49 protein-coding genes, 1 tRNA gene and 1 riboswitch (2 of these 51 running past the window's edge) are annotated in these 56,769 nt (G+C 71.7%); of the genes, 26 read left to right on the top strand and 24 right to left on the bottom strand.

The genetic code is table 11. From position 1 onward, the window contains the following. A protein-coding gene (locus tag ACIP89_RS27740; RefSeq protein ID WP_402117328.1) for a tyrosine-protein phosphatase crosses the window boundary here: on the bottom strand, nucleotides 1–283 show its beginning. Its footprint begins 530 nt before the window's first position; the window shows 283 of its 813 coding nt (coding positions 1–283); it begins with the start codon at nucleotides 281–283; its stop codon lies off the left edge, out of view. 411 nt (nucleotides 284–694) lie between these two features. Beyond that, a riboswitch (cyclic di-AMP (ydaO/yuaA leader) is annotated at nucleotides 695–885 on the top strand. A 3-nt stretch (nucleotides 886–888) separates the two neighbouring features. Between ACIP89_RS27740 and ACIP89_RS27735 the strand changes: the two genes are divergently transcribed. Then, complete coding sequence (locus ACIP89_RS27735) at nucleotides 889–1,839, top strand: peptidoglycan DD-metalloendopeptidase family protein (RefSeq protein WP_402117326.1); 951 nt, start codon at nucleotides 889–891, stop codon at nucleotides 1,837–1,839. 195 nt (nucleotides 1,840–2,034) lie between these two features. Beyond that, nucleotides 2,035–2,880, top strand: coding sequence for an SGNH/GDSL hydrolase family protein (locus tag ACIP89_RS27730; RefSeq protein WP_401925262.1), 846 nt, complete (start codon nucleotides 2,035–2,037; stop codon nucleotides 2,878–2,880). Between the two features lie 52 nt (nucleotides 2,881–2,932). Here ACIP89_RS27730 and ACIP89_RS27725 read toward each other — a convergent pair whose 3' ends face one another. From ACIP89_RS27725 to ACIP89_RS27700, 6 genes are all read right to left on the bottom strand, one after another. After that, nucleotides 2,933–3,814 carry an STM4011 family radical SAM protein gene (locus ACIP89_RS27725; protein WP_401925259.1) on the bottom strand — a complete coding sequence of 294 codons (882 nt, stop codon included), beginning with the start codon at nucleotides 3,812–3,814 and terminating at the stop codon, nucleotides 2,933–2,935. Between the two features lie 8 nt (nucleotides 3,815–3,822). Further along, the gene (locus ACIP89_RS27720) at nucleotides 3,823–5,184 is read right to left on the bottom strand and encodes an STM4012 family radical SAM protein (protein ID WP_401925256.1); all 1,362 of its coding nucleotides are present in this window, start codon (nucleotides 5,182–5,184) and stop codon (nucleotides 3,823–3,825) included. Continuing rightward, nucleotides 5,181–5,993, bottom strand: a complete 813-nt coding sequence (locus tag ACIP89_RS27715; RefSeq protein WP_402117426.1) for an STM4013/SEN3800 family hydrolase — start codon at nucleotides 5,991–5,993, stop codon at nucleotides 5,181–5,183. The genes ACIP89_RS27720 and ACIP89_RS27715 overlap by 4 nt, the downstream gene beginning before the upstream one ends. Before the next feature lie 61 nt (nucleotides 5,994–6,054). Continuing rightward, the gene (locus ACIP89_RS27710; protein ID WP_402117324.1) at nucleotides 6,055–7,200 is read right to left on the bottom strand and encodes an STM4014 family protein; all 1,146 of its coding nucleotides are present in this window, start codon (nucleotides 7,198–7,200) and stop codon (nucleotides 6,055–6,057) included. Next, a complete protein-coding gene (locus ACIP89_RS27705) occupies nucleotides 7,181–8,149 on the bottom strand; it encodes an STM4015 family protein (RefSeq protein ID WP_402117322.1) in 969 nt (322 codons plus the stop codon). Before ACIP89_RS27705 ends, ACIP89_RS27710 begins: the two co-directional genes overlap by 20 nt. 7 nt (nucleotides 8,150–8,156) lie before the next feature. Next, nucleotides 8,157–9,107, bottom strand: a complete 951-nt coding sequence (locus tag ACIP89_RS27700; RefSeq protein ID WP_401925247.1) for an STM4015 family protein — start codon at nucleotides 9,105–9,107, stop codon at nucleotides 8,157–8,159. 175 nt (nucleotides 9,108–9,282) lie between these two features. Here ACIP89_RS27700 and ACIP89_RS27695 point away from each other — a divergent pair, with 175 nt between their 5' ends. Together ACIP89_RS27695 and ACIP89_RS27690 are read left to right on the top strand one after the other, a co-directional pair. After that, nucleotides 9,283–9,609, top strand: a complete 327-nt coding sequence (locus ACIP89_RS27695; RefSeq protein WP_371775012.1) for a hypothetical protein — start codon at nucleotides 9,283–9,285, stop codon at nucleotides 9,607–9,609. A 101-nt stretch (nucleotides 9,610–9,710) separates the two neighbouring features. Further along, nucleotides 9,711–10,712: a DUF6745 domain-containing protein gene (locus ACIP89_RS27690; RefSeq protein WP_401925245.1), complete on the top strand. Its 1,002-nt coding sequence runs from the start codon at nucleotides 9,711–9,713 to the stop codon at nucleotides 10,710–10,712. 59 nt (nucleotides 10,713–10,771) lie between these two features. On the opposite strand, the gene ACIP89_RS27685 is transcribed toward ACIP89_RS27690, so the two are convergent. Then, nucleotides 10,772–11,362 (bottom strand): TetR/AcrR family transcriptional regulator, encoded by a 591-nt coding sequence (locus ACIP89_RS27685; RefSeq protein ID WP_401925607.1) that lies wholly within the window; start codon nucleotides 11,360–11,362, stop codon nucleotides 10,772–10,774. Nucleotides 11,363–11,484: 122 nt separating this feature from the next. Then, on the bottom strand, nucleotides 11,485–12,693 hold the full coding sequence (locus tag ACIP89_RS27680; RefSeq protein ID WP_402117320.1) for a Glu/Leu/Phe/Val dehydrogenase dimerization domain-containing protein: 1,209 nt from the start codon (nucleotides 12,691–12,693) through the stop codon (nucleotides 11,485–11,487). Nucleotides 12,694–12,948: 255 nt separating this feature from the next. Between ACIP89_RS27680 and ACIP89_RS27675 the strand changes: the two genes are divergently transcribed. Beyond that, nucleotides 12,949–13,389: a PPOX class F420-dependent oxidoreductase gene (locus ACIP89_RS27675; protein WP_401927725.1), complete on the top strand. Its 441-nt coding sequence runs from the start codon at nucleotides 12,949–12,951 to the stop codon at nucleotides 13,387–13,389. Nucleotides 13,390–13,488: 99 nt separating this feature from the next. Next, on the top strand, nucleotides 13,489–14,745 hold the full coding sequence (locus tag ACIP89_RS27670) for an MBL fold metallo-hydrolase (RefSeq protein WP_402117318.1): 1,257 nt from the start codon (nucleotides 13,489–13,491) through the stop codon (nucleotides 14,743–14,745). Between the two features lie 88 nt (nucleotides 14,746–14,833). Here ACIP89_RS27670 and ACIP89_RS27665 read toward each other — a convergent pair whose 3' ends face one another. Further along, nucleotides 14,834–15,412, bottom strand: a complete 579-nt coding sequence (locus tag ACIP89_RS27665) for a helix-turn-helix domain-containing protein (RefSeq protein WP_401927728.1) — start codon at nucleotides 15,410–15,412, stop codon at nucleotides 14,834–14,836. Nucleotides 15,413–15,459: 47 nt separating this feature from the next. On the opposite strand from ACIP89_RS27665, the gene ACIP89_RS27660 reads away from it, so the two are divergent. The 9 genes from ACIP89_RS27660 (at nucleotide 15,460) to ACIP89_RS27620 (ending at nucleotide 23,659) form a co-directional block, all read left to right on the top strand. Next, nucleotides 15,460–16,329, top strand: coding sequence for a class I SAM-dependent methyltransferase (locus tag ACIP89_RS27660; protein WP_402117316.1), 870 nt, complete (start codon nucleotides 15,460–15,462; stop codon nucleotides 16,327–16,329). 111 nt (nucleotides 16,330–16,440) lie between these two features. Next, nucleotides 16,441–17,433 carry an ArsR/SmtB family transcription factor gene (locus ACIP89_RS27655; protein ID WP_401927734.1) on the top strand — a complete coding sequence of 331 codons (993 nt, stop codon included), beginning with the start codon at nucleotides 16,441–16,443 and terminating at the stop codon, nucleotides 17,431–17,433. Between the two features lie 187 nt (nucleotides 17,434–17,620). Continuing rightward, the gene (locus tag ACIP89_RS27650) at nucleotides 17,621–18,334 is read left to right on the top strand and encodes a C39 family peptidase (RefSeq protein ID WP_402117315.1); all 714 of its coding nucleotides are present in this window, start codon (nucleotides 17,621–17,623) and stop codon (nucleotides 18,332–18,334) included. 28 nt (nucleotides 18,335–18,362) lie between these two features. Further along, the gene (locus ACIP89_RS27645) at nucleotides 18,363–19,352 is read left to right on the top strand and encodes an alpha/beta hydrolase (RefSeq protein ID WP_402117313.1); all 990 of its coding nucleotides are present in this window, start codon (nucleotides 18,363–18,365) and stop codon (nucleotides 19,350–19,352) included. A gap of 326 nt (nucleotides 19,353–19,678) precedes the next feature. Then, nucleotides 19,679–21,586, top strand: a complete 1,908-nt coding sequence (locus ACIP89_RS27640; protein ID WP_402117312.1) for an ATP-binding protein — start codon at nucleotides 19,679–19,681, stop codon at nucleotides 21,584–21,586. A 7-nt stretch (nucleotides 21,587–21,593) separates the two neighbouring features. Next, a complete protein-coding gene (locus ACIP89_RS27635; RefSeq protein ID WP_073734455.1) occupies nucleotides 21,594–22,028 on the top strand; it encodes a roadblock/LC7 domain-containing protein in 435 nt (144 codons plus the stop codon). 2 nt (nucleotides 22,029–22,030) lie between these two features. Continuing rightward, nucleotides 22,031–22,402 carry a DUF742 domain-containing protein gene (locus tag ACIP89_RS27630; RefSeq protein WP_185092623.1) on the top strand — a complete coding sequence of 124 codons (372 nt, stop codon included), beginning with the start codon at nucleotides 22,031–22,033 and terminating at the stop codon, nucleotides 22,400–22,402. After that, complete coding sequence (locus ACIP89_RS27625) at nucleotides 22,380–23,075, top strand: GTP-binding protein (RefSeq protein ID WP_401925221.1); 696 nt, start codon at nucleotides 22,380–22,382, stop codon at nucleotides 23,073–23,075. The genes ACIP89_RS27630 and ACIP89_RS27625 overlap by 23 nt, the downstream gene beginning before the upstream one ends. Further along, on the top strand, nucleotides 23,072–23,659 hold the full coding sequence (locus ACIP89_RS27620; RefSeq protein WP_401925220.1) for a GAF domain-containing protein: 588 nt from the start codon (nucleotides 23,072–23,074) through the stop codon (nucleotides 23,657–23,659). Before ACIP89_RS27625 ends, ACIP89_RS27620 begins: the two co-directional genes overlap by 4 nt. 102 nt (nucleotides 23,660–23,761) lie before the next feature. Here ACIP89_RS27620 and ACIP89_RS27615 read toward each other — a convergent pair whose 3' ends face one another. From ACIP89_RS27615 to ACIP89_RS27595, 5 genes are all read right to left on the bottom strand, one after another. Further along, the gene (locus ACIP89_RS27615) at nucleotides 23,762–25,693 is read right to left on the bottom strand and encodes a DUF2264 domain-containing protein (protein ID WP_402117311.1); all 1,932 of its coding nucleotides are present in this window, start codon (nucleotides 25,691–25,693) and stop codon (nucleotides 23,762–23,764) included. A 40-nt stretch (nucleotides 25,694–25,733) separates the two neighbouring features. Further along, nucleotides 25,734–28,157, bottom strand: coding sequence for a polysaccharide lyase 8 family protein (locus ACIP89_RS27610; protein ID WP_402117310.1), 2,424 nt, complete (start codon nucleotides 28,155–28,157; stop codon nucleotides 25,734–25,736). A 47-nt stretch (nucleotides 28,158–28,204) separates the two neighbouring features. Next, nucleotides 28,205–29,569 carry a M60 family metallopeptidase gene (locus ACIP89_RS27605; RefSeq protein WP_402117308.1) on the bottom strand — a complete coding sequence of 455 codons (1,365 nt, stop codon included), beginning with the start codon at nucleotides 29,567–29,569 and terminating at the stop codon, nucleotides 28,205–28,207. Nucleotides 29,570–29,726: 157 nt separating this feature from the next. Continuing rightward, nucleotides 29,727–30,821, bottom strand: a complete 1,095-nt coding sequence (locus ACIP89_RS27600; protein WP_402117424.1) for a LacI family DNA-binding transcriptional regulator — start codon at nucleotides 30,819–30,821, stop codon at nucleotides 29,727–29,729. 62 nt (nucleotides 30,822–30,883) lie between these two features. Further along, nucleotides 30,884–31,870, bottom strand: a complete 987-nt coding sequence (locus ACIP89_RS27595; RefSeq protein WP_402117306.1) for a hydroxyacid dehydrogenase — start codon at nucleotides 31,868–31,870, stop codon at nucleotides 30,884–30,886. Between the two features lie 339 nt (nucleotides 31,871–32,209). On the opposite strand from ACIP89_RS27595, the gene ACIP89_RS27590 reads away from it, so the two are divergent. From ACIP89_RS27590 to ACIP89_RS27570, 5 genes are all read left to right on the top strand, one after another. After that, nucleotides 32,210–33,223 (top strand): ABC transporter permease, encoded by a 1,014-nt coding sequence (locus tag ACIP89_RS27590; RefSeq protein WP_401925210.1) that lies wholly within the window; start codon nucleotides 32,210–32,212, stop codon nucleotides 33,221–33,223. Between the two features lie 82 nt (nucleotides 33,224–33,305). Next, on the top strand, nucleotides 33,306–34,166 hold the full coding sequence (locus ACIP89_RS27585) for a carbohydrate ABC transporter permease (protein ID WP_401925602.1): 861 nt from the start codon (nucleotides 33,306–33,308) through the stop codon (nucleotides 34,164–34,166). Nucleotides 34,167–34,217: 51 nt separating this feature from the next. Continuing rightward, nucleotides 34,218–35,891, top strand: a complete 1,674-nt coding sequence (locus ACIP89_RS27580) for an extracellular solute-binding protein (RefSeq protein WP_401925208.1) — start codon at nucleotides 34,218–34,220, stop codon at nucleotides 35,889–35,891. Continuing rightward, a complete protein-coding gene (locus ACIP89_RS27575; RefSeq protein ID WP_401925205.1) occupies nucleotides 35,891–37,366 on the top strand; it encodes a M1 family metallopeptidase in 1,476 nt (491 codons plus the stop codon). Before ACIP89_RS27580 ends, ACIP89_RS27575 begins: the two co-directional genes overlap by 1 nt. After that, complete coding sequence (locus ACIP89_RS27570) at nucleotides 37,363–39,561, top strand: right-handed parallel beta-helix repeat-containing protein (RefSeq protein ID WP_402117304.1); 2,199 nt, start codon at nucleotides 37,363–37,365, stop codon at nucleotides 39,559–39,561. The genes ACIP89_RS27575 and ACIP89_RS27570 overlap by 4 nt, the downstream gene beginning before the upstream one ends. Nucleotides 39,562–39,646: 85 nt before the next feature. Here the strand turns inward: ACIP89_RS27570 and ACIP89_RS27565 are convergent, their stop codons facing one another. After that, nucleotides 39,647–40,372, bottom strand: a complete 726-nt coding sequence (locus tag ACIP89_RS27565; RefSeq protein ID WP_401925199.1) for a TetR/AcrR family transcriptional regulator — start codon at nucleotides 40,370–40,372, stop codon at nucleotides 39,647–39,649. 165 nt (nucleotides 40,373–40,537) lie between these two features. Between ACIP89_RS27565 and ACIP89_RS27560 the strand changes: the two genes are divergently transcribed. Next, complete coding sequence (locus tag ACIP89_RS27560) at nucleotides 40,538–41,485, top strand: NAD-dependent epimerase/dehydratase family protein (RefSeq protein WP_401925197.1); 948 nt, start codon at nucleotides 40,538–40,540, stop codon at nucleotides 41,483–41,485. A gap of 37 nt (nucleotides 41,486–41,522) precedes the next feature. On the opposite strand, the gene ACIP89_RS27555 is transcribed toward ACIP89_RS27560, so the two are convergent. Together ACIP89_RS27555 and ACIP89_RS27550 are read right to left on the bottom strand one after the other, a co-directional pair. After that, the gene (locus tag ACIP89_RS27555; protein ID WP_401927771.1) at nucleotides 41,523–42,425 is read right to left on the bottom strand and encodes a transketolase family protein; all 903 of its coding nucleotides are present in this window, start codon (nucleotides 42,423–42,425) and stop codon (nucleotides 41,523–41,525) included. A 56-nt stretch (nucleotides 42,426–42,481) separates the two neighbouring features. Beyond that, entirely contained in the window at nucleotides 42,482–43,183 is a 702-nt protein-coding gene (locus ACIP89_RS27550; protein WP_402117303.1) for a transketolase, read from the bottom strand. Between the two features lie 128 nt (nucleotides 43,184–43,311). On the opposite strand from ACIP89_RS27550, the gene ACIP89_RS27545 reads away from it, so the two are divergent. Further along, nucleotides 43,312–43,385 (top strand) — tRNA-Pro (locus ACIP89_RS27545). A 1,224-nt stretch (nucleotides 43,386–44,609) separates the two neighbouring features. Here ACIP89_RS27545 and ACIP89_RS27540 read toward each other — a convergent pair. The 4 genes from ACIP89_RS27540 to ACIP89_RS27525 all read right to left on the bottom strand — a co-directional run bounded on the left by ACIP89_RS27540 (nucleotide 44,610) and on the right by ACIP89_RS27525 (nucleotide 50,096). Beyond that, entirely contained in the window at nucleotides 44,610–45,236 is a 627-nt protein-coding gene (locus ACIP89_RS27540; protein ID WP_401927781.1) for a LysE family translocator, read from the bottom strand. Between the two features lie 3 nt (nucleotides 45,237–45,239). Continuing rightward, on the bottom strand, nucleotides 45,240–46,781 hold the full coding sequence (locus ACIP89_RS27535) for a B12-binding domain-containing radical SAM protein (RefSeq protein ID WP_402117302.1): 1,542 nt from the start codon (nucleotides 46,779–46,781) through the stop codon (nucleotides 45,240–45,242). A 617-nt stretch (nucleotides 46,782–47,398) separates the two neighbouring features. Continuing rightward, nucleotides 47,399–48,082: an ISAs1 family transposase gene (locus tag ACIP89_RS27530; RefSeq protein WP_402117300.1), complete on the bottom strand. Its 684-nt coding sequence runs from the start codon at nucleotides 48,080–48,082 to the stop codon at nucleotides 47,399–47,401. A gap of 598 nt (nucleotides 48,083–48,680) precedes the next feature. Then, nucleotides 48,681–50,096 carry a DEAD/DEAH box helicase gene (locus ACIP89_RS27525; RefSeq protein WP_402117298.1) on the bottom strand — a complete coding sequence of 472 codons (1,416 nt, stop codon included), beginning with the start codon at nucleotides 50,094–50,096 and terminating at the stop codon, nucleotides 48,681–48,683. A 319-nt stretch (nucleotides 50,097–50,415) separates the two neighbouring features. On the opposite strand from ACIP89_RS27525, the gene ACIP89_RS27520 reads away from it, so the two are divergent. Together ACIP89_RS27520 and ACIP89_RS27515 are read left to right on the top strand one after the other, a co-directional pair. Next, complete coding sequence (locus ACIP89_RS27520) at nucleotides 50,416–50,823, top strand: YciI family protein (RefSeq protein ID WP_401925600.1); 408 nt, start codon at nucleotides 50,416–50,418, stop codon at nucleotides 50,821–50,823. 8 nt (nucleotides 50,824–50,831) lie between these two features. Then, on the top strand, nucleotides 50,832–51,977 hold the full coding sequence (locus ACIP89_RS27515) for an RNA polymerase sigma factor (protein ID WP_402117422.1): 1,146 nt from the start codon (nucleotides 50,832–50,834) through the stop codon (nucleotides 51,975–51,977). 143 nt (nucleotides 51,978–52,120) lie between these two features. Here ACIP89_RS27515 and ACIP89_RS27510 read toward each other — a convergent pair whose 3' ends face one another. After that, nucleotides 52,121–52,864 (bottom strand): GntR family transcriptional regulator, encoded by a 744-nt coding sequence (locus ACIP89_RS27510; protein WP_401927900.1) that lies wholly within the window; start codon nucleotides 52,862–52,864, stop codon nucleotides 52,121–52,123. Between the two features lie 210 nt (nucleotides 52,865–53,074). After that, nucleotides 53,075–53,998, bottom strand: a complete 924-nt coding sequence (locus ACIP89_RS27505) for an LLM class F420-dependent oxidoreductase (protein ID WP_401925177.1) — start codon at nucleotides 53,996–53,998, stop codon at nucleotides 53,075–53,077. 171 nt (nucleotides 53,999–54,169) lie between these two features. Between ACIP89_RS27505 and ACIP89_RS27500 the strand changes: the two genes are divergently transcribed. Continuing rightward, a complete protein-coding gene (locus ACIP89_RS27500; protein ID WP_401925174.1) occupies nucleotides 54,170–55,615 on the top strand; it encodes a glyceraldehyde-3-phosphate dehydrogenase in 1,446 nt (481 codons plus the stop codon). A 391-nt stretch (nucleotides 55,616–56,006) separates the two neighbouring features. Continuing rightward, on the top strand, nucleotides 56,007–56,769 hold the 5' portion of the coding sequence (locus ACIP89_RS27495) for a dihydroxyacetone kinase subunit DhaK (RefSeq protein WP_401925172.1). 236 nt of this gene lie beyond the right edge of the window; only the first 763 of its 999 coding nucleotides appear in the window; the start codon lies at nucleotides 56,007–56,009; the stop codon falls past the right edge of the window.

Below are 56,769 nucleotides of genomic sequence, written 5' to 3'. Positions count from 1 at the left end.
CGGTGAGCGGGATGTTCACATTGCGTACGCCGGGCAGCTCGACATCCGGTCCGTCCAGCTTGAGGTCGGCGGCGTTGCGGAAGTCGAAGACGGTGTGCAGGCCGAGGCCGCCGAGGAACGCCGTGTCCTCGGGCGTGGCGTCTGCCAGGTGACCACTGCGGAAGAGCCGCCCGTACCGCACCCTGCGGCCGTCGGAGGTGGGCAGTCCGCCCACGTCACGGAAGTTGCGGACCCCCGCCAGCTCGGGTTCCGTCGACGGGGTCTGCGGCAGCTGCTGCGTCACGGTCACTCCTGGGGGCTCTGCCGCCGACGCGTGTCGCCGACGGGTCCACTCCCGTGACGATACGACATCGGATACTCGGACAATCACCCCGGCGACGACCTTGGTCCTGCCCCTCGCGACGGCTCTCCGCGGGGCACCGGCGCGAACGATGAGCGCGACATGTCCGTATTGGGGCTTTTAGTCGAACATGCCCTGCTTATGCGGGAGATGGTCACCCGCTCGTGAGCGGGATCATATCCGTGACGGTGTGTGGCGGTGCTCCGGCTGGGTAATCCGGGCGCCAAGCGGAATGCCAAGATCCATAATCCACGGAGTGTGACCGGAATTCCGCGTCGAATTTCCGGTGCGGAATCCGGCGTGGAACCCGTGGCTTGTTTCCGCCGTCCTGGCTCGCTTACGTTCCATGTCAATCCGGATGGAACGCCTAATCCTGCCGCCGTCCGGAATTCCGCACCCACTCACCGTGTGGCAGGAGCGGGGGACCCAGGTAAGCCGCCGACCGGAGTGATCCGGCCGGCTCGGGGTGAAGTCGCGCCAGACGCAGCCGGGCATCTCCAGCCCGAACCCGACAGCTCACCTCGTAGGCGCCGGAGAGGAAATTCTTCATGCCCATCCCGGGTAAGCACCGCCGTCCCAAGTCCAGCACCATCGCCCGCGGCGTCGTCGTCGCGAGCGCCGGCGGAGCCGTCATCGCGCTTCCGCTGCTCGGCGCCACCGGTGCCAACGCCGCGGAGCAGGCCGCTCCCGCCACCGCGAAGTCGGCCGCCGCCACGCACGCCACCCCGGCCAAGCCGGTCGCGGACAAGCAGTCCGGCACCACGACGTACTCCGTGGTCTCCGGCGACTACCTGTCGAAGATCGCCGCAGAGCACAAGGTCAAGGGCGGCTGGGAGAAGCTGTACCAGGACAACCGCAAGGTCGTCGGCGACAACCCGAGCCTGATCCTCCCGGGCATGAAGCTGACCCTCGGCGGCAAGGCCTGGGGCCACGCCCCGGCCACCGGCTCGCACACCTCCGCGGGTGCCACCACCCCGTCGAAGGCCCCCTCGAAGGCTCCGGCCGAGACCGGGTCGAAGGCGCCCGCGGCCGCCGGCACCGCGTCCTCCTCCGGCACCCAGGCGTCCAACACGTCGGCGGAGCAGGGCAGCGCGTCCGGCTACGTCCACCCGGTCCCCGGCAACCACACCACCGCCTACCGCGCCTCCGGCGCCAGCTGGTCCAGCGGCAGCCACACCGGTATCGACTTCCCCGTCTCCACCGGCACCAGCGTGAAGGCGATCACCTCCGGCACCGTCGTCACCGCGGGCTGGGGCGGCGCGTACGGCAACGAGGTCGTCATCAAGCACGCCGACGGCCACTACTCGCAGTACGGCCACATGTCCTCGCTCTCCGTCTCGGCGGGCCAGACCGTGACCGCGGGCCAGCAGGTCGGCCTCTCCGGCGCCACCGGCAACGCCACCGGCCCGCACCTCCACTTCGAGGTCCGCACGGGCCCGGCGTACGGCTCTGACATCGACCCGATCGCCTACCTGGCGTCGCACGGGATCAACGTCTGATCCGGGCGGCAGCGGTCCGGTGACGGACCTGAGCAATGCAGAGGGGCGGTGCGCGGCGGCGCACCGCCCCTCTGCATTGGGGTGACCGTCCTTATTCCCCCTTTACCAAAACCTGACCGGGTGGTCTATCTCACCACCCGTCAAGCCCATATTACGGTCGCGTAGGTCACAATCGGCGGTGCAGGATATGCCCTTGTGGCAGACGATTCGAGAAACATCCGACAGGGCGTCATCAACCGGCAGGGCGCCATCGAGTCGTACGCGGCGATTGGCGACAGTTTCACCGAAGGAGTCGGTGACCCGGGCCCGAACGGGACATTCGTCGGCTGGGCCGACCGGTTCGCGGTAATCCTCGCGGACCAGCTCCCCGACCCGGAAACGGCGCAGGCCGGCACAGCCGCCGCGCACGGACACTTCCGGTACGCCAATCTCGCCGTACGAGGACGCCTCCTCGACCAGATAGTCGCGGAGCAGGTACCGCGCGCCCAGCAGCTCGCCCCCGACCTGGTGAGCTTCTGCGCGGGCGGCAACGACATCATCCGGCCGGGCACCGACCCCGACGACGTGGCCGAGCGCTTCGAGCGCGCGGTCGCCGAGCTGACCCGGTCGGTCGGCACCGTCATGGTCACCACCGGCTTCGACACCCGCGGCGTTCCGGTGCTCCGCCATCTGCGCGGCAAGATCGCCACCTACACCGCCCACGTGCGGTCCATCGCGGACCGCTACGACTGCCCGGTGCTCGACCTGTGGTCCCTGCGCTCCGTGCAGGACCGGCGCGCCTGGGACGGCGACCGGCTGCACCTGTCGCCCGAGGGACACACCCGTGTCGCACTGCGCGCCGCCCAGGTCCTCGGCCTCGACGTGCCGGCCGACCCGGACCAGGAGTGGCCGCCGCAGGTGCACCGGAGAGCGCTGGAAGTCCGGCGCGACGACATCCACTGGGCCCGCGAGTACCTGGTCCCGTGGATCGGGCGCCGGCTGCGCGGCGAGTCGTCGGGGGACCACGTGGAGGCGAAGCGGCCGGACCTGCTGCCGCTCTGAGGCCGGCCGGCTCCCGGCCGGGAGCCGGGAGCCCGGCGGTCCTTCCAGCGGTTCACGAGCCGGCCCGTCCGATGCCGTACAACGGCCGGGCCGGGATGCGTTCCAGCACGCCGCCCGCGAACACGTCGTACAACGGCAGCGTCTCCAGATGGACGTAGCCGATATGGCAGTCGCACACCGCCAGCGGGCATGACCGGGGGCCCAGTGCCCCGCGGTAGCTGCCGTCGTAGAGATTGCCGAGCTCGGCCCGGACGAAGTGGCAGCGGCGAACCGTGCCCTCCCCGTCCACCGAGATGACCGACTCACCGGTCCGGCAGGGCAGCCCGGCCGAACGGTGCGGATGGCGGCTGTACGGGAACAGCGGATCGATCTCCGTCCACCGGTCCGCCTCCTCGTCCGTGTAGGTGTGCCCCTCGGCGGCGTTGACCCAGAGGTAGACCTCCTCGGGCAGGGCCGCCCGCAGCCGTCGCGCCTCGTCGAGATGATCATCCAGACCGACCACGCCGACGCTGTGCCGGATACCCAGGGACGCCAGCTCCCCGCACCGGTCCAGGAAGCGCTCGTACGGCGTCTGGCCCGGGTGGTACGTGCACCAGAGCGCGATCTTGTCCCGGCCGGCGGCGCCCGCCGGGGCCAGCCACTGCGTACGTCCGCCGAGGTTCGTCTGGATCGCCACCCGGCGGATGTGCGGCAGCCGGGCCAGCTCGACCATCGCCCGCCGGTACCAGGAGCGGACCAGCCCCTCGCCCCACGGCGTGAACAGCACCGAGATCCGGTCGTCCGTCTGCGCCGCCGCCCACGCCGTGAACCGTTCCAGCGCGGCCCGGTCGGCGCGCAGCTGCTCCCGGCTGTCGCGGCGCTTGGCGAACGGGCAGTACGGGCAGTCGTAATCGCACGACGCGAGCGGACCGCGGTAGAGAATCGTCAGGTCCATGCCGGGGCTCACTTCAGCTCGTACGAGGCCATCGCGGCCCGCACGGCGGGGGAGAAGAGCTCGGGTCCCAGCGCGTCGGAGTGCGCGAGCCCCTCGGGCGACAGGCGCAGCAGCCCGGCGGCCGGTGCGTCCGGATCGAGCCAGCCCCGTTCCTCGAACAGGGCCAGCTCCGCGCGGAAGTCGTCCTCCGGGCCGCTGCCGAACCGCTCGCGGTACTCCGACAGCCGCATACCCCCGGCCTGCAGCACCGACTGGAGGAGGTGGCGGCGGCGCGCCTCGTCGCCGTCGGTGTACCGGCCCACCTCGGCGTGCGAGAAGTCCTCGGTCGCCGTGTAGCCGTCGATGATCGTCCGCACCTCCCGCATCTCCACCGCGTAGTCGAACGAGTAGTGCAGCCGGGAGGTGTACGAGCGGGCGCCGCAGCCCAGGCCGACCATGCCGTCGGTCTGGCACGCGTAGTCGTCGGGGCCCTCGGCGGCCGGGGCGTCCGCACGCCGGAACATCCGCATCGACACCTGCTCGTAGCCGTGTGCCAGGAGGTGGTCGCGGCCCGCGCGGTAGAGCCGCAGCCGCTGCTCGTCCCAGGCGGACTCCGCGTCCGCCCCGGCGGCGCCGGTCCGGCCGAGGCCGGTCAGCGGGCGGACGTACAGCGGGTAGAGGTACAGCTCCTCCGGCCGCCACTGGAGCGCCGCGTCCAGCGAGGTGCGCCAGCTCGCCTCGTCCTGCCCGCCGATGCCGTAGATCAGGTCGATGTTGAGGACCGGTATACGGGCGTCCCTGATCAGCCCCAGGGCCGCCTCCACATCCGCCCGGCGCTGCGGACGGACCGCCGCGCGTGCCTCGGCCTCGACGAAGCTCTGCACACCGATGCTGATCCGGGTCGCCCCCCGCTCCGCCAGGACGGCCAGCCGGTCCGCGGTCGCGGTCGACGGTGACGTCTCGACCGACAGGGGCACCGAGCGGAGACCCGCGCCCATCCGCTTCTCCGCTATGTCGCACAGGCGCTCCAGCTCGCCCGCCGTCAGGAAGGTCGGGGTCCCGCCGCCGAAGGCCGCCGCGGCGAAACGCACCGGCTCCGCGTCGCCGAGCGCGTCCCGCACGGCTGCCGCCTGCCGGTCCAGCGCGTCGAGGTAGCGGGTGGTCAGCTCGCCGGGGGCGCCGACGCGGGTGAAGAGGTTGCAGAAGCCGCAGCGGACCTCGCAGAACGGTATGTGGAGGTAGAGCGAGAGCGCGTCCTTGCTCTCCCCGGCCCACAGCTCCTTCAGGGCCGGACGCCCGCCGGGCAGCCGGCCGAGCGGCTCGTACGCGGTCTTGTGCGGATAGGCGTACACATAGCTCTGGTACGGGCGGACGGTGTGCGGACTGGTCATCGTGCGGTCCCCGGTTCCAGGAAGAAATGGGCGTACGGAACGGTCCAGACGGACTCGTGAGCGAGCCGGTGACCGGTGTAGCCGTCGTCGCCGTAGGCCGTGCCGTGGTCGGAGCAGACGATGGCGAAGGCGCGGCGGCGGCTGCTCACGGCGGCGAAGAGCCGGCCGATATGGGCGTCGACGTACTCCAGCGCGGCGGCGTGCGTGACGCGGCTGTCGCCCGTGTCGCGGGTCGCGCCGGGCCGGTGGAACCAGTTCGGCTGGTGCAGCGCGGACACGTTGACGAAGAGGAACAGCCGCTGTCCGGGCGGCAGCCCGGCGACGACCCGCTCGGCACGGGTCACCTGCGCCTCGAACGAGTTGGGCGAGGCGACGCCGAACTCCGGCTCCCAGTGCGCTTCCTGGAACATGCCGGGAAGTACCGAGCCGAGCGGTGCCCGCTGGTTGAAGAACCCCACCCCGCCGATGCACACCGTGCGGTACCCCGCCCCGGCCAGGCCCGAGACCAGGTCGGGGGTGTCGAAGACGAAGGTGCGCTCCGCGGTCGTCTCGCTGCCGGCGAACCGGGCGGCGAACAGCCGGGGATGCGGGCCGGGTGCGGCCGGTGTGGGCAGGAACCCCGCGAAGATCGCCTGGTGCGAGGCGTACGTGAAGCTTCCCGGGGCGTGCCGCCGTTCCCAGCCTCCGGCCGGCAGGTGCCGCGCGAGGTTCGGGATACGGCCGGCGGCGGCCAGCTCCGCCGCGACGTCGTACCGGAGGGTGTCCAGGGTGACGAGCAGCAGATCGTCGTGGCCGACGACCTCGCTCATGTCCGGGTCCGGGGTGTCCGTGACGCCGGACGGGGGTTCGTCCATGACGCCGGACGGGGGTTCAGGATGCTGCGTCGACACGGTGGTTCCCTGCTCTGTTCAGTACGGCGGCGACCTGCGCCGCATAGGTGTCCAGGCCCTCGGCTCCGCTGCCGGGCAGACCGGTCAGGCGCGGCAGCAGATCGCCGAAGGCGTTGACCTCACCGACGGCGAAGCGCCGCCAGCCGGTCGAGGGCAGCAGGTCGACGCCCACGCACAGCGTGTCCGGGAAGGCGTCACCCGCCCGCTCGCACACCGCGAGGGCCGCACGCCAGCTGCCGCCCGCCGCCGCGACGGCGGCCCGCGCCTCGTCCAGATCGCCGCGAGCCCCGCCGAGGTGGAGGTTGGTCATGGGGGAGCGGCTGGTGCGCACGACGGCGTGGGTCGCGCGGCCGTCCACCACCACGACCCGAAGATCCGCGGCCCGGCCGCGCTGCGAGGCCTTCGGCAGCCAGCGTTCGACGTGCAGACCGTCCGGTGCGAGCGCGTCCACGATCGCCGCCACCTCGCCCTCCGTCGTGAGCCGCCGCACCCGGAGCGAGTTGTGGAGCCGGCCGGACCCGTCCCGCTCGACCGAGGTGGTCGCCCTCACCCGGCCCGGTCCGGCCGTCTCCACGGCCAGCACTCCGGAGGCCGAGGACCCGTGCGCGAGCTTCACGAACACCCTCGGCATCCCGCGCTCCGCCATCAGCCCGCGCACATCCGCCCAGCCACGCACGGGCGCCGCGGCGGGGCCGGAGGTGGGCGAGGCGGGCACCGGCACGCCCGCGGCGGCCAGCACCCCGTGACACAGGCGCTTGTCGAACAGCACCGCGAGGTCCTCGGGGCCGTCCAGCAGCACCGCACCCGCGCCGGCCACCGCCCGCGCCACCTCCCGTACGGCGGAGGTGAACCGCGCGTACCAGCGGGACGAGCCCTCCACCCGGGTCGGGTCCTCGACGCCCCGCAGCGCCCGCTCGACCTCGGCGTCCTCACCGGGCGAGTCGACGCGCACGGTCTCCCCGGGCAGGAACACCGCGGCCCCGTCCAGCACGTCGAGCCAGGACACGACGCGGGCCGGGGGCAGCCCGGCGGCCCGCACGGCCTGCTGGAAGAGGCCGACGCGGCGGTTGCCCGGATTGCCCACGACCGCGAAACGGGGCGGCGCGCTATTCACTGACCGCGACATAGCGGGGCTCTTCGCCCTCGGGGTCCCAGTAGTCCGCCCCGTCCAGACCGAGGCGGGTGCCCGCCCCGGCGAACAGCTCCCGGAGCCGGTCCGTCAGCGGATCGGTGAGGTAGTGGTGGTACAGGTCCAGCGAGGTGAGGTGGGTGAGCGGCTGACCGTGGAGGAGGGCCTCTGCTCCCTCGTCGGTGAGGGTCCCCATGGAGAGGGCGAGTGACTCCAGCCGGGCGACGACCGGGGCGTGCGAGACGGCCGCGGCGATCTCGTCCTGGATCTCGCTGTTCTGCAGGCCGAGATGGCGAAGCCGGGGAAAGCCGTCGCCCGCGAGGACCGGGCGCAAGTCCTCCACCGTGGCGTCACCGCCGTACCAGCCGACGCCGAACCAGAGCTCCAGCCTTTCGAGCGCGGGCAGCTCGCAGGCCCCGACCGCGCGCACGACATGGCCCGGCAGCCCGCCGGACTCGAACCGCAGCGACCTCAGCGCCCCGTGCCGCACCGGACGCAGCTCCAGCTTCGCCTCCTCGGGGACGCTGTCCCCACCGCCGCGCACGGTCAGCTCCTCCAGGAGCGGGAAGGCTTCGAGGACCGGAGTGACGTCGCACATGGCCAGCCACGACACCTCGCACTCCTCGCCGACCACATCGGCGAGGAACAGCGCGCGCAGATCCGTGAACCGGCCCGCCGCGCCGACGAGCAGCTCGACGACGGGAGCGAGAGCGGAGTAGTCGTCCTCCCACCAGGGCCCGATCAGCAGGGCCCGGACCCGCGCCGGGTCGACCGTGTCGAGGAAGTGCTGCCAGAGGTCCGGGAACGGCACTTGGTCCGGTCCGCAGTCCAGCCGCCAGGCCACCGACTCCGCCGAGGGCAGCGCCGGCGCGCCGGCGTCGTCCGCACAGGGCAGGGTCAGCACGGGAAGGCCGTGGAACACCTCGGGATGTTCGATGCTGTTCATGGCCGGATCACTCCGACACCGTGGTGTAGCGCCCTTCGGGCCCGCCGTCGCCCCACGGCTCGCAGCGGTCCGACAGATCGACCCGCACTCCGTGCGGTCGCAGGGCGTCGGTGACCCGGCGCTCCATCTGCTCACTGAGGAAGTGGTGGTGCAGATCCAGCGCATCGAGGTGGGTCAGCGGCTGGCCCTCCAGCAGCGCGGCCGCGCCTTCGTCCCCGAGGGTGCCGCACGACAGGTCGAGTGTGCGCAGCCGGGCCACGAGCGGGGCCGAGGCGACGGCCGCCGCGATCTCGTTCTCCACCTCGCTGTTGCGCAGACCGAGATGGCGCAGCGCCGGGAACCGGGTGCCGGACAGCAGCGGCGCCAGATCCGCCACATTCGCGTCGCCGCCGTAGGCGGACACACCCAGCCAGAGATCGAGCCGCTCCAGCGCGGGCAACTCGCTGTCCAGTACCCCGCGGACCACCTCGACCGGCAGCCCGCCCGTCTCTATGGTGAGCGAGCGAAGCCGCTCGTGCCGGGTGGGCGGGAAGACGAGATCGGTTCCGCCGCGCACCCCGAACTCCACCAGTGCGGGGTAGGCGGCGAGCAGGGCGGTCACATCGCTCTGCTGGATCCAGGAGATCTCGGACTCCTCCATCGTCAGATCCCCTACGAACACCGCCTCCAGCGACGTCAGCCGGTCGGCGGCGGCCGTCACGAGACCGATCGGATAGGACGAGTCCTCCTCGTAGGACTCGCCCCACTGCCCGATGATCAGCGCCCGCACCCCGGCCGGATCGACGGCCGCCAGGAACGAGGCGAACTCCTGCTCCCAGGTGCGGTCGTCCTCGTACGGCTCGACAAAGACGTGCCAGGCCGCCGCACCGGCGGCCGGCCGGCTCCCGTCGCTCGTGTCGTGCTGGAAGTCGACGGCCGGAAGGCCGAGCAGCTCGTGCAGGTGGTCCACATCGGACATGGCCCTGGGCTCCTGGTGACGGTGACGGATTGATGTCCGCAAGGTCTATCAACAGCCACTGACAACGGGCGCACCGGCCCCGCCGCCGGGTGCTCCACCGCCGATTGTCAGACCCCGGCCGTAGCGTTTTCCACGTGGCCGGTACAGCGGGTGCCGGTCCGGAGGGGAGACGTCTGTGTACCGGCAGGGCGATGTGCTGATCATGGCGCTGGAGGAGTCCGAGGTGCCGCCGAACCTCCTGGACGCGCCGGGCGAACTGCGCGACGGGCGGGGCCGGCTGGTGCTCGCGCTCGGTGAGGTCACCGGACACGCCCACGCGGTGCCGGGGCCGGGGCGGCTGATCCGGGAGGCCGGGGTGTTCGGCCCGATGCTGCTCCACCTCCCGGACGGGGGACGGGTGGTGCACGAGGAGCACGCGGTGATCCCGCTGCCGAAGGGCTGGTTCCGCGTCGTGCGCCAGCGGGAGTACGCGCCGGGGGCGGTCCGCATCGTCGCGGACTGAGCCGCCGCGCCGGCCTGCCCTGCGGTAGCCGGCGCCGAGGAGTGGCCGGAGAACGCCCGAATCAGGGAACCGGAACAGAGAAGACAGGGGACGGGGAGAACATGCAGTACGTGGACTCATGGCGGGCCGTGGCGGCGGCGACCGGCGCGGCGGACCGGGCGGCGGCGGAGGACGGGGTGCGGCTCGCCTATCGCGGCGCGGGTCTCGCCGAGCCGGAGGAGTTCGTCTGGGCCGATTCGCCCAGGGAGGCCGTCGGGCTCGTGCGGAAGCTGGCCGACGCCGGCCGCTCGGTCCGCGAGGAGGTCAGGACCCGGCCGTGGGCGGACGAACGGCGCCGGATGTACGACGAGTTGGGCCCGGCCGGCTGGTCCGCGCTCTGGTCCGCCACCGGCGCCCAGCTGTGGGAGACCACGGCGGCGCTCGCCGACCGGATACGGGCCGCTGTCGTCACCGAGGCGGCCGAGCGGCCGGAGGACGAGCCGGATGTGCGGCTGCTCCTCCTGGACGCGGTGCTGGGCCAGCACGACGCGGCCTGGCTCGCCGCGTTCGACGGCCGCGGTGACCGGCTCGACGGACTGGCGGCGGTGGCCAGGAACGCGGGCTGGTGGTGGCCCTACGAGCGGACGGTGGTGATCAGCGAGCGTCCCGAGGAGCTGTACCGCGACGAGGCGGGCAGGCTCGACCGCGGCGACGGCCCCGCGCTCTCCTACCGGGACGGGTTCGGGCTGTACGCCTGGCGCGGCATGCCGGTGCCCGCCGACTTCCTGGCGGAGCTGGCCGCGCTCACCCCCGAGCGGATCCGGGCCGAGGAGAACGCGGAACTGCGGCGCGTGATGCTGGAGTTCTACGGGTACGACCGCTACCTCACCGAGTCGGGCGCCGAACCGGTCCACCGGGACGAGACGGGCATCCTCTGGCGGATCGCGCTGGACGGCGATGAGGACGTGGTGATGGTCGAGGTGGTCAACTCCACCCCGGAGCCGGACGGCACGCACCGCACCTACTGGCTGCGGGTGCCGCCCTCGGTGCGGACGGCGAAGGACGGCGTCGCCTGGACGTTCGGGCTGCCGGGCGAGTCCTACGCACCCCTGCGGCAGACCTGACGGACGAGCGGCGGGGCGGCCGCCGGTCGAGGGCGCGGCCCGGTGGCCGGGCCCGGTGGTCAGGCGGTCAGCGTCTCGTGGTCGATGCCGAGTTCACGGGCCAGTGCCTGTTCGGTCCACTCCAGCATGGTGGCCCGGGAGAGCGGGCCCGCGTACGAGGTCATCTGCACCGCCAGGCCGTCCAGCAGAGCGGTGAGCCGCCAGGCCACGGACATCGGGTCGTCGCAGTGGAACTCGCCCGCGGCCGCGCCTTCGTCGATGACCTCGGCCAGCTCCGCCTTCCACTGCTGGTCGAGATCGCCCGCGACCGCGCGCAGCGCGGGATCGCGGATCGATGCCGCCCAGCCCTCGATCCACAGCCGCCAGCCCTTGGCCTGACCCGTCGGCGCGTACCAGCGGACGGCGGCGCGCAGCCTGCGCACCGCGGTGGTCCGGCGGGTCAACAGCTTGCGCAGATGGGCGAGATCGGCCTCGGCCGCGTGCGCGAAGGCGGCGGCGACCAGCTTCTCCTTGGTGGAGAAGTGGTAGAGCACGAGCGCGTTGCTCACGCCGAGGACGGAGGCCACATCGGCGATCCGCACCGCCGCGACACCACGCACCTCGATCTGTTCCACGGCAGCGCGCAGCAGTTCCTCGCGCCGCTCCGCCACACCCAACCGGACTCTGCCCACCGAGCCACCCTAACAACGGCCTTGCCGGGGAAGGCCAGGACGCGATCCGCCGAGAGGCCGCGGGGCCGTGCGGTGTCCGCAGGGGCGGCGGTCGCCGCCGGTCAGCGGTACCAGCCGAAGCGTTCCGCCATCACCGGCAGCCGGTCCGCGACGACGGCGTGGGCCGCCGCCCGCGGGGTGCAGCCGTCCGCGGCGGCCCGGCTCATCACCAGCTCGACGAGCGCGCGCATCGAGCTCCGGGTGTGCGCGAAGGCCTCGTCGGCGCCGGCGCCGATGTCACCGAACAGGGTCCACCACCACCAGGCGTTGGTGCCGGAGTTGACGACGACATCGGGCAGCACCGTGATCCCGCGCTCGGCGAGCAGCGCCTCGGCCTCCGGCAGCACCGGCATATTGGCCGCCTCGACCACCCAACGCGCCCTGACTCGCGACTGGTTTGCGGCGTCGATAGCGTAGGAGACGGCGGCGGGAACGAGTATGTCCACGTCCTGTTCCAGCCAGGCTCCGGCGGGCAGCTCGCGGTCGGCCTCGCGCAGCGCGCCGCGGTCGACGGTCCCGTGGGGGTCCCGGGCGGACAGCAGGGCCTCGATGTCCAGGCCGGCCGGGTTGGCGATGGTGCCCTGGACGTCGGCGACGGCGACCACCCGGAGCCCGGCCCGCGACAGGAACCGGGCCGTCGCGCCGCCCATGGTGCCGAGGCCCTGTACGGCGACCCGCGCCCCGCCGTACGCGACCCCGTCCCGGTCCAGCGCGGCGAGCGCCGACTCGGCGACCCCGCAGCCGCCGACCAGCTCGTCGAGGCCGATGCCGTCCACCTCGACGGCGAAGGCGTCGGCCAGCCGCCGCCGGGCGGCCGCCTCGTCGTCGAGCAGTGGATAGACGGCTTCGATGGAGGAGACGAGTCCGGCCTCCGCGGCCGCCCGGTCGACCAGGTCCTGGCTGAGCCCCAGGTCCTCGCCGGTCGTCCAGATGGTCTCGACGTACGGGCGCACGGCGCGCAGGTAGCGGACCAGGACGCCGTAGGCGGCCGGATCGCGGGGGTCGCAGTCGATGCCGCCCTTGGCGCCGCCGAGGGGCACATAGCGGGCTCCGGTGCGGTCCGCGTCGAAGTGGAGGGCTTCCTTCATCGTCATGCCGCGGGCCAGTCCCGCCACCTCTTCGAGCGTGCAGCCCGCCCGCATCCGCAGCCCGCCGCTGGACACCCCGCGTACCAGCCGGTCGACGACCAGGTGTCCCCGGTGACCGGTGACGTGGTCCGTCCAGGTCAGCGAGATCAGCGGGGCGGGCGGGGACACCGCGGGCGTCGTCATCGGAGTTCTCCTCGGTCACTGTGATCGGGACGGGACCGGGGACGGTGCGGTGGGCCCCGGGCTGTGCGGGCCGGGTGCCGTCGGGCCCGCGATCTTTACTGAATCGCGAGTCAGTATCGAGACGGTTCGGCGCCGCTGTCAACGCGGCCGTCGCCGAACCGCGTCCCGGTGGCCGGATGCGGTCGCGCGGGCTGCGGCACGTATGCCGGAGGCGCAACGCGGAATCCTGCGCGGGGCCCGGACGTTGGATTCGGCATGACGGGAATCGACGCACAGCAGGATGCGCTCCTTCGGCTGTTCTCCGAAGGGAACAGCGGTGTACTGGTCACGCTGAAGCGGGACGGCAGGCCCCAGCTGTCCAATGTCAACCACTTCTACTACCCCGACGAGCGGATCGTCCGGGTCTCGGTCACAGAGGACCGCGCCAAGACCCGGAACCTGCGCCGGGACCCGAGGGCGAGCTACCACGTCACCAGCGAGGACCGCTGGGCCTGGACGGTCGCGGACGGCACCGCGGATCTCACCCCGCCGGCGGCGGACCCGCAGGACGCCACCGTGGCGGAGCTGATCGCGCTCTACCGCGACGTCCAGGGTGAGCATCCGGACTGGGACGACTACCGCCGGGCCATGGTCAGGGACCGGCGGGTCGTACTGCGTCTCCACGTAGAGCACGCGTACGGGCAGCCGCGTGGCTGAGGCGGGCCCCGCGGGCCACCATCCTGTTGGGTGTTCTGCTCTCGCACTGTCGTACCCCCTGTCCATAATGAGATGACACCGACTCCCTCAGGAGATCTTGTGACCGGCGCTGACTCCACGTTCTCGCTCCGTACCCGGCTGCGTGCGCTGCGGCCCGCAGACTTCGGGGCCGACCCGGACGGCCCTCGCATGGAGCGCATCCGTCGTTCCCCGAATTTCGTCGACGGGTCCTTCCAGAACCCCGTGGGGGCGCGGATCAGGCCGTCGGGGTCCGCACTGGAGTTCGCGAAGACGTACTTCCGCAAGGAGGAGCGGGTCCTCAGATCGCCGACCGGTGATGTGCCGGTCCATGCCACCACCCTGGCCGATCTCGCCACGCCTCCCGTCTCCGGGCTGCGGCTCACCTGGATGGGGCATTCCAGTGTGCTCGCGGAGATCGACGGCCGGCGGGTGCTGTTCGACCCGGTCTGGGGCGACCGCTGTTCCCCCTTCGCGTTCGCCGGCCCCAAGCGCCTGCATCCCGCACCGCTGCCGCTCGGCGTACTCGGCCCGGTCGACGTCGTGGTGATCTCGCACGACCACTACGACCACCTCGACCTGCCGACGATCCGGGCGCTGGCCGGTACGGACACGGCCTTCGCGGTGCCGCTCGGGGTCGGGGCGCACCTGGAGCGCTGGGGCGTGTCCCCCGACCGCATCCGCGAGCTCGACTGGAACGAGGACACGAAGGTCGCCGGGATCAGCCTGACAGCCACCCCGGCCAGGCACTTCTGCGGCCGCGGCCTGCGCAACCAGCAGCACACCCTGTGGGCCTCGTGGGCTGTCGCGGGGCCGGAGCACCGGATCTACCACAGCGGGGACACCGGCTATTTCCCCGGCTTCAAGGAGATCGGCGCGGAACACGGGCCGTTCGACGCCACCATGATCCAGATCGGTGCGTACAGCCAGTACTGGCCCAAGGACCACACGGACGGCAAGCCGGAGCCCGGTGCCTGGCCGGACATCCACATGAGCCCCGACGAGGGGGTCCAGGCCCATCTGGACCTTCAGGGCAACGACCCGGCGGCCGGCGTCATGCTGCCGATCCACTGGGGGACGTTCAACCTCGCGCTGCATCCGTGGGCCGAGCCCGCCGAATGGTCGATGCGTGCCACCCAGGCCGCGGGAGTCACGATGGTGGCTCCGCACCCGGGCCGGCCGTTCGAGCCCGCCGATCCGCCGGCCGTCGAACCCTGGTGGCGCGGTGTGGCGGCGGAACCCGCGGCGGGCTGGGGCAACTGGCCCCCGGTCCACGTACCGCTGCCCGGCGGAGCCGTGACACCCGACCGTGACCGCGACCCGGCGGCCCCGGCCTGAGCGGTGAGGTGTCCGCGGTGTGACGCCGCGCGTGCCGCGGACACCTCGACGTGCCGGGTGACCGGACGGGCCTCCAGGCAGGCTGGATTCATCCCTGGGGGCGGAGGTGCGTGCGCTGCCCGTCGTGGTCGAGGATGCACAGGATCTCGGCCGGACCGCCGTACGCCTTCACGGCGTGCGGGATCATGGTGGAGAACTCGGCGGCCTGGCCCGTTTCGACCCGGATGGCGCGCTCGCCGAGGATCAGTGTCACCGTCCCCGACAGGACCGTGAACCAGTCCTTGCCCGGGTGCACTCCCAGCTGATCGGCCCCGGGGCCCCCGGCCTCGTCCGTGATGCGCATCTTGGCGACGGTGGCACCGGCCGGGGCTGAGCCGCGGTTCAGCACCCAGGTGGTCAGCCCGCGCTGTTCGTCGCGCTGCGGCCTGATCACGACATCCTCGTCGTCGGCGCTCTCCACCAGCTGGTCGAGCGAGATTCCCAGGGCGCGGGCCAGCGCCGTGAGCTGGTCGAGGCCGATGCGCCGGTGACCGGTCTCGATGCGGCTCAGGGTGGAGGGGCTCAGGAAGGCGCGCTCCGCGAGGTTGTCGAGCGACCAGCCGCGGGCCTGCCGCAGGCTCCTGATCCGCATGCGCACCGTACTGTCCAGACCGCTTTCTTGCGTCATGCGCAAGAGCATAGGCGTCATGCGCAAGGCGGCGTTATCGTCGGGATATGAACAGCCCCGCCACGCCCACAGCCGCCGCACGTACAGCCGCCACGCGTACGGCGGCCCCGGAAACAGCCGCCGCCACCGAGGCCGCCATGGCCGAAATCCTTGAGCTCGACGCGGAGGTCCTGGAGGCGTACCTGTCGGAGCTGACCACCTGGCTGGGTGAACTGTCCGACCGGGAACCGGTCCGCATCGTCGACCTGGGCAGCGGAACCGGGACCGGCGCGATCGCCCTGGCGCGGCGCTTCCCCCGAGCCGGGGTCTCGGCGGTGGACGTCTCCCCGCAGATGCTCCACCGCCTGTCGGCGAAGGCGTCCGGGCTGGGACTCGCGGACCGGGTCCGCGGCGTACAGGCCGATCTGGACCAGGGCTGGCCGGACCTCGGCGTCAGCGACCTCGTCTGGGCGGCCGCCGCACTCCACCACCTCGCCGATCCCGGCCGGGTGCTGTCCCACGTGTTCGACGCCCTGCGGCCGGGCGGCCTCCTGGCCGTCACCGAGATGGACTTCTTCCCGCGCTTCCTGCCCGAGGACGCCGGGGTGGGCCGGCCGGGCCTGGAGGCCCGACTCCACGACGCCCTGAAGGGGGCGCCCGCCCCCGGCTGGACGGACCACCTGGTCCGCGCCGGCTTCGCGCCGGAGGCCGAACGCCCCTTCGTGATCGACCTGCCCGCCCCGCTGCCCGGCGCCACCGCCCGCTACGCCCAGGCATGCCTGCGGAAGCTGCGCTCCCACCTCGACGGGCAGCTCCCCGCGGACGACCTCGCCGCCCTCGACGCCGTCACCGACGACGAGGGCCCGCACAGCGTCCTGCGGCGCGGCGACCTCACGGTCCGGACCACCCGGACCACCTGGGTGGGCCGCCGCCCCTGACCGCCCGTCGGGCATCGGCGCCCGCGCGGCCGGGCACGGGCCGAACGGCGGTACGCTGCCGTCGGGAAGCGGGTACGGCGTCGGTGCGCCTGCACCTTCGAGGGAGCGGCCATGCTGCGGGTGCACTTCACCCCCGAGGACCTGGGGCGGATCCGGGTGGCACCCGGACCGGACTTCCTCTGGGAGATCAGCAACAGCGTGCAGACCCTGCAACGCCGCGACGGCGAAAGGGTGTTCGGCAGCTGGCGCCGCTGGGTCCGCCCACGGCTCTCCGCGAGCCCCCGGCTGCTCTCCCCGCTGCTGCCGCCGCGCGGTTACTCGCCGGACTTCCTCACCCCCACCACCGGCGACCGCGCGACCTTGCAGGCGGCCCTCGACACCCTGATGAGCACTCCGCGCCCACGGCTGCGCACCGATCTGGCGCACCTGGCGGCCACGCTCCAACTCCCCGGCTGGGTCAGCTCCCTGGCCGGCGGGGACGCCGACGCCCTCCGGCAGCTCGGTGAGGCGCTGCGCACCTACCAGCAGGAGGCGCTTGCCCCGTACTGGCAGCGCGTCCACGCGCACATAGACGCCGACCGCGCCCTGCGTCTGCGCAGCCTCCTCGACGGCGGCACCGAGGGGCTGCTGGCCGGGCTCGGGCCGCAGTTCCGCTGGCGCCCGCCCGTACTGGAGGCGGCGTACCCCGTCGACCAGCAACTCCGGTTACGCGGCAGGGGGCTTGTGCTGCAGCCCTCGTTCTTCTGCTGGCCCACGCCGATCACCCTGGCCGACGGGGACCTGCCGCCCGTTCTCGTCTACCCCATCCACCACGCCGACGACTGGGCCGGTCCCGCCCCCGCCCGGCCCGCCGGGGACGCCGGACCGCTGGGCCCGCTGCTCGGCCGCACCAGGGCGCGCCTCCTGCGCGCGACCTGTACCGGTTGCTCCACCGTCGAGGCCGCCCGGCTGCTGGACGTGACCCATCCCGCCGTCAGCCAGCACCTCAACGTGCTGCGCGCGGCGGGGCTGGTCGCCACCGTGCGCGAGGCCGGCCGGTCCATCCACGTCGCGACGGCGGAAGGGCGGGCCCTGCTGGCCGCCGCCGGACGGGCGAAGCGGTAGCCGGCGGCGGGACGGGGCCCGTAAGCCTGAACTTTCGTTCCTTGCACCGCCCGCCGGCCGGGCACGACGCTGGCCCCTGCTGCCGGACCCGGCCGCGCCGCGCGCAGCCGCGGCGTTCACCCGGCCGAGTGCCTTCCCGGCAGGCGTTCCTCCCGCAAGGCCCGTCCCCCCACCCTCAGGAGCCTTCATGCGCAGGAGACTCGTATCCTCCGCGATCGCCGTCGCCGCCGTCGGTGCTCTCCTCCACCCCGGCCTGGCCCAGGCATCGCCCGCACCGCACGCCCCGCCGGTATCCGTGCTCGTCCACGGGACGAAGGCCGGTACGGCCGTCGTCAGCGGGCGGAACGAGCCCGGCACCCGGCTGAAGGTCGAAGCCGGAAGTACCAGCAGCGGGCACTGGCTGGAGATCGACTACCAGGTCCAGGAGACCGGCTACTGGTGCGGCCCGGCCGCCACCCGCATCGCTCTCTCGGCCCGCACCGCCCCGCCCAGCCAGGGCGTCCTGGCCGGGCAGCTCGGCACCACCGAGGCCGGCACCGACCACATCGGCCAGGTCACCGGCGTACTCAACGCGAACCTCGGCGGCGGCTGGTACGAGACCAAGGAGATGCCGAACGACCCGCCCACCCAGGCCCAGCGGGACCTGCTGTGGAACGACATCGTCTTCGACATCGACCGCAACTACCCGCTGGTCGCCAACATCGTGGCCCCGCCCGGCAACCAGCCGCCCGGCTACCCGTCGGACCAGACGATCTACCACTACTTCACCGTGTTCGGCTACGACGACGTGGACCGCACCGTCCTCATAGCCGACCCCGCCTCCTTCGGCGGCAACCAGATCTACTGGATCTCCTTCGACCAGCTCGCCACCCTGATCCCGCCGAAGGGCTACTCGGCGTGACCCGTTCCCTTTGCACCAGGAGGCCGTGTTGAGCAGCTACCGTCCCACCCGCAGAAGCGTGATCAGGGCCGCCGGCGGGATCTCCGCCGCGATGGCGCTGGGCACCGGGGGCATCCTCGCGGCCGCGTCCCCGGCCGGTGCCGCGGGCGACGGCTTCGGACTGCGCATCGTGGAGCGCGACGAGGCCGATCCGCGCATGTGGTACTACCGGTTCGCGACCGACGCGATCGGCTGGAGTCCGGGCGTCAACGTCCTGCTCCCCGACGACTACCACACCGGCGCACGCACCTACCCGGTCCTCTACCTCTTCCACGGGGGCGGTACGGACCAGGACTTCATCACCTTCGACCGTGCGGGCATCCGGGACTGGACGGCCGGGAAACCCCTCATCGTCGTCATGCCCGACGGCGGGCACGCGGGCTGGTACTCCAACCCGGTCAGCTCCAACACCGGCCCCCGGAACTGGGAGACCTTCCACATCGGCCAGCTGCTTCCCTGGATCGACGCGAACTTCCGTACCTACGCCGAGTACGACGGCCGTGCCGTCGCCGGATTCTCGATGGGCGGCTTCGGCGCCCTCAAGTACGCGGCCAAGTACTACGGCCACTTCGCCTCGGTGAGCGCCCACTCGGGGCCCGCCAGCCTGCGCCGGGACGCCGGACTGGTCACCCACTGGGCCAACGTGTCCTCGGCCGCGCTGGACCTGGGGGGCGGCACGGTCTACGGCGTACCGCTGTGGGACGAGGCCAGGGTCAGCGCCGACAACCCGGTCGAGCGGATCGAGAGCTACCGGAACAAACGGGTCTTCCTGGTGGCCGGCACCAGCCCCGATCCGGTCAACTGGTTCGACACGGCCAACGAGACCCAGGTGCTGGCCGGGCAGCGGGAGTTCCGGACCCTCCTCGGCGCCGCCGGCATCCCGCACGAATGGTACGAGGAGCCGGGCGGACACATGATCCGCGCCGCCCTGGTCCGCCGCGACCTCGACGGCATCGTCGCCCGGCTCCGCAAGGCCTGAGCGGTTACGCCGAGAAGCCCCCTGGACCCCTTGGGTTCCAGGGGGCTTCTCGGCGTGGGGCCGGGGCATGGCCGGTAACCGCCGCATCAGCGCACGCGCTTAATCGGTCGCTCGTACGAGAGGTCATACCAGAGCGGGACGGATGGCGGGCAAGTTCCGCAACTGCCCGCCGCTGCCTCGTCAAGGACGACTACCGTGTGTGTCCGGTGATCAACGGTGGGCTCATATCCCGGGGTCCGTCCGGCCGATGATCCAAGAACGACCGACCACCGTAGGTGCCACCACATGGAAACCGATTCCTGGGGCCCCACGTACCGAGGACGCTGATGTCTCAACTTCGCGCACCCGACGCGCGACCGGAACGCCGAGAGGGCGGGCGGCACGGCCGACCGGGCGCTCGTTCCCACTCGGCCGCGGCCAGACCGCGCGCTGCCCAGCCGTCCCCCGAGGCGCGCATACGCCCCCAACTCCTGCGCACCGCCGTGCTGCCGGCCATCGCCGTCATGCTGACCGGCGCCGCGGCCGTCATCCTCACGGTCCGCTCCACCGGCGCCGCGCCGTCCACCGAGCTGTGGACCGCGCTCGGCGCGGCCGCGGCGCTGGCGGTCGCCGCCGTGGCCGCGGCCTTCCTCGCCGCCAACCGCGTCGCCACCACCGTCCTCGGCCGGTGCTTCGCCCTGCGCCGGGCCAGCGCGCAGGGCCAGGCAGAACTGCAGCAGGTGGTGGAACAGCTCCGCAACGGCGAACCCGTACCCACCCGCCGGGTCCCGCAGCCCACCACCCCCGGCAGCGACGCCTTCGAACTGCTGGCGCAGGAGCTCGGCCGGCAGCAGGAAGCGGCCGTGGCCGCCGTCGTACAGGCCTCGCGGCTCTCGGAGCACACCGGCGAGGACCAGAAGGTCGAGGTCTTCGTGAACCTCGCCCGCCGGCTCCAGTCACTCGTGCACCGTGAGATCCAGCTGCTCGACGAGCTGGAGCACGAGGTCGAGGACCCCGATCTCCTCAAGGGCCTCTTCCAGGTCGACCACCTGGCCACCCGGATCCGCCGGCACGCCGAGAACCTCGCGGTCCTCGGCGGCGCCGTCTCCAGGCGGCAGTGGAGCAATCCGGTCACCATGACCGAGGTGCTGCGCTCCGCGATCGCCGAGGTCGAACAGTATCCGCGGGTCAAGCTCGTGCCCCCGATCGACGGCACCCTGCGCGGGCACGCCGTGGCCGACGTGATCCACCTCCTGGCCGAACTGGTCGAGAACGCCACGGTGTTCTCCGCCCCCCAGACCCAGGTGCTGCTGCGCGCCCAGCACGTCACCGCGGGCCTCGCCCTGGAGGTGGAGGACCGGGGGCTCGGCATGCCGGGCAACGAGCAGAAGCGGATGAACGCCCTGCTCGCCGACCCCGACCAGGTCAACGTCGCCCGACTGCTCCAGGACGGCCGGATCGGCCTGTTCGTGGTGGCCTCGCTGGCCCGCCGGCACGGCATCGCCGTACGGCTGCAGAGCAATATCTACGGCGGCACGCAGGCCGTACTGGTGCTTCCGCAGTCCCTGCTCGGGGCGGAGGACGGCACCGCGGCCGGCGAGACACCCGCGCCGCCCCCCGGCCCCGTGCACCGCCCGCCACCGCTGGACGGGCCCACCGCCCCCCGCGACCTCGGCCCCGCCCCGACGCCCGCCCCCGAGCCGGAGCGCCGGCCCTACGTGCCGCAGCAGCAGCAACCGCGGATGCACCAGCCGCAGCAGACCGGGCGTCAGGGCGAGGGCCCGCCGCTCCCGCTGCGCGCCGAACGCCTCGACCGGCCCGCACCCCCCGAGGCCCGCCCCGGCATCCGGCCGGCCGAAGACGCGGTCCCGGCGCTGCCTCCGGAGACCGAAGCCGTACGCGGCACGATGGACCGCCCGCAGCTGCCCCGCCGCGCGAACCAGGAGCATCTGGTCCCCCAGCTCAGGGAAGCACCGGCGCCGCGCACCGAGGAGGAGCCCACCCTGCACGACCCGGGGCTGGTGGCGGCCTTCCGGCGCGGCATCGACCTCGGAGAGGCCCGAGCGGAGTCGGAGCCGGGGGCCGAGTCCGTACCCGAGTCCGGCTCCGGGACGCGTCCGGCGGCGGTACCGGCCGCCGGGACACCGCTGGACCCGCTTCCGGTCCGGGGCGCCCCGGCGCCGGGGCAGCTCCTGCGCACCGGCTCGTACCACATCGATCACGACCCACTCGACGCGAACACCTCCAAGGAGTAGATGCACCATGGCGACCGATATGTCGTCCGGTCAGGTCTCGGACCTCGACTGGCTGCTGAGCGGGCTGGTCCAGCGCGTGCCGTACACCCGCAGCGCGGTCCTGCTCTCCGCCGACGGGCTGGTGAAATCCCTCCACGGCATGGATGCCGACAGTGCCGACCACATGGCGGCGCTGGCGGCCGGGCTCTACTCCCTCGGCCGCAGCGCCGGGGCGCGGTTCGGGGACAACGGGGAGGTCCGCCAGGTGGTGGTGGAGCTCGACTCGACCCTGCTCTTCGTCGCCACCGCCGGTTCCGGCACCTGTCTGGCCGTGCTCGCCGGGCGGAGCGCCGACGCCGCCGTGCTGGGCTACGAGATGGCCATGCTGGTCAAGAGCGTCCGGCCCTATCTGATGACGCCTACCAGACAAGCGGCCGGGGTGCCGGGCGCCACGGGGCTGTGAGCGTGTCGGCCACCCAGGACGCGCCGTTGCTCGACGACGCGGCGGGCCGCCTCATCCGCCCCTACACGGTGAGCGGCGGCCGCACCCGGCCCACCACCGTGCTCGACCTGCTCTCCCTGGTGATGGCCACCGGAACCGTCCCGCAGGTCCACCTCGGCCCCGAGCACTCGGTGGCGCTGGGACTGTGCGGCGGGCCCACCTCCGTGGCCGAGATCGCCGCCCACCTGCGGCTGCCCGCGGTCGTCACCAAGGTGCTCCTCTCCGACCTGGTCGACTGCGGAGCGGTCACCGCGCACCCGCCCGCCTTCCATGACATGCCCACCGACCGATCCCTGCTGGAGGCAGTGCTCGATGGCTTACGACGACAGCTCTGACGGTTTCGACGGCTCCGCCCCGTACCCGGGGACCGGGAGCCCCGGAAGCGTCGGCTACGCGCAGGAGCCCAGCAGCCCGGAGGGTTTTCCCGTCGCGCTCAAGGTGCTGGTCGCGGGTGGTTTCGGTGTCGGCAAGACGACGTTCGTCGGCGCGGTCAGCGAAATCGCGCCGCTGAGCACGGAGGAGCTGCTGACCCAGGTCAGCGCGGCGACCGACAGTCTCGAAGGCATCGAGTCGAAGACCTCGACCACGGTCGCCATGGACTTCGGCCGCATCACTCTGGACGAGCAGCACGTGCTCTACCTGTTCGGCACACCCGGCCAGGAACGGTTCTGGTTCATGTGGGACGAGCTCTCCCAGGGCGCGCTCGGAGCCGTGGTCATCGCGGACACCCGCAGACTGGAGGAGTGCTTCGCGGCCGTCGACTTCTTCGAGCGGCGCGGCATCGGGTTCATCGTCGCGGTCAACGAGTTCGACGGCGCCTTCCGCTACGGCCCCGAGGAGGTGCGGGCCGCGCTCGACCTGGCACCCGCGGTGCCCGTCGTCCTCTGCGACGCCCGGATCGCCAGCTCGGGAACCGGCGCGCTGGTCACCCTCGTCCAGCACCTCATCAACGCCACCGCCGAGCCGGCCCCGCTCTCCGGCCACGGCAGTTTCGGAGTCCATACGTGATCCCGCACGCCATCGGACGGATGCTGCTGACCCCCGTCGACAGCGACGCCCCCGTCCGGACCCAGCGGCTGCGCAGCCTCGGCCTGGGGGAGCGGAACGACGCCTCGTTCGACAACTTCGACGCCTTCGCGGACCGGGTGGCCGAAGTGACCGAAGTGCCCTTCTCGATGGTCAACTTCATCGACGGAAACCGGCAGTTCTACGCCGGACTGCACACCCCCGCGGGCACTCACAAGGGCGCGGACCTGGGCGCCACGGCTGCGGGCAGCGGCCGCGGCGGCCGCTATGTCGCCCTCGACCACGGCTACTGCCCGCACGTCGTGGTCCGGCGAAGAGCGCTGGTGCTGGAGGACGTCTGCGACTATCCGCGGTTCGCCGGGAACCCGGTCGTCGACGACATAGGCATCCGCTCCTACCTCGGGGCGCCGCTCATCGACCGCACGGGGATCGCCCTGGGCGCCGTCTGCGCGGTGGACACCGTGCCCCGCCCGTGGGGGCGGGCCGGGCTCGACACGATCAAGTCCCTCGCGCAGGAGCTGATCGGGCACATCCACAGCCGGGAGGACAACAGCATCGGGATCTGACCCGCCCCCGTCGGCCGAGCGCCTCGGCCGGCCGGGGCCGGTCAGACCCCGACCGGCTTCCGTCATGGAGCCGGACCTCCACCCGGCTCCCGTCCAGGAAGGTCAGACCTCGACCCGGCTCCCGTCCAGGAAGGTCAGGACCACCGCGTCGCCGTCCACCCGGACCCGCACCGCTGTCCGCAGCACCTCCGGATGGACACTGTCGCGGGAGAGCACGACGAGCGACACCTGCACGCTCCGGCCGCCCGGACGGGGCGCGCTGCGCAGATACGGGACCGCCGAGTGCGGCCCGTACGCGTTGGACTCGACGTCGCGCGCCACCGCCGCCCCGTCGGCGCCGCCGTCCCAGCCGTACAGCGCGACCACCGCGCTGGTCAGCCCGTCGGCCGTGCGGGCGAGCGCCCAGTCCGGACCCGAAGAGGCGAACGGGCTCGTCGGACCGGCGACCGCGTGGCCGCCCTCCCGGACCACCGCACCCTCGGGCGAGTCGACCCGGTGCACCCGGATCTCCCACGGTCCGTGCAGCACGCTCGTCGTCCCGATCCGGTACCCGCGCTCGTCGCCCGGCAGCCGCGCCGCCGACCAGGAGGAGGCGACGCGGCCCTCACAGCTCACGGGATGGATCCGGCGGCGCCGGGACGGGGTGCCGTCCGGGGCGATCAGAGCCAGCTGGTTGTCGATGTTGCGGGCCAGGGCGTGCGGCGCGGATTCCGGCGCGGTCGCCGTCGAGTACGCGAGCTTCGCGTAGTGCGGGTCGTCCTCGCCCGCGCCCCGGTCCGGATCGGCGTCGGGCGAATCGGCGCCGGGCGCGGGCGGGTTGTGGTCGCTGCCGTGGTTCACCAGCCGGACGATCCCGTCGTGCCGGGTGCCGTGCAGCAGCCAGCCCGGTGCGGGCAGCGCGGCGTACGTGTCGGACTCCTCGACGGGCAGCGGGAGCTCCCGCGCCGTCCACACCGGGTGGTCCGCCGGGAGCAGCAGCCCGAGGAACCCCTTGCTCGCCCAGTAGGGCGAGGCCGGACCCGAGTACGGCTGGGTGGACGGCAGGAAGGTGTCGTACCAGCCGAGCGTCAGCAGCCCCCGCTCGTCCGGCACCCCGCGCTCCGCGAAGTGCCGCAGCGTGCCGGAGGCGAGCCGGCGGGTGAGTCCGGGCGCCAGCGGCGTGCAGTCCGCGAGCGCGCCCATCCACACCGGAGCCAGCGAGGCGAAGCGGTACGCGAGCGAACGCCCCTGGTGGACCGGGGCGCCGTCGGCCCCGAAGAAGTGCGGGTAGTCCTCCAGGAACCGGCTGAGCCGCTCCCGGTACACCGCGGCCCGGCCGCCGTCGTCGTCCGGCCCGGCGATCCGCGCCCACAGCAGCGGGTACAGATGCATCGCCCAGCCGATGTAGTAGTCGAAGTTGCGGCCGTCCCCGTCGGTGTACCAGCCGTCACCGACGTACCAGTCCTCGATCCTGTCGAGCCCGCCCTCGATGTCGGACCGGCTGTGGGGGGCGCCCACCGAGGCGAGGAACTGTTCGGACACCACCTGGAACAGCCGCCAGTTGTTGTCCCAGGTGCGGCCGCCGACGAACCCGGAGAACCAGTCGACGACCCGCTCCTGGACCCCGGCGTCGAGCCGGTCCCAGATCCACGGCCGGGTCTCGTGCAGCGCGACCGCGATGGACGCCGCCTCCACCATCTGCTGCGAACAGTCCGTCAGGCGCGGCCAGGCCTCACCGCTGCCCGGATCGGTGCCCGCCGCGAGACCGGCCGCGTAGCGCTCGGTCAGCGCGGGGCCGACCGCCCCGCCCGCGCCCGCGATCCGGCAGGCGGCGAGCAGGAACGACCGGGCGAACCCCTCAAGACCGTCCAGGACGACCCCGGACCAGCTGCCCCGGCCGGGCAGCCGGTACTGGGCGAAGCCGGGTGTGGCGTACGGCGTCAGCGCGTCCAGCATTCGGTCGGCGGTCGCCTCCCAGTGCGCCCGGGTCCAGCCGGTACGTGACGACAGGACCCGGTCGGTCGGCGGCAGTTGCAGATGCGGGGCGACGGACATGGTGGCGCTGCTCCTCGGAATCGAAGCTCAAATGGTTTGTTCACTGGATGAGTTCGGCACTGTGCGTGTGGCCGCGCGAACCGCCGGCCGCGACGGTGAGGACGGTCCTGCGGCCGGGGACGACGCTCACGGTGGCATCGGTCCGCGCCACCGACCGCACCCGGAAGGGCAGTTCGACCGTGAGCGAGGCCTGGGAGCGGCCCGGGTCCGCCACCGCGACCGACACCCGCGCGCCCCTTCGCCGCACGAGCACAGAGGCCGGCCCCGACGAGGTGATCCCCGCCGCGGACCCGGCGTCCCAGAAGTGCGCGGCGGTCAGTCCGGCCCGCCGGTCCTCCACGGCCTGGGCGACGGCGTCGTTGGCGACGATCCGGACCGGCCGGGAGTGCGACCAGACCGCGGTGGCGGCGGCCGACGCGCCGGGCAGCAGCACATAGGCGTAGCCGGCGTCGGCGGGCGAGGTGCCGTGGTCCACCCAGAGGGTGAGGTAGCGGCGGGTGACGGGATCGGTGCTGCCTCCGGTGTCGGCGCCCGTGTTGACGGCCCGCCACGTTCCGGTGCGCTCCTCGCGCAGGGTGTGCAGCGCGGCCCCCTCGGGGAAGACGTAGCCGCCGACCCCGTCGAGATGCGCCCACCGGGCCCGGCGGAACGCGTCGGCCCGGCCCTGCTCCACGGGGAGCGGGAGCCCGTCGACCAGGAGCCGGTTGCGGCCCCGCGCGCCGAGGTTGCGGTTCTCGACGATCGTCTCGACCGCCGGGCCGTCGCTCGCGCTGATGCCCGCGCCGAGCGCGACGACCGCGTTGTCCAGCAGGAACCACGCCTTCCTGGTCCGCAGCGTGCTGCCGCTCGCGCCGGTCACCTCCATCGCGGCCACCGTGTACCGGCCGTCCAGTACGGCCCCGCCCGCGACGCTGTTCGACGGCAGGTAGGTGGAGGTGCCCGCACCGGTGCCGAGATCGTCGCGGCGGCGGGTGTCGACCGTGGTGCCGGGGAGCCGGTACGGGTCGACGGTCGGCCAGAAGCCGTCGTTGTACTGCCCGAGGTCGTCGCCGTCGTACAGGTACGTCATGCCGTCGCCGGTGTACCAGCCGTGCAGGTTCTCGCCGTTGCCCGCCTCGTACGCCGAGATCCGCTTCGACGACAGCGACAGGGCGCAGGCCCAGCCCGGGCGGCGGTGCACCACCCGGTCCATGTCCGCGAGGACGAAGCTGCCCGTCGTGCGCGCCCCCGCGCGGATGGAGCGGTCGTCGAGCACGGCCTTGGCCAGGGCCAGTTGGGGGAGGGTGGCGAGCGCCGCGAACGGGGTGGTGCGGTTGCGGGTCAGCCAGCCCTTGGCCAGCGACCGCCAGCGCTCGGCGTAGGTAGCGGGTGCGCCCGACGCGAGGAGGAGGATCGCCGCGACGGCCGAGGCGCCGTCCCGGTGGTCGCCCGCGCGCTCCCGTGAGACGGCCCGCCCGCGCACCGAGTCCATCATCAGCCCGTCGAAGACCACCGGAGCGAAGCTGCGCTCCACGGCCTCGTACATCACGGAGACCTCCGGGTCCACGACCGCCCACGCCGAGTCCGCGAGGAGGGCGATCAGCCAGGCCGCGCCGCCGAGCAGCACGGTGCCGTAGGAGCCGGTGTACGCGACCACCTCGTGCTGGACGAACGAGCCGTCCTGGTAGAAACCGTCACCGGAACTCACGTACCGGAACAGGCTGTTGCGGCCCGAGTCGCGCACGTCGGAGAGGGCGTCCCGGGCCGACGCCAGCTTGTCCGGGTCCTTGCCGAGCAGCCCGCGCAGCGCCACGGTCACCGCCTTGTCGGTGCGGTTGGCGCCGGTCTCGGACAGCGCGGGGGAGTTGGTCCGGCGGTCCGCGTCGGGGCAGAACCGGTCGACGACGGCCAGATAGTCCGTCAGGTCACCCCCGGGCAGCTGACCGCGCAGCAGGACACAGCAGTCCATCAGCGCGCGGGGAGCGCCGATCTCCCAGAACCACCAGTTGCCGCTCTCCTTCGCCTGCGGATGGTAGGCGGTGTCGTACGTGAAGCGCAGCGCGCCGAGCAGGGCCTCGGCCGTCGCCGCGTCGCCGGACAGGGCGGCGCCGGGCGTGGCCCACGCGGTGGCGAGGGTGCGCAGCCGGGTGTAGCTCTGCCCGAAGTTGCCCGGCTCCGTCAGGGGGGAGAGGTCGGCCCACAGCGCGGTGCGTCCGGCGCTGCGGTCCAGGCTCTCCCACAGTTCCCCCGCCGTGCTGTCCAGGGCCGCGAGGGCGGCGGCGGAGTCGGGGTCCGACGGGTCGGAGCCGCCTCCGGTGATCAGGGTCTCCGCCCGGAGGAGGAGCCCGTCGAAGTCCTGGTCCGCGCCGGTCGCGTTCTCCGGCGTGCTGCCCGCGGCCTGCGCGGTACCTGCTGCCGGGGCGAGCGTCGCACCGACGGCCGCGGCTCCGCCCGCGGCGAGAAGGGTCCTTCTGCTCAGTCGCACGATGACTCCCTGTCCTGTCCGGTTCCGTCGTCCATGTCCCGTGCCGCTCAGTCGGAGAGCGTGCTCGGGTCGACGTCCGGCCGGGGCAGGTTCAGGGCGGCGAGTTCCGCCCTGCCGACGGCGTCGATGGGGAAGGCCCAGGTGCTGACGAAGAAGTCCGTGAGGTCGCGGCCCGCGATACGGCTGGAGTAGGTGGCCAGTGCCCGGTAGCGCTTGTCGTTCTCGGTGGAGTCGGACTTCGGGTTCTCCTCGCGCACCAGCTTGTGCAGCCGGGGCCAGAAGTCGTCGCCGAAGGCCAGCTCCAGCTGACGCAGCGGTACGAGCTTCTCGTAGGCGCCGAACGACTTCTCGTACGTCAGTCCGGCGGTGCCGAACTTGGCCCGTGCGGTCTGGAAGGCGGTCAGCCCGGTCGCCGGGTCGACCGTGAGCAGGTTGGACGGCTGGTCCAGGGTGCGCTGCGCGGCCAGCGAGTAGATGTTCACCGTCACTTCGGTGAGGCCGCCCGGCTTGTAGGCCATCTGCTGATGGAGGTGGCCCAGTTCGTGGTACAGCCCCCAGCCGCGCGTGCGCAGCCCCTCGACGGTGGTGGCCCGGTCGAGGTAGGCGCGCGGGAAGCCGTTGTAGCCGTGCGTGGCGTACGCGCCGACACCGGTCGGCACCTTGCTGACCTCGGTGAAGTGGTACGGGCCGGCCTTGCGCCGGTGCACCGGGCGCGAGCCGTCGAGGCCGCTGATCCGGGCGTGCGAGTCGATGATCGTCCCGACCAGCCTGAGCAGTGCGGCGTGGTCCTCGTCCCGGTACTGCAGCGCGCCGTCCCGGGTCAGCGTCATGATCGTGTCCGGGCCGTGGAGTTCGACCCAGGGTGAGTCTGTGAGGGTGTCCAGCTGTCGCTGGTAGCCGGCCTCCGTGGTGCGCCCCAGCGTGAAGACCGGCATGGGGACGGCTCCGGAGCGGATGAGCACGGAGGCCCGTTCGCCGTGTCCGGTGAGCGTCAGATAGACCGGGCCGCCGTGCGGGTCCGTCACGGTGTTGTCGCCGGGAGCCAGCGGATAGGAGCGCGGTTCGGTGATCTCGCCGTAGTAGTCCCAGGCGCCGATCCAGAGCGTGGGCAGCAGACCGTCGTGCGGCCGGACGGTCAGCGAGAGCGGGGTGCCGGCGGGAACGTGCAGTCCGGTCGGCTGGAACTCCGAGCCGCGCAGCGCCTGGGCGAGCCGCAGCCGTTCGGCCTCCGCGGCGGGGCGTGCGGTGACGGTCAGGGCGACGGGGCGGCCGGCCGGCCGGCGGGGGGCGGCCTGCGCGGCGGGAACGGCGGCGCCGAGTGCGGCCACCGCCCCGGCGCCGGCCGCGGCGGCGAGTACGGAGCGTCGGCCGACCGAGGCGGCGGACGGGGCGGAGGGGGTGTGCTGACGCATGCGGAACTCTCCCTGCAGAAACGAACGAGGGGCGGAAGCGTGCGGAACGGGGTGGGACTGCCGTCAGCATGTAAGCGGTTGCTGTCGAGCCGCAAGGGGAGTCGGGAAGTTACTGTCATTTTCTATGGCCAACTGCGGACAGGCAGGAGGTAACCGGTCAACCGCGCGTGGGCCGGCCGGCCCTGGGGCCGACGGAATCGCGTACCACGATGTGGGTGCCGAGCCGCAGCGCGCCGGTGGTCGGCTCCCGCCAGTCGTCCTCGTCCCCGCCGGAGACGGCCAGCCGCACGGCCTGGCGCCCCATCTCCTCCAGCGGCACATGGACCGTGGTCAGCCGGGGGCGCAGTTCCTGGGCGACCGGGATGTCGTCGTAGCCCACCAGCGAGATGTCCTTCGGCACCCGCAGCCCGGCCTCTTCGAGCGCCTGCGCCGCACCTGCGGCGACCACGTCGTTCGCCGCGAAGACGGCCGTGAACTCCAGCCCGTCGCGGATCAGTTCGGCCATCCGCCGGTAGCCGAAGTTGCGGCTGAAGGCGCCCGACTGGACCAGGTCGGGATCGGCGGGCAGCCCGCGCAGCTCCAGGGCCCGCCGGTGCCCGGCCAGCCGGTCGCGGGTGGTGGAGAGCTTGGGCGGGCCGCCGAGGTAGAGGATGCGCTCGTGGCCCTGCATCAGCAGATGGTCGGTGATCGCGAAGGCGCCGCCCTCGTTGTCGTACTCGACCGAGGCGGTCGGCGCCGCCTCGCCCAGCGGCGGCCTGCCGCACAGCACCAGCTTGGAGCCGCCCGCGTCCAGCTCGCGCGCCCGGCGGGCCAGCTCGGAGGTGTAGCCGCGATCGGCGATGGAGCCGCCGACCACCACCACCGCGTCGGCCCTGCGCTCGTGCATCAGGTCGATGAAGGCCAGCTCGCGCTGCGGGTCGCCCTGGGTGCAGCACACCAGGCAGAGCCGGCCGCCGAGCGCGGCCTCGCGCTCCACGCCCCGCGCGATGTAGGCGTAGAAGGGGTCGATGACCTCGTTGACGATGATGCCGACGGTGCGGTTGGAGACCCCGGCCAGTGCGCGGGCGTGCGCGTTGACCACGTAACCGAGCTCGCGCATGGCCGACTCGACGCGTTCCCGGGTCGCCTCCGCGACGGGGTAGTTGCGGTTCAGGACGCGTGAGACGGTGGCCGTCGAGACCCCTGCGCGCCGTGCGACGTCGGTGACCGTCGCCCGCCGCTGTCCGTCCGCGGCCGTGCTCTGCCGGCGCATCCGGCTCACCCCCTGGTGGCTGTTGTGTGACGCCGAGCCTAGAGCCTGCGGCGGGACGGGGTTCATGCGATCCTCCCCAGGTCCGCCCGGTGCACCGGGTGGCCGAAGGGCTCGTCCCGCGCGTACCGGGCCAGCTCGTCGACGGCGAGTGCGCCCAGGCGGCCCACCTCGTTGCCCTGGGCGCCCGCGAGGTGCGGGGTCAGGAAGACGTTGGGCAGGTCCCACAGCGGGTGGCCGGCCGGCAGCGGTTCTGGTGAGGTCACGTCCAGGATCGCGTCGAGCCGCCCGCTGACCAGGTGCCCGGTCAGCGCCTCTGTGTCCACCAGCGGGCCCCGGGCGGTGTTGACGAGCAGGGTGCCGGGGCGCATCAGGCCGATCCGGCGGGCGTCGATGATCCCCCGGGTCTCGGGCGTGTCAGGGGCGTGCACGGTCACCACGTCACTGGTCGCGACCAGGGTGTCCAGATCGGCCGGGGTGACACCGAGGAGTGCGGCCTCCGCGGCGCCCACGTACGGGTCGTACAGCAGCACCTCCGCGTCCAGGACCCGCAGCAGCTCGATGACCCGGCGGCCGATCCTGGACGCGCCGACCACACCGACCCTGAGCCCGTGCGTGCCGAGCCAGTGCTGCCGGTCGAGGTCGGCGCCGGTGCGGTGGGTGCGCCGCTCCCGGTAGAGCCCCGCCAGCGGGAACACCCGTTTCGCGCCCATGATGATCGCGGCCAGGGTGAACTCCGCCACCGGCACGGCGTTGGCGGAGGCGGCGGAGGAGACGACGATCCCCCGGTCGAAGGCGTCCGGGGACAGGAACGTCTTCACCGTGCCGGCCGCGTGGATCACGGCCCGCAGCGCGGGCGCCCTCTCCAGGAGTGCGGCGTCCATGGGCGGGCAGCCCCAGCCGGTCAGCAGCACCTCGGCGGCGGACAGCGCCGCGGTGGCGGCGGGGGAGTCGAACTCGCTGATCACGGACGGTTCGAGGAGGTCGGCCGTCTCCTCCAGCCGGGCCCGGACGGGAGGCGGGAAGACCTCGTCCAGCAGTCCGGGGCTCATGACCAGAACCGTGCGCGGCCGCCTTCCGAGCGGGGTCGCGGCATCGGTACCGGATTGAGCCGGTGCCTCTTCGGTGGTTCGCACCCTGCCTCCGGACAGTAATCGCGTTCTATGGAATGACCGGCACGCTAGGGAGCGTGACGCCCGACCGTCAAGCTCTCGCCGCCTGCAACTGACCCGATTAAGCCGGTATACGACGATTTTCGGGCCCGGATTTCCTTCGGAGAGCACTGCGAAACAAAGACGTTCGCTCGGATCTCTTGACGCTTGGGTTAACCGCTTACTAACTTGCGGCCGCAGAAGGCTCACCACGCGCCACCCGGCCGAACAGGACGCACCATGGCTGACACAGCACCCCCGCTGCCGCGGGAAAAACGGCGGCAGCGGGCCGATGAACCCGCCCCGCCCGAAGCCCGGACCGCTGCCGCGCCACACCGGCTGACGCTCGGGCAGCGGATCAAGCGTGACCGGGTGATGCTGCTGCTCACCCTGCCCGGACTGCTTTACTTCGTCGTCTTCCACTACGTACCGCTGCTCGGATACGTGGTGGCGTTCCAGGACTACCAGCCGTACCTCGGCTACATGCACAGCGTCTGGGTGGGCTTCGCGAACTTCTCCTCGGCGTTCGGCGAACCCGCCTTCTGGAGCGCGACGTTCAACACCCTGGAGATCGCCCTCATCCAGCTGGTGTTCTTCTTCCCGGTCCCGGTCGCCCTGGCCCTGCTGCTCAACAGCATCGCGAGCGACCGCATCAGGCGCTTCGTGCAGAGCGTCGTCTACCTGCCGCACTTCATCGGCTGGGTCATCATCGTCTCGATCTTCCAGCAGATCCTGGGCGGCGCCGGGCTGCTGCCCGATGTGCTGGGCGGTCTGGGGCTGCCCCGCTACGACATGATGAGCGACCCCGACGCCTTCCCCTGGCTGCTGACCCTCCAGGTGGCCTGGAAGGACGCCGGCTGGGGCACGATCATCATCCTGGCCGCGCTCCTGAACATCGACCGGCAGAGCTACGAGGCCGCCGCGATCGACGGCGCGGGCCCCCGGCGCCGGCTCTGGCACGTGACCCTGCCGGGCATCGCCCCCGTACTCATCCTGCTGCTGATCCTCAACCTCGGGCAGATCCTCTCCGTCGGCTTCGAGCAGATCCTGCTCCAGCGCGACGCGGTCGGCCCGGACGCCGGTGAGGTCCTCGACACCTACGTCTACTACCACGGCATCAAGGACAACGACTGGGGCGTCGCCGCCGCCGTCGGACTCGTCAAGGCCGTCATCGGCACCGTCCTCGTGCTGGGCGCGAACAAGTTCGCCCACCGACTCGGCCACGAAGGGGTGTACCGCGGTGCTGACCGCTGAGAAGAGCCGCGCCACGTCCGCGACCACGGCGCCCGCGCCCCGGCCGGCCCGGAAGACCAGGACCGACGGCAGACCGCCGTGGATGGAACGCCCGACCCGGTTGGGACAGACCGCCAAGGCGGTGGCCGTCGTCGTGGTCGTCCTCGCCGTCGCCTACCCGCTGGTCGGCGTGATCGGAACGAGCTTCGCCTCGCAGACCGACATCATCAAGGCCTCCGGCCTCGTGCTGTGGCCCGACCACCCCAGCCTGGACGCCTACCGCACGATCTTCACCGGCGGCGTCGTCACCCGGGCGCTGCTCGTCTCCGTGGGCATCACCGTGTTCGGCACCCTGGCCAGCCTGCTCGTCACGGTCGGCATGGCGTACGGACTCTCCCGCCGCGAGGTCACCGGCTCCCGCCCGATCCTGATGATCGCCCTGTTCACCATGCTGTTCAACGCGGGCATCATCCCGAACTTCCTGCTGGTCAAGGGGCTCGGGCTGTACGACACCTACGCGGCGCTCGTCATGCCCACGCTGGTCAGCGCCTTCAACCTGGTGGTCCTGCGGTCCTTCTTCATGAGCCTGCCGGACGAGCTGTACGACGCGGCGAAGGTCGACGGAGCCGGCGACATCCGCATCCTGGTGCGGATCGTCCTCCCGCTCTCCAAAGCGGTCCTCGCGGTGATCAGCCTCTTCTACGCGGTGACGTACTGGAACGCCTTCTTCAACTCGCTCCTGTACCTCAACGACTCCGACAAATGGCCGCTGCCGATGGTGCTGCGGACCTACGTCCTCCAGGGCCAGAGCCTCAACTCGGCCTCGGCCGGCGAGGTGCTCGCCCCGCAGCAGGCCGTCCAGATGGCGGTCCTGGTGATCGCCGTCGTACCGATCCTCTGCGTCTACCCGTTCCTCCAGCGCTACTTCACCAAGGGCGTGCTCACCGGCGCCGTCAAGGGCTGAGCGCAGCCCCCGCCCCCCACTCCTTCCTCCCCCTCTCACAAGGAGATTCAGGTGTCGAGCTCCACTCCCGTCAACCGCAGAGCGCTGTTCCGCATGGGTGCGGGCATCGGTCTGGGACTGGCCGCCGCCCCGCTGCTCGCCGCCTGCGGCGACGGCGGCACGACCGCCAAGGCCGAGGCCAAGAGCGCCTCGCTGCTGCCCGACACGGCGATCCGCAACATCGGGCTCAAGCCCGATCTGGCCGGCACCGCGGCCGGTGTCCCGCAGGGCTTCTTCAGTTACCCGGCCAAGCCGCTGCGGGCCACCAAGGGCACCCCGCTCAAGGGGGCGAAGCCGATCAGCGCGACGATGGAGACCTTCTCGCCGCCGCCGCCCTCGCGCGGCCGGAACGCCGCCTGGCAGGAGATCGAGAAGCTCCTCGGCGGCCAGGTGGACATCACCGCCGTCCCCGCCGACGACTACGGCACCAAGTTCTCCACCATGGTCGCCAGCGACAGCCTGCCGGACCTGTTCATGTACCCGGAGACCGGTGGGGTCGACAACAAGTCCGCGTTCCTCCAGGCCAAGTGCGCCGACCTGACCCCGTACCTCGCCGGGGACAAGGCCGAGGACTACCCCAACCTGGCCGCGATCCCGAAGGGCGCCTGGCAGTCGGCCATCTTCGGCGGAAAGCTCTACGGCATCCCGATCGCGCGCACCGGCACGGGCGGCGCCGGTGTCTACCGCCACGACCTGTTCGAGGAGGCCGGCGTCACGAGCCTCGACCAGATCACCGACCTCGACCGGTTCGTCGAGCTCTGCAAGGAGCTCACCCGCCCCAAGAAGGACCAGTACGCCATCATCGCGGGCGCCACCAGCATGCTCGCCATGTCCGCCGGTGCGCCGTACTACTGGCGGCTGGACGAGACGACCGGCAAGTTCACCACCGATCTGGAGACTCCGGAGTTCCGCAAGGCGGTGGAGACCGCCCGGCTGCTGTACAAGGCGGGCTGCTTCTACCCGGGCACGCTCCAGATGTCCGGAGCGCAGAAGGCCCAGTACACGGACATGTTCAAGAACGGCAAGGGCGCCTACGTCTACGACGGCATGCCCACCTACCTGGCACCCGGTGTCGGCTACGTCGCCGCGATGAAGGCGGTCGACAAGAAGTACGACCCGCGCCCGTTCGTCCCGGTCGGCAAGGACGCCATCGCGTGGATGGACAACGTGGAGCTCCAGAACACCCACGTCAAGCAGGCGTCCGGTGACCGCGTCAAGGAGATCCTGGCGTTCGCGGACTTCGCGGCCTCGCCGTTCGGCAGCCTGGAGTACACCCTCATCAACTACGGGGTCGAGGGCAAGGACTTCACCCGTGACGCGCAGGGCAACCCGGCGCTGACCAAGCAGGGCACCCAGGACGTCACCGTGCCCTGGAAGTTCGTGGCCTCCGCCGTTCCCGCGATCTTCAGCGCCGACTCGGAGCCGGGCGTCCGCCACGTCCACGACACGTTCACCAAGATGATCCCGATCATGGAACAGGATCCGACGCTCCAGTACTCCTCGCCCACCTGGGACTCCAAGGGCACCGGAAGTCTCAACACGCTGAAGGGCGACGCCCTCAAGGACATCATCTCCGGCCGCAAGCCGATGTCCGCCTACGACCAGCTGGTCAAGGACTACCTGGCCAAGGGCGCCGAGCAGGCCCGGGGAGAGTTCGAGGACGCCTTCCAGAAGGGCAGGAAGTGATGACCGCTCCCACCAGCAGGCGTACGGCCCTCAGACTCGGCGGCGCGGCAGCCGCCGCGGCCGTCGCCGTACCGGCCCTCGGCTCACCCGCCGCGGCGCGACCGCACCGCTTCGACCCGAAGCCCGGCGCCGACGGAGTCGGGGACCCGCTCTTCCCGACCCTCGGCAACGGCGGCTACCAGGTCCTCCACTACGACCTGACCTTCGACTTCACCCCGGTCACGTACGACTTCACCGGCACCGTGAAGATCAACGCCAGGGCCACCCAGGACCTCTCCGCGTTCAACCTCGACACCGACGGCCACACCATCGACACGGTGACCGTCTCCGGCCGCCCCGCCGGCCGGCAGCTCACGCCCGGCCGGAGCGGCCAGGAGCTCACGGTGACCCCGGCGCGCCCGCTCCGCGACGGACAGGCGTTCACCGTCGAGATCGGCTACCGGGGCAACGGCAAGGCGCCCCGGCTCGGCCTCACCGGCTGGAACTTCGGCACCGACGGCGGATTCGCCTCGGCCGCCCAGTCCTCGCGCGCCGACACCTTCCTGCCGTGCAACGACACCCCGTCCGACAAGGCGACCTGGACCTTCCACATCAGCGCCCCCAAGGGCTTCGTCGCCACCGCCAACGGCGAGCTCACCCACAAGTCCCGGCGCCCGGACGGCTCCGCGGTCTGGCACTTCGCCCTGCGCGAGCGGATGGCGACCGAACTCATCGGCATCGCCGTCGTCAAGGGCACCTACCTGTACGGCACCAGCCACCGGGGCCTCCCGCTGCGGCACATCGTGCCCCAGGGACAGGAGGAGAAGTACGGCCCGATCGTGGCCCGCACCCCGGACCACCTCGCCTGGCTGGAGGCGAAGTTCGGCCGCTACCCGTTCTCCGTCTACGGCGTCCACATCTACGACGGCTACACCGACGCCCTGGAGAACCAGACCCTGTCGCTGTTCTCCACCAACTGGTTCAAGCCCAACGCCGACGGACAGCCCGGCTACGAGACCACCATGGTCCACGAGCTCGTCCACCAGTGGTTCGGCGACTCCGTCACCCCGGACGACTGGCAGCAGGCCTGGCTCAACGAGGGCCCCGCCGTGTACTACGCCGGTCTGTACGGCGAGGAGCGCGGCTGGTCGGTCTTCGAGGACAAGATGCGGACGACGTACGAGAAGCTCGACGCCGTCCGCGCGGCCGACGGCCCGCCCGGACTGCCCAAGGCGCTCGGCGGCACCAACATCTACGACGGCGGCGCACTCGTGCTGTACGCCCTGAGCCTGCGGGCCGGCCGGCGGAAGTTCGACACGGTGATGCGCGAGTGGGTCAAGCGTTTCAAGGACTCCACCTACACCACAGAACAGTTCATCCGGCACACCGTCGACGTCACCGGTGACCGGAGCCTGGACCCGTTCCTGCGCGACTGGCTCTTCGGGGCCGTCAACCCGCCCATGCCCGGCCACCCCGACTGGAAGGCCACCGCGTGAACCGCACCCTGAACGCCGTACGAGGAACCGCCGCCGCCGCCACCGCGGCGTTCCTTGCCGCGCTGCTCACCGCCCCGGCCGCCCAGGCCGCACCCGGCACCCGCACCCTGTACGCGGCCCCCGACGGCCGCGGCACCTCCTGCACCGTCAGCCGGCCCTGTACCCCGCAGGGCGCCCGCGACCGGGCCCGCACCGAGAAGGCGCGCGAGGTGCGCGTCCTCCTCAAGAACGGTACGTACCGGCTCGACGCGCCCCTCAAGCTCGGCCCGGACGACTCCGGCACCACCTGGGCCGCCGCCCCCGGCGCCCGCCCCGTCCTCTCCGGCGGACAGGACATCACCGGCTGGCACCGCAACGCCGACGGCACCTGGAGGGCCGCCGTCCCCGCCGGGGTCACCCCGCGCCAGCTCTTCGTCGACGGCAAGCGCGCCACCCGCGCCCGCGGCGAGGCCTGCGCGGCGAGCACCTGCGACGCCACCGCCACCGGCATGACCGGCGCCACCGCGACCGGGATCGACCACTGGCAGCGCCCCACCGACGCCGAAGCGGTGATCCGGGTCCGCTGGCGGAACTACCACTGCCGGATCGCGGGCGTCAGCGGCGACACCATGACCTTCGCCCAGCCCTGCTGGACCAACTCGGCGAGCGGCACGGACCGCACCGGCCCCGCCTGGGACTCCACCGCCGTCGACTCCACCCGCTACAGCGGTGTCGCCTTCTTCGAGAACGCCCCCGAACTCCTGGACCAGCCGGGCGAGTTCGTCTGGGACTCGAAGGGCCGCACCGTCACCTACCTGCCGCGCGAGGGCGAGGACATGCGCCGCGCGCGGACCGTCACCCCGCACACCGAACAGCTGCTCGTCGTCGACGGCGCCCATGACGTCACCGTCAGCGGGATCGGCTTCGCGTACGCGGCGTACCGGCAGCCCGGCACCGACGAGGGCTACGCGGGAATGCAGGCCGGTCTCACCCTGACCGGAGCCACCGGCCCCGTCGACCACGCGGGCCGCTACTACACCAAGCCGTCCGCCGCGGTCACCGTCCGCGGCGGCCGGAAGGTACGCGTCGACAGCAGCCGGTTCAGCCATCTCGGCGGGGCCGGGGCGATCCTGGAGGCCGGCACCAAGGACAGCGCGCTGACCCGCTCGTCCTTCACCGACCTGTCCTCGGGCGCCGTCTACGTCGGAGACACCGAACCGATGCCCGCGGCGTCACTGGCGGGGGAGCGGAACACCGTCGCGTACAACACCATCAGCCGCTCCGGCGTCGAGTACACCGACTCGGTGGGCATCTGGGCGGGTTACGAGGCGGGGCTGAGCGTCGACCACAACAGCCTGGACCACCTCCCGTACTCCGCGATCTCGGTCGGCTGGGGCTGGAACCAGCCCGAGGCCCAGAAGTCCGTCCTGCGTGACAACAAGGTGACGGGCAACCGCATCACCGACGTCATGGAGGTCGCACAGCAGCAGCACGACGGCGGCGCGATCTACACCCAGGGCGCGCAGCCGGGCACCGTCCTCAGCGGCAACTACATCAACCGCTCCGCGTACGGCAACACCGAGCGCGACGGGAACGGCATCTACCTCGACGAGCAGTCCTCGCACATCACCGTCGAGCGCAACGTCATCACCCGCATCGGCTACAAGTGGGTCTCGAACTGGGCGGACTACGGAATCCGGAACACCGCACGCGGCAACTGGACCGACACCGCCGCCCCCGCCCTCGGCGGAACCGGCTCCGTCATGACGGACAACCTGACCGGCCTCGACCGGCTGCCCGCCCAGGCGCTCGCCGTCGCCGCACGGGCGGGCGCACACGGCGGTCAGGTCGAGCAGCTCCGCACCGACCTGGCCCGCACCGGCACGGCCACCCAGTCCTCGACCGACGGAGCGGCGACGGCGGCGCTCGCCCTGGACGCCGACACCAACACCGACACCCGCACGCTCTCCGAGGCGGGAGCCTGGTGGCAGGCGGACCTCGGCGCTGTCCGGCACGTCCGGCAGGTCGAGATCTGGAACGACGCCTCCACCACGACGGCCGACTTCGACGTCGTCACCGACGACGGCACGGTGCACGTCAGCGGGAAGGCGCTGCGTCCGACGCTGGTGAACCTGGACAGCCGGACCCGCACGGTGAGGATCGTGACGTCCGGCACCGGCCGGGTCGCCCTGGCCCAGGTGCTCATCCACCCCTGACACCCGCCACCGCACACACCGATCGCCGGACCGGCCCCTGGGCCCGTCCGGCGATCCGCGTCGTGCGCCCGGGGGAGCGGTGCGCTCACTCCAGGCCGAAGGTGTCCGCCAGCATTCCGACCTGCGCGTCCAGCAGGGTGCCCCCGCTGTGCCCCATCCCCTCGAACTGGCCCGCCGCCTCCAGGCCCACCGATCCGTGCAGCTGCGCCCAGGCGAGGAGCGCACCGGCCAGAGCCCCGGCTGCGCCCGCCGGGCCGGCGGCGGCGTCCGCCGCGTACTCGGCCACCCAGCCGCCCACGGCCGGATCCCCGTCCAGCCAGGCGGCCATCTGCGCCACCACCGGGGCCACACCCGCCCCGGGCGTCCCGCCGGCGAACACCGGAAGGAACGGTCCCAGCGCCGCGCGGGCCCGGTCCAGCGTGTCAGCGGGCGCGACATACCCCGGTACCGGCGCGCCCTGAATCAGGAGATACCGGTGCGGCTCCCCGACCGCCCAGGCCCGGTACGCCACCGCCAGCGCGTGCAGCCGCTCGCGCGGACTCCGCGCCTCAGCCGCAGAACGGGCGGCTGCCGCGCCGATGGCCGCGGCGGCATCGTCGTAGGCGTCCCTGATCAGCGCGTGCAGCAGGTCGTCGCGGCTGGCGAAGTAGCGGTAGAGCGCGGGCCCGGACAGGCCCATGTCCTTGGCGATCCGGGTGAGGGCCAGCGCCGCCACACCCCCGTCGGCCAGCTGTCGCAGGGCCGCTTCCTTGATCTCCGCCCGGGTCTGCTCCCGGTACCGGGCCCGCGGCCCCTGGTGCGCCTCGGCCATCCCCGGCCCCTTCCGCTAGGCAAGCTCACTCCAGTTATGGAGTCTAACAGTCGGTCTTGCGAGGCATCGTCGCGAGAGTTACTGTGTCTAACAGAAGTGATAATCCATAGCGACCGGAGTCGCGGCAGCGAACCCGGGCGACATCCGCATCACAGGGAGTACGTCATGACCGCAGCACGTGATCTTCAGGTAGTCCTCGGCGCGGGCCCCGCCGGCACCGCACTCGCCGTCGAACTCGTCCGCCGCGGCCACCCGGTCCGGCTCGTCGACCGGGCGGCCGCCGGCCCGGCGTTCGAGGGCGTCGACCGGTTCGCCGCCGATGTCGCCACCGTGGAGGGCGCCCGTGCGGCGGTCGAGGGCGCGGCCGTCGTCTACCACTGCGTGAACGTGGCCTACCACCTCCAGGTCGAGGCCATGCCCCGCATCCAGCGGGCCGTACTCGCGGCGGTCGAGGCCGAGGACGCCCGCCTCGTGGTGCTCGACACGCTCTACCCGTACGGCGAGACGCACGGCGCGGTCATGACGGAGGACACCCCGTGGAACGCCACGACCGACAAGGGCGTGATGCGCGCCGAGCTCGACGCCCGCTACCTCGCCGCGCACGCCGAGGGCCGGCTGCGGGTCGTACTGGGCCGCTCGGCCGACTTCGTGGGGCCCGGGGTCCTCAACTCCACGCTGGGCGGCGCGGTGTTCCCCGCCGCGCTGACCGGGGGAGAGGTCCCGGCGTTCGGCGACATCGACCTGCCGCACAGCTACACGTACATCGGGGACGTCGCCGCAGGCCTGGCGACCCTGGGGGAGAACCCGGACGGCGACGGCCGGGTCTGGCACCTGCCCACCGCCCCGGCGCTCACCACGCGCCGGATCCTGGAGATGATCGAGGAGCGCGTGGGCCGTCCGCTGACCCTGACCGTCGTCTCGGAACCCCGGCCGTTCGGGCCGTTCGACGAGCAGTTCATGACGGCGTACGCCGAGATGTTCTACCAGCACACGGAGGCGCAGATCGTCGACTCCTCCGCCATCGAGCGGGCGTTCGGCCTGGTGCCGAACCCGATCTCCGCCACAGTCGACGCCACGCTCGCCTGGTACGGGGAACTGCTGGCGGCACACTGAGCGCGTCCGGCCGCCGCGGCCGTCCCGGCCGGGCTGCTCACCGGCCGAGGAACGCGCCGATCCGCTGCCGCAGGCCTCGCGGGTCCAGGCCGTGAGCGGCGAGGTGCTCGTCCATCTGCCCGTACCGGCGAAGCTCCTCGCGGGCGACGCCGAGGCCCAGGACCCGGTGCGGGCGGGCGGCGAGCGCGTCATTGGCCGCCGCGGTGGACGTGCCCGCGAGGTACGGCTCGACGATGACCACGTCGGCGGCCGGCCGCTCGCCCACCGCCCGGCGCAGGCCGTCCCCGTCGAACGGCCGCACCGTCGTCGCGTAGAGCACGGTCGCGTCGAGCCCCTCGGTGGCCGCGAGGACGTTGTCGAGCATGGGGCCGACGGCGATCACCACGCCGTCCGTCCCCTCGCGCACCGTGGTGAACCCGCCCGCCCCGCCGACCGGGCGCGCCCGCTCGTTGGACTGCATCGACAGCCGCACATAGACCCGGTCGTCCCCGGCGACGGCTTCCCGCAGCAGTGTCTCGGCCTCGTCGGGGTGCCCGGGGACGTGCACCGTCCAGCCGTCGAGGGTGTCCAGGAGGGCGACGTCGCCGGGGGCCATGTGGGTGAAACCGCCGGCCGGCCAGTCGTAGGAGGCTCCGGCGCTGACCAGTACCCCGCCCACGCCCTGGTGGCCGAAGTCCAGCTTCACCTGTTCGAAGGGGCGCTCCACCAGGAAGCTGGCGAAGGTGTGCACGATCGGCCGCATCCCGGTGAGCGCCATTCCGGCCCCGGCGCCGATGAGCAGCTGTTCCCGGATGCCGACGTTGACGACGCGGTGCGGATGGGTGCGCTCGGCCCGGCTGAAGCCGTCCCGGCTGATCTCGGCCAGCACGAGCGCCAGCCGCGGGTCCTCGTCGAGCAGGCGCGAGGTGGTCGAGATGAAACGGTCCCGCATCGTGTCCATGGGAGGTCTTCCTCTTCTTTCTGTCCGTCGGTCCGGTGGATGGCTGACGCGGGAGCTCAGCGCTTGGGGGCGACCCGGGCGACCACGGCACGCGGCTGTCCGGGGTGCGGCGCGGTGAAGGCGGCGTACAGCTCCTCGTGGTCCCGTCCGTCCACGGAGGCCACCGACCAGCCCGCGGTCGCGAACCGGCCGGCGATGCCGCCGGGGCGCCCGTACGTCGCCGAGGCGTTGTCGATCACCACGGTGTGCAGCCGGTCGAGGCCCGCCGGGGCCGCGTAGGCGATCGCCTCGTGATTGCTGCCCTCGTCCAGCTCTGCGTCCCCGGTCAGCACCCACACGCGAGGGCCGGTCAGCCCCTGGGCCCGCAGCCCCAGCGCGGTGCCCACGGCCAGCGGCAGCCCGTGCCCCAGCGAACCGCTGCCGATCTCGGCGCCGGGCACCAGCAGCCGGTCCGGATGGTGGCCGAGCGGCGATCCGTACGAGCCGAAGCCCGCCAGCAGCTCCTCGCTGAAGAAGCCGTGCGCGGCGAGGACGGCGTAGTACGCCATCGGCCCGTGCCCCTTCGACAGCAGGAATCGGTCGCGGTCGGGGGCGTCCACGGTTTCCGGTGATACCCGTAGCACCCGGTCGTAGAGCACCCACAGGGTGTCGAGCGTCGAGGTGGCGGCGGTGTCGTGCTTCTCGTCGCCGGTCATCAGGCTCATCAGCCGGTGCAGATCGCGGTAGGCGGCAGCGGGGCCGGTGGTTGTGTGCGTCATGTGCCACAGCGTTCAACATCAAGCATGGTTGAGGTCAAGCGCCCAAAGGTGTTCGTAACCACCCGTTGAAGTGCGGTATTGTTCTCATGCGCGTTCGGCCAGGGGGAAACCCCAGGTCAGGCGGGTATCGGGACGTGGCGCAGCTTGGTAGCGCACTTGACTGGGGGTCAAGGGGTCGCAGGTTCAAATCCTGTCGTCCCGACTGGAGACAGTCGCAGATCAGGGCCGGTATCGGAGGTATTCGATACCGGCCCTGAGGCGTTCTTGGGGACCGGTTGGGGACCAGGGCTCGCTTGACCGGCGTTTCAGCGGGTCATGGCGATGGGGGGGGAGCGGGTGTGGGGCGCGGGATGGCGGTGAGGTGTGCGGAGAGCGCGGTTCCGGCGGCGGTGACTCTGTGGATGTCGGGGTGCAGGTAAGCGCTGGGTGGTGTCGATGTCCCCGACGCGGCAGCCGGCGACCTCGCCGATGCGGGCGGCGGTGCAGGCGGCGAAGAGGACGACCTCGCCCCAGCACCACCAAAGAGCGAACGGACAACGGATCGCGAATGCGCAGGAGGGTGTCGACCGAGCCGATACGTCTCGCCCGACGCGCCGCGCGAGCCGCCGAGGACGCAAGAGTGCCGGCAGCCGATGCGGACTGCGCGGATCATCAATGCCGCTGTGGCCGTACGTGCCTTTGCGGAAGACATGATCTCTCCCCAGCAGCGCCAGGTCACCAATCCAGAGGCCGCTGTGCGCGAGCTAGCGGCGCGCCTGGAGCGAAACGCCGAGCATCTTCGGAACTCGCGGAGCTGACCGTCATGCAGGAGGCTCTTCCTGGCATGGAAGAGGAAAAGGCCGAGGCGCAGTCCGCGTACGCCGCCGCGCACCAGGACACAGACGCGATGGTCATGAGTGCCACTGACCGCTGGTCGAGCCATCTGTTGCAGCGACTCCAGGCGTGCGCCCCGGGCATCACGAGTGCGTCCATCAGCCCGGACGACCCGGTAACGGCCAAGGAGTGCGTGGTAGGGCAGGCCGAAGGCGGCCAGCTCCTCTGGCGTCGCACGTCGGCACCACTCCGCCGCCGCGGTGATCGAGTTGTGGCCGGACAGGGGCATCGCGCAGACCACCAGGGCTAGCAGCGAGCAGAGCCGATCCCGCACCCCGCAGGCCCCTCCTGGTTCAGTGCTGGACTTGAACTCGACTACCAGGCAGCAGACTTTACTTCTGACTACCCCTCACCGAGAGATTCCGGACGAGGCACTGCGCGAGCGGGAGCAGCGGCAGGAGATGGTGGAGGAAAGAACACGGCACCTTCCTCCGGGGCTCATCACCAGAACCAACGACTCAAGTTGGGGCGATCCAGGCACGCGCCGAGCCCTGGCCTACGACGACCGCCACGCAAGCCACTCACGATCAGGAGCGTCGGCGCACCTGTTGGGCTACGCGCCCTCACGGGCAGCCGTGGCCAGAGTGCCGACCCCAACGAGCGCGAGGAATGAGGAACTGACGACTTCCAGAGCGCGTGCCACGCGAGGGCGCTTGAGCCACGCCATAGCGCGGGCGGCACCGACGGCGACGGCCGCGAGCCAGATGACTGCGACCACTGCGTCGATCGCACCAAGAGCCATGACCGAGACGAAGCCGGCTGCGTCCGCCCTGAGGAACTGAGGGACGACTGCCAGGAAGAAGAGTCCGACCTTCGGGTTGAGCAGACAAGACACCAGTCCGGCCCAAAGGCCTGCCCTCATTCCGGGAGTTTCGTGCCGAGCGTCCAGCGTGGTGTCGCTGGTTCGACGCAAGCCCTGCAGCCCCAGGTAGAGGAGGTAAAGACCGCCCGCGATCTTGACCAGCAGGAATGCCATGCCGGCGTCATGCAGCAAGGCGCTGATGCCCAGTGCGACGGCCAGTGCCCACAGGATCGAGCCCAAGCCGGAGCCGACGGCCACCGCAATCCCGGATCGACTACCGGACAGGCTGTACCTGAGCACGAGGAATGTGTCTGGGCCTGGCGTTATCGAAAGGAGCAGGCACAAGCCCGCGAAGGCTAGGAGTGTCGAGGCGGTCACCGTTCATCCTCCGATCGTGATCCCCATCCTCGCACCGTGGGCGCGTACCTCCGCGCGGGCCTCCGCCAGATCGGCGAGGGTGAGCCCAGGCATGACTGATTCGACGTAATCGGCCATGGCCTGCTCCCGATCGATGATGTCCTTGTCCCGCCACTTGACGGCGCGCTGCTCATGCACACGGCGATCGGGAAGGCTGAGAGCCAATTCCACGGCTCGCGCACGTGCCAGGCCGGGGTCCAGGAGCATGTTGAAGTCGAGTGAGCCCGGTTCGGGCGACAGCACCTCGACATCCAGCGAGGCGATGCTGTCGGCTCCTGCCTCGAGCAGCGTCTTCATCGAGTCAACGTTTTCACGCAGCAGGATCCCGTCCATGCCCAGGTGACCGATGACGAAGCCCACCTTGAGGAGGAGACCCGTGTTCTTCGCCGCGCGCATCGCTTGGACGTTGTGCTCGAACATGCGGTCGGCTCGGAAGGCGGACTTCACGTCCCGCATGGAGGCGAGCGGCTTCTTCATGGCGTGCAGTGAGGTGGCCGTTCCGGCGTCCAGGCCGACCATCAACTGCCGTACACCAAGGGAGCGCAGCATGGCTGCGTGCCGCTCGTTGGACAGGCCGTCGGCTCTTGCGTAGCCGACCATGACCGGACGGTCATCTTCCGACAGGGACCGCCACCAGGCGGGCGGTGCTGCCCCCATGTCCCGCAGAAGCCGACCGAACGTCAACGGCAGTTCGTCCGCGGTCAAGTAGAGGTAGTCGTAGCCGCCTTGGTGCGCGGCATGTATCACTTCCCATGCCGCTTCCGCCGAGGGTACGGCATTGCGCCACATGCCACCGAATTGTATGGAACAGAAGGAGCATGCATCATTATGGGCGAATTTGATGCAGCCTCGCCCGATTTCGATGGGCATGCCGCAGTGGACCTGCCGCCCGGTCTCCCGGGCGAAGGTGGGCACGATCCGCCGGTTGAAGTTCTTCTGGTACAGACTGGAGTGCTTGAAGACACTGTCAATCAGGGTGTAGTCAACCTGCGTGTACAGGGGCTCCGGCTGCTGTGGAGTAGTAACCACGCGAGGCCCGTCGTTCCAGCTCAGTCCGGGCAGCGACTGCGTGTTGATGTCCACGCCGACACTGAGAGCGGTGATCAGGTTGACGAAGCTCCCTATAACTTCGTTACCCACGAACGCATAGTCGATCACTCTGCTCTGCGAGCTCAGGCACTCGCGGGTGAGCGCCGTGACGTGATCATTCCCAAAGATCGTGACTATTCTGCCATTCATGCTCTTTGCTGCCGAGCAGAGACCGAGGCCTGCCTCATACGTCGCGGTCAGGGCGCTGACGCATAACGCCAGGATGTCGGAAGCGTTGTCCTCGACATACTTCAAGACATCCGGCCACGGAACCACAGTGCCGTCGATGTAGATCGGTTCGACGCCGGGAACGTCGCGTAGAGCCGAGACCAGCGTCAGGATGCCCAGGTTTGGGAAGTCGGACCAGTCGGTGTGTTCCTCGGGATTCGTGACCGTGCACGAGGAGCCGTCGATCACGGTGTTTGAGTTCGGAGGGCTGACAACAAGTACTTGCATCTGAACCTTTCGTTTTTGGTGGATCCGTCATTTCTCGAACTTCCAGCAAAGGGTCGTGGCTGACCGTATTAGCTTCGATGCACCAGGTGAGGGCCTCAGGTGGGCAACATATTCGATACTCAATATGTCATTGGATACACGATGGGTAGACGCGGGTGGCACGGCACGGTTGAGAAACCGCCACGCCGAAGGGCCGCCTGACGTGCAGATTTCTAGGATCAACTGCTCTGTTGCGCGCTGAAATGAGTCTGAAAATAATTACATGCAGTACAGCGGAGATATGGTCCGTGGCCGCCCGGCACGGCAGGGCTTGCGCGAGTTCCCGGGATCGCTTAACTGGCCTTCGACTGTCGCGGGTTGAGGCCAGGGGCCCGGCGAGTGCCTGGGTCGCCCCGACTTGATTTGTCGGTTTTGGTGATGGGCCCCGGAGGAAGGTGCCTTGTCCATTCCTCCATCACCTCCTGTCGCTGCTCCGGCAGGGCTTCGGCGTAGTCGTGTGCTGCCGGGTTTGTGCTCATCCGGGGCCGAGGGGGCGACGGGGTCGCGGGCGTTGTGACGGAGGCCGGCTGCGATGTTCTTCACTCCAGCTGTCCGGAGGGCTCCGATGGCGAGGTTGCGCCAGGTGGCCATCGCGCGGGTGCGCTGCCGGTCCGCAGCTGTGAGGCGTCCTCGGCGAAGGTGGTGCCGCGGACGTGGTGGAGGGCCTCGATCGTCCAGTGGTCGCGGACGAGTCGGGCGAGCTGGGCCGCCTGGGTGGCCTGCCCGGCGGTCAGGCTGGTGACTGCGTAGACGGTCGTGATCGTGGTTCTGCCGGTCATGCGGTCGGTACGGCGGCGCTTGATCTGGACGGCCTGGTGGGCGCCGGGGAAGGAGATGTTGTTCACGGTGGCGACCTTGATCCGGTGGATCTCCGAGCGGCCGTGGCCGACGCCCTTGGTGCGGCTCTGAAGCGGGATGTCCTTCCAAGGAAGGGGCTTGAGCTGCCTGCGCAGCTTCTTCCGGCTGTCCTTGACGATCACCATGTAGTGGGCACCGCGGGCCAGGAGGCAGTCGGCGTGCTCGCGCTGTGTGTGCGTCGCGTCGCTGGTGACTACGACGTCGGCCAGTCCGGCCACAGTGTTCAGTAGCGGCTGGAAGCAGGTGATCTCGTGCGTCTTCTCGCCGACGTCCAGCTGGGCGAGGGACGCGAGGGACCCGGCCGGTGGTGTGTTCCAGAGCGGCGAGCAGGTGGATCTTCCGGCCCTTCGCCTTGGCCGCGACACGCAGGCTCTGGCCGTCCACGGCCAGGCCGCGGAGGCCGGCGGTCCTGGTTGCCTTCGGCCTGCGGTCCGCGAGCCCACCGCCGACCGCTCGGTCCAGCGCGTCGCCGTCGAGGCGGACCATCAGCCGGCGGACCGTTGTCTCGGCGGGCGAAAGCCGCCTGGGCAGCAGCGGATCGGGGCGGGCGCCGACCTGTTCCAGCACGTGCGCCGGAGCGTCGGCGATCCACTCGCCGACCGCCAGGAGCGAGGTCGCCCCGGCCGGCACCGCACACGGGTGAGTGCGAGGACGACGGCCAAGCGGTGGCGCACCCCGCGTGGATCACGCGGATCCAGTACTTCAGCCAACCGCTTCAGAAGGCCTGGGACCTCCCCGGATACGACCTCGGGATGCTCACGGAGCTGGTCAAGAGCAGGCGGGATCAGCGATGATGCGTCGGCAGGCACGGTCTTCCACGGCTTGCTGAGATCGAGGCGCTGGCGGCCTCTCAGCGCGTCCTGCGGATGGCGTCTGTTGCCGCCCGGGCGATGGCCGCGGGAGCGCTGGAGGGCCGGGGGAGCCCGGCCCGGCCGGGGCGGCGACGGGCCGGGCTCGCGCCGGTCAGCGGCCCTTGCGCACCTGGGACGCCCTGCGGGCCTCCGCTTCCTGGCGGGACTGCGCGGCGCGGCGGCTCTCCTTCGGGGCCTGGGCCCCCATTCCCCGGAACGGCCGCCTGCCGGTCTGGACGGGTTTGGTCGCCGGCGGCCGCTTGGCGCCGGTGATGCGCGTCAACTCGGCCTCGCCGGAGCGCACCTGGGTGACCGTCGGCCGGATCCCGGCCTCCGACATCAGCTTGCTCACGTCCCGCCGCTGGCCCGGTGTGACGAGGGTGACGGCCTTGCCCGACTGGCCGGCCCGCGCGGTGCGGCCGCTGCGGTGCAGATAGTCCTTGGCGTCCGTGGGCGCGTCCACGTTCACCACCAGGTCCAGCTCGTCGATGTGGATGCCGCGGGCCGCCACGTTCGTGGCCACCAGCGCGGTGACGGCGCCGCTCCGGAACTGGTCCAGCGTGTGGGTGCGCTGCGGCTGCGACTTCCCGCTGTGCAGGGCGGCCGCCGGGATTCCGCTGCTCTTCAGATGGCGGGTGAAGGCGTCCACGCCCGCCTTGGTGTCCAGGAACATCAGCACCCGCCCCTCGCGGGCGGCGATCTCGGTCGCGGCCGCGTACTTGTCGGCGGCGTGCACGTTGAGGACGTGGTGCTCCATCGTGGTGACAGAGGCGCGGGCCGGGTCGACCGAGACGAGCACCGGCTCGTGGAGGTAGCGCTCCACCAGCTGGTCGACGTTCCGGTCGAGCGTGGCCGAGAAGAGGAGCCGCTGCCCGTCGGGGCGAACCTGGTCCAGGATCTCCGAGACCTGCGGCAGGAAGCCCATGTCACACATCTGGTCCGCCTCGTCGAGCACGGCGATCCCGACCCGGTCCAGGTGGAGGTGGCGCCGCGAGACCAGGTCGCAGAGGCGGCCCGGGGTCGCGATGACCACCTCCGTGCCCGCCTTCAGCGCGGCCGCCTGCCGGTTCATCGACAGCCCGCCGACCACCGTCGTCATCCCCAGCCCGAGCACCCGGGCGTACGGCTCCAGCGCGTCACCCACCTGCTGGGCGAGCTCGCGCGTCGGGACGAGCACCAGGGCGAGAGGCCGCTTGGCCTCCGCGCGCCGCCCGGCGGTACGGACCAGCAGGGCCAGCCCGAAGGCCAGCGTCTTGCCGGAACCGGTCCGCGCCCGCCCCAGCACGTCCCGGCCGGCCAGTGCGTCGGGCAGGGTCGCCGCCTGGATGGGGAAGGGCTCGGTGACCTTGAGACCGTTCATCGCCGTCAGCAGGGCGTCGGGCAGCCCCAGCTCCGCGAAGGATCCGGCGGGCGGCAGCCCCGGGCTCGCGCTCGCCGGCGAGGGCGAGCCGAGTGCCTCCCGGGCCGGTTCGGCCCGCCGGTTCGTGCGGCCGCCGGAGTGTCCGGAGGCGGGCGGCTTCGCGTTCATGGGGAACCTTCCTCAGGTGGGGGCCTCCGTAACGCGCCGGGGCCCGTGCTCCTCGGCACGGGCCCCGGCGATATCGCAAGCGTCGGCCCATTTTACCAGCGGGCGCCGGGGCCCGGTGCCGGACAGCGCGAGGGGGGCGGTCCCGCGGGCCCCGATGAATCCCCGGCGGGGCCACGACGAGGTTCGGGATGATCACAGGACCGAGCGGTGGGAAAATTCTTCTGGCAGATGATGCCGATGATGTCGAGAACCCGGGACCGGCTCCGTCCCCGTAGTGAACGCGACCACGAAGGTTCGCACCAGCGTCGAGGAGAACACCATGGCGAAGTACCTGCTTCTCAAGCACTACCGGGGCGCTCCGGCCGCCGTCAACGATGTCTCCATGGACCAGTGGACGCCCGAGGAGATCTCGGCCCACATGAAGTACATGCACGACTTCGCGGCCCGGCTGGAGGGGACCGGCGAGTTCGTCGACGGCCAGGCCCTCGCCCCGGAGGGAACGTTCGTCCGGTACGACGGCGAGGGCCGCCCGCCGGTCACCGACGGCCCGTTCGCGGAGACCAAGGACCTCATCGCCGGCTGGATGGTGATCGACGTCGACAGCTACGAGCGCGCCGTCGAGCTGGCCGGGGAACTGTCGGCCGCGCCCGGGGCGGGCGGCAACCCGATCCACGAGTGGCTGGAGCTGCGCCCGTTCCTGGCCGAGCCGCCCACCATCACGGAGTGACCCCGTCGATGGATGACGTCATGCTCCGGAGCCTCACGCCGGGCGTGCTCGGGATCCTCGTCCGCCGCGGAGCCGGCTTCGCGGCGGCCGAGGACGCCGTCCAGGACGCGCTGGCGGAGGCGGTCCGGGTCTGGCCGGCCGACCGGCCGAAGGACCCGAAGGGGTGGCTGGTCACCGTCGCCTGGCGGCGGTTCCTCGACGCCACCCGGGCGGACGCCGCCCGCAGGCGGCGCGAGGACCTCGTCGAGGAGCAGCCGGCGCCCGGACCCGCGAGCGCGGTGGACGACACGCTCCAGCTCTACTTCCTGTGCGCCCACCCGTCCCTGACGCCTTCGTCCGCCGTCGCGCTCACCCTGCGCGCCGTCGGCGGACTGACCACCCGCCAGATCGCCCGGGCCTACCTGGTGCCGGAGGCGACCATGGCCCAGCGCATCAGCCGGGCCAAACGCACCGTCTCCGGCCGGAGGTTCGACCGGCCGGGAGATGTCGCCACCGTGCTGCGCGTCCTCTACCTGGTGTTCAACGAGGGGTACTCCGGCGACGTCGACCTGGCCGCCGAGGCCATCCGGCTCACCCGGCAGCTCGCGGCCGGGATCGACCACCCAGAGGTGGCGGGGCTGCTCGCCCTGATGCTGCTCCACCACGCCCGGCGCGCCGCCCGGACCGCGTCCGACGGCAGCCTGGTGCCGCTGGCCGAGCAGGACCGCGGTCTCTGGGACACCGCGTCGATCGCCGAGGGGGTCGGGATCCTGCAGACGGCCCTCGCCCGTGACCGGCTGGGCGAGTTCCAGGCCCAGGCGGCGGTCGCGGCGCTCCACGCCGACGCCCGTACCGCGCAGGAGACCGACTGGGTGCAGATCGTCGAGTGGTACGACGAGCTCGCGCGCCTGACCGACAACCCGGTCGTCCGGCTCAACCGGGCGGTGGCCGTGGGCCAGGCCGACGGGCCGAGGGCCGGACTGGCGGCGCTCGCGCAGCTGGACGAGTCGCTGCCCCGGTACACCGCGGCGGCCGCGTACCTCCACGAGCGCGACGGCGACCACGCGAGGGCGGCACGGCTGTACGCCGAGGCGGCCCTGAAGGCGCCCGACCTGGCGGAGCGCGACCACCTGATGCGCCAGGCCGCCCGGCTCAACTCCGCGCACTCCGGCTGACGTCCGGTGCACCGCGCCCTCCGGAACCGGGGCGCGCGGTGCACCGCGCGGCCGGGGCCACGTCCAACGAGCAGTTCACCGCGCGGTCGGGGGCATCTCGAACGACTAGTTCGCCGCGCGGTCGGGGATCTCGAACGAGCAGTTCACTGCGCGGTCAGGGTCATTTCGAAGGAGTACCGGGACGCCCGGTACAGGTGGGAGCCGAACTCCACCGGGCGCCCCGCGTCCCCCAGGACCGTGCGCTCCATGGTGAGCAGGGTGCCGCCGCGGGGTTCGCCCAGCAGCCGGGCCTCCGGTGCGGTGGCCCGGCGTGCCCCGATGGTCTGCTCCGCGGTGCGCAGCGCGATACCGGCCCGCCTGAGCAGCTCGTAGAGGCCGTGTCCGGTGAGTTCCTCCTCGGTCAGGCCCAGGAGGTCCGCCGGCAGCTGGTTCTCCATGACGGCTATGGGCTCGTCGTCCGCGTACCGCAGCCGGCGCAGGGCCACGGTGGCGGCGCCGGGTTCGATCTTGAGGGCGGCGGCGATCCTGTCGGAGGCGGGCACGGTCAGCATCGACAGCAGCTCGGTGCGCGGCCGCCGCCCGTCGCGCCTGAGGTCATCGAACAGGCTGGTGAGCTCGATCTGCCTGCGTACCCGGTTGTTGACGACCTGGGTGCCGACCCCCCGCTTGCGGGCGAGCAGTCCCTTGTCCACCAGGTGCTGCATGGCCTGGCGCATGGTCGGCCGGGAGAGCCCGAACTGGTCGGCCAGCGAGATCTCGTTCTCCAGCCGCGTGCCGGGTGCCAACGTGCCCGTCTCGATGAGCTGTTGAAGCTGCTGTGCGATCTGGAAGTACAGCGGCACCGGGCTGCTCCGGTCGATGGTGATCAGCCTGGTGATCGACTCCATGTCGGGCTCCTCAGAACGTTCTGCCACGAACTCAGTATGCCGCACGTTCGACTCTAGCTCTGTACGTATATATGTCAGAACAAATGCTGTCCTGAAAGTACGGCCCGCCCCCTCCCCGAACCGGTGCCCGACGGGTGCGGGGGAGAGGGGAGGGGGCGGACGCGGCCCGCGGTGGCACGGGATCCCGCGGGGTGCGGGGGTACGGGTGGCTCAGCCGGCCAGCTCTCCCAGCAGCGCCCACGTCCGGCGCCGGTCGGCCTCCCCGGCCAGGTCCGTACCGGAGAACACCACCTCGGTGGCCCCGGCGTCCCGGTAGCGCTGGACCTCGGCCGCGACCGTCCGCTCGTCTCCGATCACCGCCACGTCGGCGGCTCGTTTCCCGCCGGACAGTTCCACGACCCGTGCGTAGGAGGGGATCTGCTCGTAGAAGGCGAGCTGCTCGGTGGCCGTCGCGCGCGCGGCATCGGGGTCGCTCGTGACCACGCCGTGCACGAGGGCCACGATCCGGGGCGCCGGACGGCCCGCGTTCCGCGCCGCCGCGGTGACGGCCGGCACGATGTGCTCGGCCAGGGCCCGGGGCCCGGCGAGATAGGGCAGGATCCCGTCCGCCAGCTCGCCGCTGACGCGCAGCGCCTGCGGGCCCATCGCGGCGACGAGCAGCGGCACGCCCGCCTCCGCCCCGGGCACACGCGCGGGGACCGGCGTCCTCGCGGTGAGCAGTTCGCCGTCGAAGTCGGCGGTGCCGGTCTCGGTGAGCTGCCGCAGCGCGGTCAGGAACTCCCGCAGACGGGCGATGGGCCGCTCAAAGGGGATGCCGAAGCCCCCCTCGGTCAGCAGTCGGGTGCCGAGTGCCAGCCCCAGGTGGTAGCGGCCGTGCGTGGCCGCCTGCGCGGTCAGGGCCTGGCTCGACACGGTCAGCGGGTGGCGGCCGAAGACGGGGATCGCGGAGGTGCCCACGTCGATGCCGGGCACCTCCCGTCCGGCGATCGCCGCCAGCTGGGGCGAGTCGGCCCCGAAGGTCTGCCCGAACCAGGCGGACCGCAGCCCCGCGGCCGCGGCCTCCGCGGCAAGGCGCACGCTGGCGTCGATCTGGTTGCCGGTGCCGGTCGCACCGATGGCTACTCCAACAGTCATGTCAGTTCAGAACCAGGCGAGTTGGGCACGCATTCCGCTTCGTTCATGACGACTTCGTGTCCGCCGTGTGTACGCGGACGAGGCCTGGACGCGGCTGCGGGGGAACCGTCTGAAGGATCAGAACAACAGCGGGTTACCATATGAGCGCCCCCTAGCTCGAAAGATAAACCTGTGACTGTCAATGACGACTCGTTCACCAACTGGAAGAACCGCGAGGAGATCGCGGAGTCGATGATCCCGATCATCGGGAAGCTGCACCGGGAGCGGGACGTCACCGTCCTGCTGCACAGCCGCTCCCTGGTGAACAAGTCGGTGGTCAGCATCCTCAAGACCCACCGGTTCGCCCGGCAGATCGCCGGTGAGGAGCTCTCGGTCACCGAGACGCTGCCGTTCCTGAAGGCGCTCACCACCCTCGATCTCGGCCCTTCCCAGATCGACATCGGCATGCTCGCCGCGACGTACCGGACCGACGGACGCGGCCTCTCGGAGGCGGAGTTCACCGCCGGGGCCGTCGCCGGTGCCACCGGGGCCGAGAAGATCGAGCGCCGCGAGCCGCGCGATGTCGTCCTCTACGGATTCGGCCGCATCGGCCGCCTCCTTGCCCGGCTGCTCATCGAGAAGGCGGGCTCCGGCAACGGGCTCCGGCTGCGTGCCGTCGTCGTCCGCAAGGCCGCCGGCCAGGACATCGTCAAGCGTGCCTCGCTGCTGCGCCGCGACTCGATCCACGGCCAGTTCCAGGGCACGATCACCGTCGACGAGGCGAACAACAAGATCATCGCCAACGGCAACGAGATCAAGGTGATCTACTCCGACGACCCGACGACGGTGGACTACACGGCGTACGGGATCAAGGACGCCGTTCTCATCGACAACACCGGCAGGTGGCGCGACCGCGAGGGGCTGTCCCAGCACCTGCGCCCCGGCATCGCCAAGGTCGTCCTCACCGCACCGGGCAAGGGGGACGTCCCCAATGTCGTCCACGGCGTCAACCACGACATGATCAAGCCGGACGAGCGGATCATCTCCTGCGCCTCCTGCACCACCAACGCGATCGTCCCGCCGCTCAAGGCGATGGCCGACGAGTACGGCGTTCTGCGCGGGCACGTGGAGACGATCCACTCGTTCACCAACGACCAGAACCTGCTGGACAACTACCACAGCTCCGACCGGCGCGGCCGCTCGGCGCCGCTCAACATGGTCATCACCGAGACCGGTGCCGCGTCCGCCGTCGCCAAGGCGCTGCCGGACCTCGACGCGACGATCACCGGAAGCTCGATCCGGGTCCCGGTGCCGGACGTCTCGATCGCGATCCTCAGCCTGAAGCTCGGCCGGGAGACCACCCGCGCGGAGGTCCTCGACCATCTCCGCGAGGTGTCGCTGACCTCGCCGCTCAAGCGCCAGATCGACTTCACCACCGCCCCGGACGCGGTCTCCAGCGACTTCATCGGCTCGCGCCACGCCTCCATCGTGGACGCGGGTCCCACCCAGGTCGACGGCGACAACGCGATCCTCTACCTCTGGTACGACAACGAGTTCGGCTACTCCTGCCAGGTCGTCCGGGTCGTCCAGCACGTCTCCGGGGTGGAGTACCCGACCTTCCCCGTCCCCGTGCTCTGACCCCGGCTGCGGGCTCCGCGGCTCCGTGAAGACTTCCGGCGGCGGACCTGGCCGCCTCCCGGCCAGTCCGGCAGAGGGCGGCCGGCCGCCGGAGGTCCCGGAGGCCGGCCAGGAGGGGACGCGCGTGCCCTGAGCCACGGACCGTCGACGACGCACCCGGGACGCGGCGCGCGGGCGAGGACGACGGGGCCGCGGACGGACGCCGGTGTGCGCCAATCACTCGCGATCAGTGATCATGCCGCCCGCGACCATGATCATGTGAGGTGCATACGAATGAATGACCGACTGTCCTACGAATTGCCCTGTGGTGGCCTGGGACGCACCATGTAATTCACCTCGGCGGGAGGGGCCCGGCCCAGCCGCTCGTGGCCCTCGACGACGGAGGACCTGGATGGCATCGTATTTCGAGAACGGTGACGACACCCTGGTGCCGGACGCCCTGCGGGGCTTCGCCCGCGCCCACGCGGACCTGCTCACGCTCGACCCCGCCCACGGTTTCCTCGTGGCCCGCGACCCGGCACCCGCGCGGAGGGTCGGCCTCCTCTCGGGAGGAGGGTCGGGGCACGAACCCCTGCACGCCGGATACGTCGGACGGGGCATGCTGGACGTCGCCTGCCCGGGGCTCGTCTTCGCCTCACCGCACAACCGGCAGGTGTACGAAGGGTCCCTCGCCGCCGCCCGGTCCCAGGGCGTGCTGCACATCGTGAAGAACTACACCGGAGACCGGATCAACTTCGGCATCGCCGCCGAAAGGCTCGCCCACCGCGGCGTGCCCTGCGCCCGCGTCCTGGTGGACGACGACCTCGCCACCGACTCCGAGGACATCGCCGCGGGCCGCCGGGGCACGGGTGGCACCGTCCTGATCGAGAAGGTGCTCGGGGCGGCGGCCGACACCGGCCTCGGCCTCCACGAACTCCAGGAGCTCGGCACCCGCCTCGCAGCGAGCTGCCGCACCCTGGCCGTGGCCTCAGCCGCCCACACCGCGCCCACGACCGGCAGGCCCGCCTTCCACCTCGATCCGGAGGAACTGGAGTACGGCGTCGGCATCCACGGCGAGCGCGCCCGGAAGACCATCCCCCGCGGGCCCCTCGGCCCTCTGGTCCAGCGCATGGCCCTGGCGCTCCTGGACGCGCTCTCCCCGGCCCGGGATTCCT

This window comes from Streptomyces sp. NPDC088730, from assembly GCF_044751215.1.
In the GTDB taxonomy this organism is placed as follows: domain Bacteria; phylum Actinomycetota; class Actinomycetes; order Streptomycetales; family Streptomycetaceae; genus Streptomyces.
This window is presented reverse-complemented; position numbering and strand designations above follow the sequence as displayed.

Excerpts from the sequence above, each read along its gene's own strand:
- ACIP89_RS27650 (WP_402117315.1), top strand. The coding sequence starts at position 17,621 with ATGCGCAGGAGACTCGTATCCTCCGCGATCGCCGTCGCCGCCGTCGGT.
- ACIP89_RS27710 (WP_402117324.1), bottom strand. The coding sequence starts at position 7,200 with ATGTCGCGGTCAGTGAATAGCGCGCCGCCCCGTTTCGCGGTCGTGGGC.
- ACIP89_RS27735 (WP_402117326.1), top strand. The coding sequence starts at position 889 with ATGCCCATCCCGGGTAAGCACCGCCGTCCCAAGTCCAGCACCATCGCC.
- ACIP89_RS27720 (WP_401925256.1), bottom strand. The coding sequence starts at position 5,184 with ATGACCAGTCCGCACACCGTCCGCCCGTACCAGAGCTATGTGTACGCC.
- ACIP89_RS27615 (WP_402117311.1), bottom strand. The coding sequence starts at position 25,693 with ATGTCCGTCGCCCCGCATCTGCAACTGCCGCCGACCGACCGGGTCCTG.
- ACIP89_RS27590 (WP_401925210.1), top strand. The coding sequence starts at position 32,210 with ATGGCTGACACAGCACCCCCGCTGCCGCGGGAAAAACGGCGGCAGCGG.
- ACIP89_RS27550 (WP_402117303.1), bottom strand. The coding sequence starts at position 43,183 with ATGACGCACACAACCACCGGCCCCGCTGCCGCCTACCGCGATCTGCAC.
- ACIP89_RS27665 (WP_401927728.1), bottom strand. The coding sequence starts at position 15,412 with ATGACGCAAGAAAGCGGTCTGGACAGTACGGTGCGCATGCGGATCAGG.
- ACIP89_RS27560 (WP_401925197.1), top strand. The coding sequence starts at position 40,538 with ATGACCGCAGCACGTGATCTTCAGGTAGTCCTCGGCGCGGGCCCCGCC.
- ACIP89_RS27705 (WP_402117322.1), bottom strand. The coding sequence starts at position 8,149 with ATGAACAGCATCGAACATCCCGAGGTGTTCCACGGCCTTCCCGTGCTG.
- ACIP89_RS27655 (WP_401927734.1), top strand. The coding sequence starts at position 16,441 with ATGCTGCGGGTGCACTTCACCCCCGAGGACCTGGGGCGGATCCGGGTG.
- ACIP89_RS27575 (WP_401925205.1), top strand. The coding sequence starts at position 35,891 with ATGACCGCTCCCACCAGCAGGCGTACGGCCCTCAGACTCGGCGGCGCG.
- ACIP89_RS27690 (WP_401925245.1), top strand. The coding sequence starts at position 9,711 with ATGCAGTACGTGGACTCATGGCGGGCCGTGGCGGCGGCGACCGGCGCG.
- ACIP89_RS27510 (WP_401927900.1), bottom strand. The coding sequence starts at position 52,864 with ATGGAGTCGATCACCAGGCTGATCACCATCGACCGGAGCAGCCCGGTG.
- ACIP89_RS27700 (WP_401925247.1), bottom strand. The coding sequence starts at position 9,107 with ATGTCCGATGTGGACCACCTGCACGAGCTGCTCGGCCTTCCGGCCGTC.
- ACIP89_RS27515 (WP_402117422.1), top strand. The coding sequence starts at position 50,832 with ATGGATGACGTCATGCTCCGGAGCCTCACGCCGGGCGTGCTCGGGATC.
- ACIP89_RS27505 (WP_401925177.1), bottom strand. The coding sequence starts at position 53,998 with ATGACTGTTGGAGTAGCCATCGGTGCGACCGGCACCGGCAACCAGATC.
- ACIP89_RS27565 (WP_401925199.1), bottom strand. The coding sequence starts at position 40,372 with ATGGCCGAGGCGCACCAGGGGCCGCGGGCCCGGTACCGGGAGCAGACC.
- ACIP89_RS27625 (WP_401925221.1), top strand. The coding sequence starts at position 22,380 with ATGGCTTACGACGACAGCTCTGACGGTTTCGACGGCTCCGCCCCGTAC.
- ACIP89_RS27635 (WP_073734455.1), top strand. The coding sequence starts at position 21,594 with ATGGCGACCGATATGTCGTCCGGTCAGGTCTCGGACCTCGACTGGCTG.
- ACIP89_RS27600 (WP_402117424.1), bottom strand. The coding sequence starts at position 30,821 with ATGCGCCGGCAGAGCACGGCCGCGGACGGACAGCGGCGGGCGACGGTC.
- ACIP89_RS27675 (WP_401927725.1), top strand. The coding sequence starts at position 12,949 with ATGACGGGAATCGACGCACAGCAGGATGCGCTCCTTCGGCTGTTCTCC.
- ACIP89_RS27660 (WP_402117316.1), top strand. The coding sequence starts at position 15,460 with ATGAACAGCCCCGCCACGCCCACAGCCGCCGCACGTACAGCCGCCACG.
- ACIP89_RS27725 (WP_401925259.1), bottom strand. The coding sequence starts at position 3,814 with ATGGACCTGACGATTCTCTACCGCGGTCCGCTCGCGTCGTGCGATTAC.
- ACIP89_RS27605 (WP_402117308.1), bottom strand. The coding sequence starts at position 29,569 with ATGCGTCAGCACACCCCCTCCGCCCCGTCCGCCGCCTCGGTCGGCCGA.
- ACIP89_RS27520 (WP_401925600.1), top strand. The coding sequence starts at position 50,416 with ATGGCGAAGTACCTGCTTCTCAAGCACTACCGGGGCGCTCCGGCCGCC.
- ACIP89_RS27555 (WP_401927771.1), bottom strand. The coding sequence starts at position 42,425 with ATGGACACGATGCGGGACCGTTTCATCTCGACCACCTCGCGCCTGCTC.
- ACIP89_RS27595 (WP_402117306.1), bottom strand. The coding sequence starts at position 31,870 with ATGAGCCCCGGACTGCTGGACGAGGTCTTCCCGCCTCCCGTCCGGGCC.
- ACIP89_RS27585 (WP_401925602.1), top strand. The coding sequence starts at position 33,306 with ATGGAACGCCCGACCCGGTTGGGACAGACCGCCAAGGCGGTGGCCGTC.
- ACIP89_RS27680 (WP_402117320.1), bottom strand. The coding sequence starts at position 12,693 with ATGACGACGCCCGCGGTGTCCCCGCCCGCCCCGCTGATCTCGCTGACC.
- ACIP89_RS27640 (WP_402117312.1), top strand. The coding sequence starts at position 19,679 with ATGTCTCAACTTCGCGCACCCGACGCGCGACCGGAACGCCGAGAGGGC.
- ACIP89_RS27715 (WP_402117426.1), bottom strand. The coding sequence starts at position 5,993 with ATGAGCGAGGTCGTCGGCCACGACGATCTGCTGCTCGTCACCCTGGAC.
- ACIP89_RS27525 (WP_402117298.1), bottom strand. The coding sequence starts at position 50,096 with ATGAACGCGAAGCCGCCCGCCTCCGGACACTCCGGCGGCCGCACGAAC.